This is a genomic window from Akkermansia muciniphila, assembly GCF_030848305.1.
Classification (GTDB): Bacteria; Verrucomicrobiota; Verrucomicrobiia; order Verrucomicrobiales; family Akkermansiaceae; genus Akkermansia; species Akkermansia muciniphila_A.
Map to the genome: position 1 here is coordinate 1,094,474 of NZ_CP114598.1, position 56,779 is coordinate 1,151,252.

The 56,779-nt window shown below is 58.2% G+C and carries 52 protein-coding genes (2 of these 52 cut by a window edge); 30 read left to right on the forward strand and 22 right to left on the reverse strand.

Annotated features, from left to right (window positions below):
• Both O4G22_RS04795 and O4G22_RS04800 read right to left on the reverse strand, forming a co-directional pair.
• On the reverse strand, window positions 1-1,198 hold the 5' portion of the coding sequence (locus tag O4G22_RS04795) for a bifunctional metallophosphatase/5'-nucleotidase (RefSeq protein WP_306702297.1). The gene continues 260 nt to the left of window position 1, outside the view; only the first 1,198 of its 1,458 coding nucleotides appear in the window; it begins with the start codon at window positions 1,196-1,198; its stop codon lies beyond the left edge, outside the window.
• Between the two features lie 24 nt (window positions 1,199-1,222).
• Window positions 1,223-1,744: a septal ring lytic transglycosylase RlpA family protein gene (locus O4G22_RS04800; RefSeq protein WP_306702298.1), complete on the reverse strand. Its 522-nt coding sequence runs from the start codon at window positions 1,742-1,744 to the stop codon at window positions 1,223-1,225.
• Window positions 1,745-1,864: 120 nt separating this feature from the next.
• On the opposite strand from O4G22_RS04800, the gene O4G22_RS04805 reads away from it, so the two are divergent.
• From O4G22_RS04805 to ppk1, 14 genes are all read left to right on the forward strand, one after another.
• Window positions 1,865-2,749: an NAD(+)/NADH kinase gene (locus O4G22_RS04805; protein WP_094137217.1), complete on the forward strand. Its 885-nt coding sequence runs from the start codon at window positions 1,865-1,867 to the stop codon at window positions 2,747-2,749.
• Between the two features lie 224 nt (window positions 2,750-2,973).
• Window positions 2,974-3,201 carry a 50S ribosomal protein L24 gene (gene rplX, locus O4G22_RS04810; RefSeq protein WP_012419972.1) on the forward strand — a complete coding sequence of 76 codons (228 nt, stop codon included), beginning with the start codon at window positions 2,974-2,976 and terminating at the stop codon, window positions 3,199-3,201.
• 66 nt (window positions 3,202-3,267) lie between these two features.
• Window positions 3,268-3,849: a 50S ribosomal protein L5 gene (gene rplE, locus O4G22_RS04815; protein ID WP_012419973.1), complete on the forward strand. Its 582-nt coding sequence runs from the start codon at window positions 3,268-3,270 to the stop codon at window positions 3,847-3,849.
• Window positions 3,850-3,861: 12 nt separating this feature from the next.
• Window positions 3,862-4,263 carry a 30S ribosomal protein S8 gene (rpsH, locus tag O4G22_RS04820; RefSeq protein WP_012419974.1) on the forward strand — a complete coding sequence of 134 codons (402 nt, stop codon included), beginning with the start codon at window positions 3,862-3,864 and terminating at the stop codon, window positions 4,261-4,263.
• Window positions 4,264-4,284: 21 nt separating this feature from the next.
• Window positions 4,285-4,824 carry a 50S ribosomal protein L6 gene (rplF, locus tag O4G22_RS04825; RefSeq protein WP_012419975.1) on the forward strand — a complete coding sequence of 180 codons (540 nt, stop codon included), beginning with the start codon at window positions 4,285-4,287 and terminating at the stop codon, window positions 4,822-4,824.
• A 35-nt stretch (window positions 4,825-4,859) separates the two neighbouring features.
• Window positions 4,860-5,222: a 50S ribosomal protein L18 gene (rplR, locus tag O4G22_RS04830; protein ID WP_046434433.1), complete on the forward strand. Its 363-nt coding sequence runs from the start codon at window positions 4,860-4,862 to the stop codon at window positions 5,220-5,222.
• A gap of 16 nt (window positions 5,223-5,238) precedes the next feature.
• Window positions 5,239-5,901, forward strand: coding sequence for a 30S ribosomal protein S5 (rpsE, locus tag O4G22_RS04835; protein ID WP_031930630.1), 663 nt, complete (start codon window positions 5,239-5,241; stop codon window positions 5,899-5,901).
• A gap of 62 nt (window positions 5,902-5,963) precedes the next feature.
• The gene (gene rplO / locus O4G22_RS04840) at window positions 5,964-6,422 is read left to right on the forward strand and encodes a 50S ribosomal protein L15 (RefSeq protein ID WP_012419978.1); all 459 of its coding nucleotides are present in this window, start codon (window positions 5,964-5,966) and stop codon (window positions 6,420-6,422) included.
• Between the two features lie 140 nt (window positions 6,423-6,562).
• Complete coding sequence (secY, locus tag O4G22_RS04845) at window positions 6,563-8,065, forward strand: preprotein translocase subunit SecY (protein WP_046434435.1); 1,503 nt, start codon at window positions 6,563-6,565, stop codon at window positions 8,063-8,065.
• 34 nt (window positions 8,066-8,099) lie between these two features.
• Window positions 8,100-8,750, forward strand: coding sequence for an adenylate kinase family protein (locus tag O4G22_RS04850; RefSeq protein ID WP_306702299.1), 651 nt, complete (start codon window positions 8,100-8,102; stop codon window positions 8,748-8,750).
• A 13-nt stretch (window positions 8,751-8,763) separates the two neighbouring features.
• Window positions 8,764-9,561, forward strand: a complete 798-nt coding sequence (gene map, locus O4G22_RS04855) for a type I methionyl aminopeptidase (RefSeq protein WP_094137219.1) — start codon at window positions 8,764-8,766, stop codon at window positions 9,559-9,561.
• Between the two features lie 18 nt (window positions 9,562-9,579).
• Window positions 9,580-10,647, forward strand: coding sequence for an acyltransferase family protein (locus O4G22_RS04860; protein WP_306702300.1), 1,068 nt, complete (start codon window positions 9,580-9,582; stop codon window positions 10,645-10,647).
• A 136-nt stretch (window positions 10,648-10,783) separates the two neighbouring features.
• Window positions 10,784-12,346 carry an HD domain-containing protein gene (locus tag O4G22_RS04865; RefSeq protein WP_128154755.1) on the forward strand — a complete coding sequence of 521 codons (1,563 nt, stop codon included), beginning with the start codon at window positions 10,784-10,786 and terminating at the stop codon, window positions 12,344-12,346.
• Between the two features lie 35 nt (window positions 12,347-12,381).
• Complete coding sequence (gene ppk1 / locus O4G22_RS04870; protein ID WP_290489702.1) at window positions 12,382-14,469, forward strand: polyphosphate kinase 1; 2,088 nt, start codon at window positions 12,382-12,384, stop codon at window positions 14,467-14,469.
• 81 nt (window positions 14,470-14,550) lie between these two features.
• Here the strand turns inward: ppk1 and O4G22_RS04875 are convergent, their stop codons facing one another.
• From O4G22_RS04875 to O4G22_RS04905, 7 genes are all read right to left on the reverse strand, one after another.
• Entirely contained in the window at window positions 14,551-15,597 is a 1,047-nt protein-coding gene (locus tag O4G22_RS04875; protein WP_290489703.1) for a glycosyltransferase family 8 protein, read from the reverse strand.
• Window positions 15,598-15,662: 65 nt separating this feature from the next.
• Window positions 15,663-17,012, reverse strand: a complete 1,350-nt coding sequence (locus O4G22_RS04880) for a hypothetical protein (RefSeq protein ID WP_306702301.1) — start codon at window positions 17,010-17,012, stop codon at window positions 15,663-15,665.
• A 14-nt stretch (window positions 17,013-17,026) separates the two neighbouring features.
• Window positions 17,027-18,151: a glycosyltransferase gene (locus O4G22_RS04885; RefSeq protein WP_306702302.1), complete on the reverse strand. Its 1,125-nt coding sequence runs from the start codon at window positions 18,149-18,151 to the stop codon at window positions 17,027-17,029.
• Window positions 18,152-18,175: 24 nt separating this feature from the next.
• On the reverse strand, window positions 18,176-19,072 hold the full coding sequence (locus O4G22_RS04890; protein WP_290489706.1) for an alpha-1,2-fucosyltransferase: 897 nt from the start codon (window positions 19,070-19,072) through the stop codon (window positions 18,176-18,178).
• Window positions 19,073-19,092: 20 nt separating this feature from the next.
• Window positions 19,093-20,148: a glycosyltransferase family 2 protein gene (locus O4G22_RS04895; protein ID WP_306702303.1), complete on the reverse strand. Its 1,056-nt coding sequence runs from the start codon at window positions 20,146-20,148 to the stop codon at window positions 19,093-19,095.
• Window positions 20,145-21,353, reverse strand: coding sequence for a glycosyltransferase (locus O4G22_RS04900; RefSeq protein WP_306702304.1), 1,209 nt, complete (start codon window positions 21,351-21,353; stop codon window positions 20,145-20,147). Before O4G22_RS04900 ends, O4G22_RS04895 begins: the two co-directional genes overlap by 4 nt.
• Window positions 21,277-21,759 (reverse strand): hypothetical protein, encoded by a 483-nt coding sequence (locus O4G22_RS04905; protein WP_306702305.1) that lies wholly within the window; start codon window positions 21,757-21,759, stop codon window positions 21,277-21,279. Before O4G22_RS04905 ends, O4G22_RS04900 begins: the two co-directional genes overlap by 77 nt.
• Here O4G22_RS04905 and O4G22_RS04910 point away from each other — a divergent pair.
• The gene (locus O4G22_RS04910; protein WP_306702306.1) at window positions 21,737-22,813 is read left to right on the forward strand and encodes a glycosyltransferase; all 1,077 of its coding nucleotides are present in this window, start codon (window positions 21,737-21,739) and stop codon (window positions 22,811-22,813) included. The two genes, O4G22_RS04905 and O4G22_RS04910, sit on opposite strands and share 23 nt — an antisense overlap.
• 79 nt (window positions 22,814-22,892) lie before the next feature.
• On the opposite strand, the gene O4G22_RS04915 is transcribed toward O4G22_RS04910, so the two are convergent.
• From O4G22_RS04915 to O4G22_RS04940, 6 genes are all read right to left on the reverse strand, one after another.
• The gene (locus tag O4G22_RS04915) at window positions 22,893-23,456 is read right to left on the reverse strand and encodes a DJ-1 family glyoxalase III (RefSeq protein WP_290489711.1); all 564 of its coding nucleotides are present in this window, start codon (window positions 23,454-23,456) and stop codon (window positions 22,893-22,895) included.
• Between the two features lie 63 nt (window positions 23,457-23,519).
• Window positions 23,520-24,560, reverse strand: a complete 1,041-nt coding sequence (locus O4G22_RS04920) for a biotin/lipoyl-containing protein (protein WP_290489712.1) — start codon at window positions 24,558-24,560, stop codon at window positions 23,520-23,522.
• 84 nt (window positions 24,561-24,644) lie between these two features.
• A complete protein-coding gene (gene nagA, locus O4G22_RS04925) occupies window positions 24,645-25,793 on the reverse strand; it encodes an N-acetylglucosamine-6-phosphate deacetylase (protein ID WP_094137232.1) in 1,149 nt (382 codons plus the stop codon).
• A gap of 86 nt (window positions 25,794-25,879) precedes the next feature.
• On the reverse strand, window positions 25,880-26,473 hold the full coding sequence (locus O4G22_RS04930; protein ID WP_306702307.1) for a peptidylprolyl isomerase: 594 nt from the start codon (window positions 26,471-26,473) through the stop codon (window positions 25,880-25,882).
• Between the two features lie 155 nt (window positions 26,474-26,628).
• Window positions 26,629-27,903, reverse strand: a complete 1,275-nt coding sequence (locus O4G22_RS04935; protein ID WP_306713956.1) for a hypothetical protein — start codon at window positions 27,901-27,903, stop codon at window positions 26,629-26,631.
• Between the two features lie 4 nt (window positions 27,904-27,907).
• A complete protein-coding gene (locus O4G22_RS04940; RefSeq protein WP_306702309.1) occupies window positions 27,908-29,380 on the reverse strand; it encodes a carbon starvation CstA family protein in 1,473 nt (490 codons plus the stop codon).
• Window positions 29,381-29,708: 328 nt separating this feature from the next.
• On the opposite strand from O4G22_RS04940, the gene O4G22_RS04945 reads away from it, so the two are divergent.
• Together O4G22_RS04945 and O4G22_RS04950 are read left to right on the forward strand one after the other, a co-directional pair.
• On the forward strand, window positions 29,709-30,467 hold the full coding sequence (locus tag O4G22_RS04945; protein WP_306702310.1) for a PEP-CTERM sorting domain-containing protein: 759 nt from the start codon (window positions 29,709-29,711) through the stop codon (window positions 30,465-30,467).
• 121 nt (window positions 30,468-30,588) lie between these two features.
• The gene (locus O4G22_RS04950; RefSeq protein WP_306713958.1) at window positions 30,589-31,008 is read left to right on the forward strand and encodes a hypothetical protein; all 420 of its coding nucleotides are present in this window, start codon (window positions 30,589-30,591) and stop codon (window positions 31,006-31,008) included.
• 15 nt (window positions 31,009-31,023) lie between these two features.
• Here the strand turns inward: O4G22_RS04950 and rbfA are convergent, their stop codons facing one another.
• The 3 genes from rbfA to nusA all read right to left on the reverse strand — a co-directional run bounded on the left by rbfA (window position 31,024) and on the right by nusA (window position 34,932).
• On the reverse strand, window positions 31,024-31,401 hold the full coding sequence (gene rbfA, locus O4G22_RS04955; protein ID WP_290489717.1) for a 30S ribosome-binding factor RbfA: 378 nt from the start codon (window positions 31,399-31,401) through the stop codon (window positions 31,024-31,026).
• Between the two features lie 141 nt (window positions 31,402-31,542).
• Window positions 31,543-33,594, reverse strand: a complete 2,052-nt coding sequence (gene infB, locus O4G22_RS04960) for a translation initiation factor IF-2 (RefSeq protein WP_306702312.1) — start codon at window positions 33,592-33,594, stop codon at window positions 31,543-31,545.
• 42 nt (window positions 33,595-33,636) lie between these two features.
• Entirely contained in the window at window positions 33,637-34,932 is a 1,296-nt protein-coding gene (gene nusA, locus O4G22_RS04965) for a transcription termination factor NusA (protein ID WP_022196903.1), read from the reverse strand.
• 254 nt (window positions 34,933-35,186) lie between these two features.
• Between nusA and O4G22_RS04970 the strand changes: the two genes are divergently transcribed.
• Window positions 35,187-35,948, forward strand: coding sequence for an exodeoxyribonuclease III (locus O4G22_RS04970; protein WP_306702313.1), 762 nt, complete (start codon window positions 35,187-35,189; stop codon window positions 35,946-35,948).
• 37 nt (window positions 35,949-35,985) lie between these two features.
• Window positions 35,986-36,606, forward strand: a complete 621-nt coding sequence (locus O4G22_RS04975; protein WP_218823914.1) for a non-canonical purine NTP pyrophosphatase — start codon at window positions 35,986-35,988, stop codon at window positions 36,604-36,606.
• Between the two features lie 31 nt (window positions 36,607-36,637).
• Here O4G22_RS04975 and O4G22_RS04980 read toward each other — a convergent pair whose 3' ends face one another.
• A complete protein-coding gene (locus tag O4G22_RS04980; protein ID WP_306702314.1) occupies window positions 36,638-37,213 on the reverse strand; it encodes a class I SAM-dependent methyltransferase in 576 nt (191 codons plus the stop codon).
• 157 nt (window positions 37,214-37,370) lie between these two features.
• Between O4G22_RS04980 and O4G22_RS04985 the strand changes: the two genes are divergently transcribed.
• From O4G22_RS04985 to O4G22_RS05010, 6 genes are all read left to right on the forward strand, one after another.
• A complete protein-coding gene (locus O4G22_RS04985; protein ID WP_295980547.1) occupies window positions 37,371-38,291 on the forward strand; it encodes a DUF362 domain-containing protein in 921 nt (306 codons plus the stop codon).
• Window positions 38,292-38,368: 77 nt separating this feature from the next.
• Window positions 38,369-40,126: a 4Fe-4S binding protein gene (locus O4G22_RS04990; protein ID WP_306702315.1), complete on the forward strand. Its 1,758-nt coding sequence runs from the start codon at window positions 38,369-38,371 to the stop codon at window positions 40,124-40,126.
• A gap of 286 nt (window positions 40,127-40,412) precedes the next feature.
• On the forward strand, window positions 40,413-42,185 hold the full coding sequence (locus O4G22_RS04995) for an ATP-binding cassette domain-containing protein (RefSeq protein WP_290489723.1): 1,773 nt from the start codon (window positions 40,413-40,415) through the stop codon (window positions 42,183-42,185).
• Between the two features lie 53 nt (window positions 42,186-42,238).
• The gene (locus tag O4G22_RS05000; protein WP_306702316.1) at window positions 42,239-42,670 is read left to right on the forward strand and encodes a hypothetical protein; all 432 of its coding nucleotides are present in this window, start codon (window positions 42,239-42,241) and stop codon (window positions 42,668-42,670) included.
• Between the two features lie 18 nt (window positions 42,671-42,688).
• Complete coding sequence (locus tag O4G22_RS05005) at window positions 42,689-44,575, forward strand: hypothetical protein (RefSeq protein ID WP_306702317.1); 1,887 nt, start codon at window positions 42,689-42,691, stop codon at window positions 44,573-44,575.
• Window positions 44,576-44,663: 88 nt separating this feature from the next.
• Entirely contained in the window at window positions 44,664-45,398 is a 735-nt protein-coding gene (locus O4G22_RS05010) for a L,D-transpeptidase family protein (protein ID WP_297405306.1), read from the forward strand.
• Between the two features lie 207 nt (window positions 45,399-45,605).
• On the opposite strand, the gene O4G22_RS05015 is transcribed toward O4G22_RS05010, so the two are convergent.
• A complete protein-coding gene (locus O4G22_RS05015; RefSeq protein WP_094137245.1) occupies window positions 45,606-46,271 on the reverse strand; it encodes a hypothetical protein in 666 nt (221 codons plus the stop codon).
• A gap of 397 nt (window positions 46,272-46,668) precedes the next feature.
• Between O4G22_RS05015 and O4G22_RS05020 the strand changes: the two genes are divergently transcribed.
• From O4G22_RS05020 to O4G22_RS05030, 3 genes are all read left to right on the forward strand, one after another.
• On the forward strand, window positions 46,669-48,045 hold the full coding sequence (locus O4G22_RS05020) for a sugar transferase (RefSeq protein ID WP_306713959.1): 1,377 nt from the start codon (window positions 46,669-46,671) through the stop codon (window positions 48,043-48,045).
• A 217-nt stretch (window positions 48,046-48,262) separates the two neighbouring features.
• Window positions 48,263-49,441, forward strand: coding sequence for a galactokinase (gene galK, locus O4G22_RS05025; RefSeq protein ID WP_094137248.1), 1,179 nt, complete (start codon window positions 48,263-48,265; stop codon window positions 49,439-49,441).
• Between the two features lie 9 nt (window positions 49,442-49,450).
• Window positions 49,451-51,739 carry a sodium:solute symporter family transporter gene (locus O4G22_RS05030; RefSeq protein WP_306702319.1) on the forward strand — a complete coding sequence of 763 codons (2,289 nt, stop codon included), beginning with the start codon at window positions 49,451-49,453 and terminating at the stop codon, window positions 51,737-51,739.
• A gap of 201 nt (window positions 51,740-51,940) precedes the next feature.
• Here O4G22_RS05030 and O4G22_RS05035 read toward each other — a convergent pair whose 3' ends face one another.
• Window positions 51,941-53,947 (reverse strand): ATP-dependent helicase, encoded by a 2,007-nt coding sequence (locus O4G22_RS05035; RefSeq protein WP_297668083.1) that lies wholly within the window; start codon window positions 53,945-53,947, stop codon window positions 51,941-51,943.
• Window positions 53,948-54,958 carry a methionyl-tRNA formyltransferase gene (gene fmt / locus O4G22_RS05040; protein WP_306702320.1) on the reverse strand — a complete coding sequence of 337 codons (1,011 nt, stop codon included), beginning with the start codon at window positions 54,956-54,958 and terminating at the stop codon, window positions 53,948-53,950.
• A gap of 160 nt (window positions 54,959-55,118) precedes the next feature.
• On the opposite strand from fmt, the gene O4G22_RS05045 reads away from it, so the two are divergent.
• Both O4G22_RS05045 and O4G22_RS05050 read left to right on the forward strand, forming a co-directional pair.
• Window positions 55,119-56,246 carry an MGDG synthase family glycosyltransferase gene (locus O4G22_RS05045; protein WP_094137251.1) on the forward strand — a complete coding sequence of 376 codons (1,128 nt, stop codon included), beginning with the start codon at window positions 55,119-55,121 and terminating at the stop codon, window positions 56,244-56,246.
• A gap of 5 nt (window positions 56,247-56,251) precedes the next feature.
• Window positions 56,252-56,779, forward strand: the 5' portion of a protein-coding gene (locus O4G22_RS05050) for a type III pantothenate kinase (protein WP_094137252.1). Its footprint extends 201 nt past the window's final position; 528 of the gene's 729 nt are visible here — the first part of the coding sequence; its start codon is at window positions 56,252-56,254; its stop codon lies off the right edge, out of view.

The following is a 56,779-nucleotide window of genomic DNA, read 5'->3' on the forward strand; positions in this document are numbered from 1 at the left end:
AAACTTCCAGAATGCCTCCTTCGTCATCGGTCGGAGATATGAATTTGGACAGGATCAGTTGTTCAACGTCCGCCTTGCTCATGGAGCAGGTGACGATCTTTTCCCGGAAGGGTTCCAGTTCGTAAACGTTCCTGATGGTAATGGGTCCCTTGGCAAGATGGTTTTTGGTTCGTACGCCGTTACGGTTATAAATGGCGATGTCCGAACGGGAAGCCTGTTGAATGGCTTTGCAGAAAAGGGTGCCTATGGTAACGTGCGTGATATCTTCTTCGGCGACGCCTACCTGATGGTTGAAAGACGGATTGACGGTAAATTCCCGGACGATTTTCTCTGCTTCCGGATCGTTGGGAATGTCTGCGTCCAAAGAAACGGCCCTGGTTGATTTGGAAAGGACGGAAACGGGTTTTTCTGTGGAGAAGATGATTTCCGTAACTCCTACGTGGCTCAAACTATGTCCTGTGTGGCTGAGCAGCGTGCCTGTTCTGAGATGACCGCTGGGAAGCATGACATGGGTATGGCCTCCGAGAATGACGTCGATATTCGGCGAATATTTCATTATTTTCAGATCCTTACCGTATCCCAGATGGCTGAGGATGACGTTAATGGTGTTGTGGTGAAGCCGGAACCTGTCCGTGATGCCCTTGTAATCTTCTTCATCCGGCAGCGTCCATGAGATGCCGGCCATCTTCCTCACATCCGTGGTTTGAAGGTCCGCCAGACCTATGAACCCTACGGAAACGGACGTGCCTTCAATCGGGATGCTGACATACGGAGAGAAACAGGTTTCCAGAGTAGGGGAAAGATTGGCGTTGGTAATGACAAATTTGGTGGAAGGCATTCCCTCAATATGGTCGCGCAGGGCCTCCTGTCCGTAGTCCAGGTCATGGTTTCCGATGGTCACTACGTCATACCCCAGTTTATTCATCAGGATGGTAAGGGGCTTGCCCCGTTTTTCGCAGTCGTCCACATAGGGATTACCCACGAAATAATCTCCTGAATCCACCAGCAGCACGTGCGGATACTTGGCGCGGTATTGTTTTACCAGCGTGGCCAGTTTTGGGAAATTGTCCAGATTGCCGTGAATATCACTGGTAGAAATGATAATCAGCGTTTTATTGGGATCCGGTTCAAACTCCTGGGCCAGAGAGAACGGGCACAGGCATGCCAGGGCGGCAAGAACAATGCGGGGCGGAATCATGCAGGGGAAGGTAATGAAATGGAATTAACGGGCGAAAACCTCATACGGGCCGTCGCCCACGGAGATGACTTCCAGACGAACCCTGGACACGCCGCGTTTATGCAGGCCGATGCGGCTTGCAGCAGAGGTGGTGAGGTCTATCAGGCGATTGCTGTGAAAGGGCCCGCGGTTGTTGATCCTGACGACGATTGACTTGCCGGTTTCCAGGCAGGTGACTTTTACCTTGCACGGCATGGGCAGGGTTTTATGGGCCGCCGTCATGGAACGCCGGGGATTGATGTACTCTCCGGAAGATGTTTTCAGGCGGCGCGCTTTGCCGCCGTACCAGGAGGCATAGCCGGTTTCATGATATTGCAGGGCATCCGCCACGCTCATGGGAATATATCTTTTTCCCCGCACCTGATAGGGCGCATTTTTAACATGCGCCTCTGCCGCCTGAACGGACGGCTCTGTTTTCTGAGGGCGCTTCTCCATGGTGGAGCAGCCCGGCATCAGAAAAAGCAGCGGAACGAAGAGGAGCCATTTCACGCTTTCTACATTTAACACATATTTATAATCCTGTATAACAAAAAAGGAACAGGAATTGAAATTTAAGGAATAGAATAAGGGCGGAACAATCTTTTCCCGGCCGCGGTTTACCAGTTGAGCGGCCCGGAAAAATGCAGTATGATCTCCCGCATGAATTCTTCCAAGGTAATCGGCCTGGTCGCGCTGGCGGAAAAACCGGGACTGGGGGAAGCGTTGCGCATTATGCGCCGGGAACTTTCCCGCCACGGGCTGGGCTCCTGCGTCATTGAAACGCCGGATGCCCTGGAACGGGCTATCGGGCGGTGCGGCATGCTGGTGACCTTCGGAGGGGACGGCACCATGCTGACCGTCTCTTCCCTGGCGGCCATGCACCGCGTTCCCCTGGCGGGAGTGAACCTGGGTCGGCTGGGATTCATGACCACCTGTTCCGTGCAGGAACTGCCGCTTCTGGCGTATGCTCTTCAGGAAGGTTCCTACCTGACGGATGAACGTTCCATGCTTGAAGTAGTACGGGCAGGGGAAGACGGCGTTGCGGCTCCTCCCCGCAAGCTGGCCTTGAATGAAGTTTCCCTGATCCGCGCCCAGTCCGGCAAGATGGTGGACCTGGATGCGGAGATAGACGGGGAATTGCTGAACCGCTACCATGCGGACGGCGTTCTGGTTTCCACTCCCACCGGCTCCACGGCATACTCCCTTTCCGCCGGGGGGCCTCTGGTCTGGCCCATGTCCCGTGTCGTATGCGTTACCCCCATCTGTCCGCACAGCCTGACCAATCGTTCCGTGGTGCTTCCTGACACCATGACCATACGCCTGCGGCCCCGCGAGCGCCGTGGCCGCTTTGACTCCATGGTCTATTCCCTGGACGGCCGTTCCGCCTATCCCATTGAAGTGGGAGAAAGCCTGGTAATCCGGAAGGCGCCGGAAACGCTTTCCCTGGTTCATCTCCGGAAGCAGAATTTCGGCGCCCTGCTGAGGGCCAAGCTGCGCTGGCAGGGGGCGGAGATTCCTTCCGATGATGAATAGACCGTCGCGGAAGCCCGGCTCCCGGCGGGCTGTTCCCTCCCTGCGGAATTCCCGCATCCGGGAACAGTCCTTCGTTCATCGTTCCGCATTGGCGCAGGGGCGGTAAAACGATTTTTTTTAGGATGCGGGCTTGACGAAAAGGCCTATCCTATCATACTCTTCCTGCCCTGCCACCAAGGGGGTGGCAGATCTTAATCGCATAAACGCGTAAGAAATAGTCATATATGAAGACCCACGTGAAAAAAGGTGATGAAGTGGAAATCATCGCCGGACGTAACCACAAGGGCAAGCGCGGCACCGTTCTCGCCGTGAATGCTTCCAAAGGTACTGTCATCGTAGAAGGCGCCCGCACCCTGAAAAAGGCTGTGCGCCCGACCGAACAGAACCCGGAAGGCGGCATTCAGGAAATCAACGGCCCGATTCACATCTCCAACGTGAAAAAAGTAGGCTAGGCCATCCGGTCTGACCCTGCGCTTAAGCCATATCAATCATTAATAAAGAGCTGACCCGCTAAAACAATGAGTACACCAACACTGCAAACATACTACCGTGAAAAGGTCGTTCCCGGCCTTCAAGCGAAGCATGCATACAAGAACGTGCATCAGATTCCCCGCCTGGAGAAGATTGTTGTCACCTCCTGCATGGGCAAGCACCCGGACCGCAAGCAGGCCGTGGAAGATGCCGTTAATGAAATCGCCAAAATCACCGGACAAAAACCCTCCGTCACCTATGCCCGCAAGAGCGTGGCCAACTTCAAGGTGCGTGAAGGCGAACCTCTGGGAGCCCGCGTAACGCTGCGCGGCGCCCGCATGTGGGAATTCCTGGACCGCTTCATCAATATTACGGCTCCGAACATTCGCGACTTCCGCGGTCTTCCCTACAAGTCCTTTGACGGCAACGGGAACTATGCCGTCGGCATCTCCGACCAGTCCATCTTCCCCGAAATCGAACTTGACCAGATCAAGCGTCAGATCGGCTTCGATATCATTTTCGTGACTTCCGCTCCTACGGACGATGAAGGCCGCGACCTGCTTCGCGCCCTGGGCGTCCCCATGCGCGAACCGAAGAAGGCCGAAGAAACCCAAACCGCCAACGCCTAACTATTTCTTACCATGGCCGTATTAAGTGATCCCATTTCCGACTTCCTCACCCGCCTGAAAAACGCCAGCCTGGCCGGCAACGAGGAATTTACCGCTCCCTGCTCCAACATCAAGGTGGAAATCGCCCGGATTCTGCAGGAAGAAGGCTACATCTGGAACTATGAAGTGACCGGAGAAGGCTCCAAGAAGCAAATCAAGGTGAAGATCAAGTTTACCCCGCAGGGCAAGCCGGTCGTTACCGATGTGAAGCGCAGCTCCAAGCCGGGCCGCCGCCAGTACGTTTCTTCCGAGGACATTCCCCGCGTTCTCAGCGGGCTTGGCATTGCCATCGTCTCCACCTCCCGCGGTGTGATGACCGGTGCGCAGGCGCGCAAGCAGAGCATCGGCGGCGAACTTCTCGCCCTTGTATGGTAACCATTAACATTTCCTAAACATATGTCCCGAGTTGGTAAAAAATCCATCACATTGCCGGACAAGGTAACGGTAAAGGTTAACGGCTCTTCCGTTCAGGTGGAAGGCCCCAAAGGAAAGCTTTCCTGGACGCTTCCGGAAGGCATCACCGCTACCGTTGAAGGCAATCAGCTCTCCGTTGACCGCGCCGGCGAAAGCCGTCAGCTTCGCGCCCTGCACGGTACGAACCGTTCCCTGTTGAACAACATGGTCATCGGCGTGTCCGAAGGCTTCGTCAAGAACCTTGAAATCGTCGGCGTCGGTTTCCGCGCCGCCGTCAAGGGCAACATCCTGGATCTGAACCTGGGCAAATCCCATCCGATCAACCAGGTAATCCCGGAAGGCCTCAAGGTAACCGTGACCGAAAACACGAAAGTGACGGTCGAAGGCATCGACAAGCAGGTCGTGGGCCAGTTTGCCGCTGAAGTCCGTGCGTACTATCCCCCGGAACCCTACAAGGGCAAGGGTGTGCGTTTCGTCGGTGAAGTTATCCGCCGCAAGGAAGGCAAGAGCGTCGGTAAGTAATTCAGGTAATAACTATTACAACATATTTATACACGATGAGTACTATCAATCGCAAAGCCATCCGCGCCAAGGTCCGCCGCCGCATCCGCAGAAAGGTTTCCGGAACGGCTTCCCGTCCCCGCCTGGCTGTCTATTTCTCCAACCGCCACGTCTATGCCCAGATCATCGACGATACGGTGGGCAAGACTATCTGCTCCGCTTCCACGGCCGATGCTTCCATCGCCGATCCTTCCAAACTCGCCAACTGTGCTACCGCTACCAAGGTGGGCAATCTGATCGGCGAACGCGCGAAGGCTGCCAATGTCACTGAAGTCGTTTTCGACCGCGGTGGATTCAAGTTCTGCGGTAAGGTGAAGGCCCTGGCCGATGCCGCCCGCGAAACCGGTTTGAAATTCTAATTGAAAGATTCCCTAAATGAATAACGAAACGGAAAACACTGCTCCTGCTACGGAAGCCGCCGCTCCCGCTCAAGCGCAGCAACCCGCAACGGGCGGCCGCGGACCCCGCGGACCCCGCCGTGACGGCCAGAATGGCCGCGGACCCCGCGGACCCCGTCGTGACGGACGCCGTGGCCCTCAGGCTGAAGCTCCCGTGGAAGAAGGCCCCCAGCTCGCTGAAAAGGTTGTGTTCATCAACCGTTGCGCCAAGGTCGTCAAGGGCGGCCGCCGCTTCTCCTTCTCCGCCCTCGTCGTGAGCGGAGACATGGAAGGCCGCGTAGGCTTCGGCTTCGGCAAGGCCAATGAAGTGGCAGACGCCATCCGCAAGGCTACGGAAGCCGCCAAGCGCCAGCTTCGCCCAGTCTCCATCGCCAACGGCACGATTCCGCATGAAGTCTACTCCGAATTCGGCGGCGGCAAGGTGCTTCTGAAGCCCGCCTCCCCCGGTACCGGCCTGATTGCCGGCAACACCATCCGTGCCGTGCTGGAAGCAGCGGGCGTACGTGACATTGTTGCCAAATCCCTCGGTTCCTCCAACCACGCCAACGTGGTGAAGGCAACCCTGCAGGCTCTCGCTTCCCTGCGCACGAGCGACCAGGTTCTTGCCGACCGCGGCAAGAAGAAGGAAAAGGCCATCTAATCTGATCAGGAGGCGGCAGCCCGGCGCCGCCGCCTCCACGAAATCCAACCATTGTAAATAACATGTTACAGCTTCATACGATTAAGCCCAATCCCGGAGCCAAGCACCGCAAGAAGCGCCTCGGCAACGGGGAAAGCTCCGGTCTCGGCAAGACCTGCGGCAAAGGCAACAAAGGCCAGAAGGCCCGTTCCGGCGGCACGATCCGGCCGGGATTTGAAGGCGGCCAGATGCCCCTTCACCGCCGTCTGCCCAAGAAGGGGTTCAACAATACCCGCTTCCAGGATAAAATCCTCATCGTCAACCTCTCCCAGCTTGAACGCGTGTTTGAAGCCGGCGCTACGGTTGATGAAAACACCCTGCGTGCAGCCAAGCTCGTTCAAGGTCCCTGCGACGCCGTGAAGCTTCTCGGCAACGGCACCCTGACCAAGAACCTGAACGTAGTCGTGGACTTCGTGAGCGCCAGCGCCCGCGAGAAGGTGACCCAGGCCGGTGGCACCGTCACCGTGCTTAGCGAAGCCTAATCACATTTGGCGAACCGGGTCATGCAGCTTGACCCGGTTCGCATCATTGTGTTTACTGTTGCGGTTCCCATGGATGCCCCGGGTGCAAACCGCCGCGACATGCAAGCCAAGCTGCGCGCCAACTTTTATATTACAGGACCATGATATCCGCATTTGCAAACTCCATGAAAGTACCGGAGCTCAGGCGCCGGATTTTGTTCACACTGGCGATGATTGTCGTCGTCCGCCTGGGGGTACAGATTCCCCTGCCGGGCATTGATGTCATGGAGCTGCAGAAAGTGATTGAAGCCTCCACGAACGCCAGCGGCCCCGGAGCGGGTCTGGCTACCGTGCTGACCATTTTCTCCGGCGGCGGCCTCCAGCAGTGCGGCATTTTTGCTCTGGGCATCATGCCCTACATTTCCGCTTCCATTATGACCCAGCTCCTTTCCGCGGTGGTTCCCCAGTGGGCCAAGATGGTGCGGGAAGAAGGCGGCCGTCAGAAAATGACCAAGTGGACGCGCGCCATCGCCATCGTCATTGCCCTTGTGCAGGGCTGGTTCCTGGTCGGCACGCTGGAACATCCGGAACGCCTGCAGGCCGTGGGTCTCAACATTCCTGCGGATTGCCAGCTTGTCATTGACCCCGGCATCCAGTTCGCCCTCATGACGGTGCTCATTATGGTGGCGGGCACCATGTTCCTGATGTGGATAGGCGACCAGATTACGGAACGCGGCGTCGGCAACGGCGTTTCCCTCATCATTTCCGTCAACATTATTCATGCCCTTCCGGGGGCAGTCACCCTGGCCTGGAAAACCCTGGTGTACAAGGACGGCGCGGTTGTTCCCATGGGAGCCATGCTGCTCGTGGCCCTGATTGCCTTCCTGATTGTCGTGGTGGCGCTCGTCGTGACGGTGACGCAGGCCCAGCGGCGCATTCCCGTGCAGTACGCCAAACGGGTCATGGGCAATAAAATGTTCAACGGCGCCACGCAGTACCTGCCTCTCAAGCTTAACTACTCCGGCGTGATGCCCGTCATTTTCGCTACGGCCATCCTTTCCCTTCCGCAGGTCCTCTTCTCCCAGATCGCCCACTACAACACTACGCTGCAGTGGATCGCGACCAAGATGAATGACTGGCTGAATCCCGCTTCTTCCGGCTATTACATTATTTCCGGACTCATGATCTTCTTCTTCTCCTACTTCTGGGTGGCGACCATGTTCCAGCCCTCCCAGATCGCGGAAGACCTGAAGCGCAACGGCGGCTATATTCCCGGCATCCGTCCCGGCCCCCCCACTGCCCTTTTCCTGGACCAGACCATGCAAAGGCTGACCTTTGCCGGTTCCGCATTCCTGACCCTCATTTACTTCCTGCCTTCCCTGCTGAATATCGGGGGCAATATCCCCTACCTGGTCACCCAGTTTTTTGGAGGCACCAGCCTTCTCATTCTGGTGGGCGTACTGCTTGACATGATGCGCCAGGTGGAAACGACTCTTCTTTCCCGCAATTACGACGGCTTCCTGAAGAAAGGCAAGCTCAAGGGCAAATACGGGCACATCCAGGGTACCGGCGCCGCCGCGGGCAGCCGCACCGTTACCGTCATGTGGATTGTGATCGCCCTGCTTGTGCTGGCCGGAGCCATCGCCTACAACGCCATGCAGTAAGCCCTCCCCCCCTTTTTTTACTGAAAGTAAAGATATGAAGGAACTCAAGCATTTCATTCTGGTTGGGGCTCCCGCATCCGGCAAAGGGACCCAGGGCCGGTTTCTGGCTGATACCTTCGGCCTCCATTCCCTGAGCACCGGCTCCCTCTTGCGGAGGGAAGTGGAATCCTGCACGGAACTGGGCCGGAAAGCCTTGAGCTATATGGACAGGGCCATGCTGGTTCCGGACGAGATTGTCAACGACATGGTGCGCGGCTGGCTGTCGGAGATGGATCATGGCGCGTGGCTGCTGGACGGCTATCCCCGCACGGTTGCGCAGGCGGAAGCGCTGGATCATTTTCTGAATCAGCGGGGAACGTCCGTGGACGTGGTCGTCTGGATGGATGTGTCCAGAGAACTCATTGAACAGCGCATCATGCGCCGCCGGGAATGTTCCACATGCGGTTACGTGGTGCAGACTCCGGAAGAGGAATGTTCCAAGTGCGGAGGGAAAATGGTTTCCCGCAAGGATGACAACATGGAAGCTTTCGCCCGCCGCTGGAAAGATTTTGAAGCCATGACGCTGCCCGTAGCCAGGTACTACGAAGCCCGCGGCCTGGTCGTTAAAATGACGGTGTCCGAAGAACGGGAACCTGCCGAGGTTTCCCGGGCTCTGGCCCGCAAGCTGGAAGAGTACCGGCAATAAAAAGAATAATCCCATGGCAGAACGAATCCATATCAAGTCTCCCGGCGAGGTGGCCAAGATGCAGAAGGCCGGGGCTGTAACGGCGGAAATCTTGATGGAGATCGGGGCCGAAGTCCAAGTGGGACGCACCACGCGGGAAATAGATGATATTGCGCGTGAAATCTTTAAAAAGCACAAGGTAGGCAATTCCTTTTACCAATACCGCGGGTTTCCCGGCCAGCTCTGCATTTCCATTAATGAGGAGGTGGTGCACGGCAGCGCTGGTCCCCGCCGCATCCAGAACGGGGACATTGTGAGCCTGGACGTGGGCGCCGTTGTGGACGGCTGGCATGGAGACAACGCCATGACCGTGCCGGTGGGCATGGTGGATCCGGAAAAACTGCGGCTGCTGGCCGTGACGGAGGAATCCCTGTTCCGCGCCATTGAACTGGTAAGGCCGGGCGCCTTGCTGGCGGACGTCTGCGCGGCAGTGGAGGGCTTCGTGCGTCCCCGCGGTTTTACCGTGGTTCGGGATTTTGTGGGGCACGGCATAGGCCGCCACCTGCATGAAGAACCCCAGATTCCCAACTACCGCCCTCATTACAAGCTTCCGCGCCTGAAAAAGGGAATGGCCCTGGCCATTGAGCCGATGGTGAACGCGGGCAGGCCTTCCGTTAAAATTCTGGATGACGGCTGGACGGTCGTCACGGCGGACGGCAAGCCTTCCGCCCACTTTGAGCACACGGTTATCGTAACGGACGGCGCGCCCCTGATTGTGACGGACCGCCCCCGCATCGCGTTGCCGGAGCAGCTCGGCATTGCTCCTTTGTAACTTCAGCACTTCCTGGGAATGACGCCGCCGGAAGCCTCCATTCCCGTGATTCTGGAGAAGACCGCCGCCCGCCGCATGGTGTGGGTGGATGTGGCCCGCGTGGTCGCCTGCATCCTGATTATTGCGAATCACATGGCCTTCTATTCGGTGGAGCTGTACCGGTGGATATGGGCGGAGTTCCTGGCGGCACGCACGCCCTTTTTTCTGCTGGCGGCGGGCTACTTTGTGGGGAGAGGTTCGTTCGGCCCTCTGGATGGAGGAAGCCTTTTCCTCTGGAGGCGGAGCTGGTTTCTTCTTCGTCCGTATCTGGTGTGGGGACTAGTTGCGGCCGTCCTGATCGGCTGGTCTCCCCTGCATGAATATTACGCGTCCTACCGGCCTATGTATGAATGGCTGGAAGGGGGGGAGGGCGCCGGGTTCTGGCCCGCTCTCGTGGCGTTCGGACGCTGCCTGGGCATTGCCGGGCATCCCGTGGACGCGCCTATGTGGTTCCTGCGCGATATTATTATTTATACCGCTGCGGCTCCCCTTCTTTACCGCTTGGGGGACTATCTGCTTTGGGTGGGGATTATCATGCTGTCCCTGAACTATTTTGCGCTGGATCTGGCGGATCATGATTATCCCATCGCCAACAGCCTGGGATTTTTCCTGCTGGGAATGTATGTTTCCCGGTATTCCCTGCCGTTCCTGACGGAGGCCGTGCGCCGGTACGCGGTGCCCTTCCTGGCTGCCACGCTTGCGCTTACCTGGTGGCTGGCAGGCCACCGGGACCAGCACAACTCCATGCTCATCGCCCTGGGCATGCTGGGGCTGATGTCCCTGGCCATTCTGTTCACGGAATGGTTTCCGCGCGCGGCCAGATGGGTGGCGGGGCTGGCTCCGGCGTGTTTTTTCATTTTCGGGACGCATTACATCGTCATCATCCTGCTGCGTGGAAGCGGCTGGATTACATGGAAGGGGGAAGCGTGGGACATGCTCTGGCTCTGTCTGGTCCCGGTCATTTTCGCCGTGCTGGCAGGGCTTTTTTTCTTCATGAAAAGATTTGCCCCGCGGCTGGTTCCCCTGCTGGGGGCCTATGGGAAATAGCCGTCTTGAAGAGAGCCGCGCTTATCTCTTGCCGTCAAAAGGCAAATCCCTTATTCTTTCCTTTGCTGAAAGGGGTGGAAACGGCTTTTTTGTCACGTTGCCGTTCTTGCTCCACGGCCGGGAAACAATACATGGTATGGCAATGATTCAAGGCGAGCTGGTTCAGGATTCGGAATTATCAACTCAGGCGGTGATCTATCTGGGCCCGAGCTCCATGAGCCTGATGGTGGCTGAGGCAGTCCGGGACAGGATTCGCCTGCTGGATTTCCTTCAGCAGCCCGTTCCGATGGCGCGTGACATTTTCCGGTTCCACCGCATTTCCCGGCATACCATGGACCGCTGCGTGCAAATCATCGGCGACTATCTGGAAATTCTCAAGGAATACGGAGCCGGCAGCAAGCTTTCCGTCCGGTTCATGATTTCCAACATCATTTCCGAGGCGGATAATGTGGACGTGTTCGTGAACCGCATGCACGTGGCCCACGGCCTGCGTGGACGCCGCATTGACGACGGCAAGATGACGCGCCTCATTTACGTGAAGGTGCAGGAGGCTCTGGCCCAGTATCCGGGATTCAGCAAGAAAAAGGTGCTTGTGGTCCATACGGGGCCGGGCAATACCCGCGTGCTCCTGTTCCAGAAGGGGCGCATCGTGCGTTATTCCTGCTACAGGCTGGGAACGCATCGTACGGGGGAGGCCGTTGGGGAAATCGAGTACGGAGACGATGTGGCGGAGCTTTCCATTCTGCGGGAGCACATGCGCGGGCAGGTGGACCAGATTTGCCTGGATTACGGGGGCGTGAAGGGCCTGGCGGGCCTGATCGTCATCGGCCAGGAAATGCAGCAGCTTCGGGACCGCCTGGCCCCCACGCCGGAAGGCAAGGTGGCGTGTTCCTCCCTGGCGGCGGAGGCGGAGCGGATGTCCCGCACCACTCTGGAACAGCGCATGAACGTTTACGGGGCGGATTTCGCCGGGGTGGACTCCCTGCTGCCCGCCGTTTTGATGACGGAAATGATTGCCCGCAGCCTGAACCTGAATGACGTCATCATTCCCGCGAGCGGTTATGACGAGGAGTTTTCAAGCAGCCTGATACGCGCGGAACAGCATCCGGGGGACCTGGAGGCGGAGGTCCTCCATTTCGCCGGGATTCTGGCGGACAGGTACAAGGCGGACAAAGGGCACCGCGAGCATGTGGCGCGCCTGTGCATGGAAATGTTTGACCAGCTTCAGGACCTGCACCGCCTTTCCGAGCATGACCGGCTGCTGCTGGAAGTGGCCTCCATCCTGCATGAGGTTGGGTCTTTCATCAACCAGCAGAACCACCAGCTCCATTCCCAGTATATCATTCTCAACAGTGAAATCTTCGGCCTTTCCCGGGATGATGTGGAAACGATCGCCCTGCTGGCCCGCTACCATCGGCATGAGGTTCCCGCCAATTCCGATCCCATGTACGGGGAGCTGGAGCTGAGGGACCGCATGCGCGTAGCCAAAATGGCCGCCATCCTGCGCGTGGCGGACGCCCTGGAACGCGGCCATGCCCAGCGCGTGAACGGCGTCCGGGCGCACATCCGCGGGCGCATGCTGGAGCTGGAGCTTCAGGGCGTGCGAGAAACCGCCGTGGAAGACCTGGCCCTGCGGCTGAAGGGAGACCTGTTTGCGGATATTTTCGGTTATGACGTCGTGCTGGCGCCCCAGCGGTAAGCTGATTTAAAAAACTTCCATTTTCCATTTTTCCCATGTCTGACGAATATATCAACAGAGAACTTTCCTGGCTGGAATTCAACCAGCGTGTGTTGGACCAGGCCGTAAGAACGGATCTTCCCCTCCTGGAACGCCTGAAGTTTCTGGCTATTACCGCCTCCAACCTGGATGAGTTTTTCATGGTGCGCGTGGGCGGCCTTCAGATGCTGCGGCATTCCGGTTCCCGCGTGAAGGACATTTCCGGGCTGACTCCCACCCGCCAGCTGAAAGCCATCCGCTCCCGCGTGGGCCGCATGATTGAGGACCAATACCGCCTGTTCCATGAGGAAATTCTGCCGTGGATGGAAATCAACGGGATTAATCCTCTGGCGGTGGAGGATCTCAGCACTTCCCAGAAACTGACGCTGGAGCAGTATTTCAACAACCAGATATTTCCGCTTCTGACGCCGCTGGACATGGATGCTCCGGAGGCTCCCGCGCTGCCGTCCCTTAAACTGCTGATGGGCGTGGAACTGCGCGACAATGAGACCGGGGAGGTGCGCTCCGCCGTGGTGGCCCTTCCGGACGGCCTGCCGCGGCGCGTTCCCGTCCCTTCCGCGGAGGCGGAACGCTACGTGATGCTGGAGGACCTGGTCCGGGAGTGCATCGGCACCGTTTTTCCCGGTGAAACCGTTCTTTCCGCAGCAGTGTTCCGCGTCACGCGCAATGGGGATATTGCCGTGCAGGAGGAAGACGCCCTGGATTTGGCGGATGAGATGGAGGAAGTGCTCGTAGCCCGGAAATTTTCCGAATGCGTGAGGCTGGAAGTAGAGTCCTCCGCGCCCGCCCCCCTGCATGACAAGATCATGCGGATTGTAGGCGCCGGGAAGGAAGAGACTTATGACCTCAAGGGGCCCCTGATGCTTTCCGACTTCATGGAAATGGCCTTTGCACCCGGCAATGACCAGTTGAAGGTGGAGCAGTGGTCTCCGCAGCCGTCCCCTTCCGTGAATCCGGCCGTCAGCATTTTTGAAAACATTGCCGGCGGGGATATTCTGCTCAACCATCCTTATGAAAGTTTTGAACCCGTCCTGCGCCTGGTGGAGGAGGCCGCGGAAGATCCGGACGTCATCGCCATCAAGCAGGTGCTGTACCGCACCGCCAGGAACTCCCGCATCGTGGCCGCCCTGAAAAAGGCGGCGGAGAGCGGCAAGCAGGTGACGGCGCTGGTGGAGCTGAAAGCCCGTTTTGACGAAGCCCGCAATCTGGAGAAGGCGGAGGAACTTCAGCGTTCCGGCGTGCAGGTTGTTTATGGCGTCAAGGGGTTGAAGACCCATGCCAAGATTTGCCTGGTGGTGCGCCGGGAACAGGGCATGCTGCGGCGTTACTGCCATTTCGGCACGGGGAACTACAATGAGACTACCGCCAAGATTTACACGGATATTTCCTACCTTACCTGCGACGACCAGCTGGGAGCGGACGCCTCCCAGTTCTTCAATTCCGTGACGGGGCGCACCAAGCTCATGCGCTTCCGCAAGCTGTATCCCTCCCCAGTGTTGATGAAGGCGCGCCTTATTGAACTTATTGAAGGGGAGGCGGAACGCGCGCGGCAGGGGGAACCCGCCCGCATCTCCGCCAAGATGAACAGCCTTCAGGACGTGGAAATTATTGACGCCCTGTACAGGGCCGCGGACGCCGGGGTGGACATTGAACTGAACGTGCGCGGCATTTGCTGCCTGAAAACGGGCCCCCGGCCCAACGGCAAGGTAATCCGCGTAGTCAGCATTGTGGACAGGTATCTGGAGCACGCGCGCATTTTCTTCTTCCACCACGGCGGCAACCACCAGCTTTTCATCGCCAGCGCGGACTGGATGACCCGGAATCTGGATAAAAGGGTGGAACTCATGGTGCCCGTCACCAACGGGAAGCTGGCGCGTCGCCTGAAATCCATTCTGGACGCCTGTTTCAGGGACAATGTTCAGGCGTGTAATATTCTGCCGGACGGCACTTCCGAACATGTCGTCCGGAAAAAAGGCCAGAAAGCCTTCCGTTTGCAACAGTACCTGACCAAGGAGGCGCGCCGCCTGGCCAAGGACAAGGAACGGGAACGCCAGCAGATGCTGGAACCGCACACGCCGCATTAAAAGACGCTCGTTACGGGCGTTTGGAGGTTCGCAAGGAACAGTCTCCGGAGTACCCGGTTTTCCGGAGAGTAGGAAAGCTGCTTACGGTTTTCTGCCGTCAAGAATGGACAGCACTTTCTTCAGCCATCTGATCCTGTCCCGGCGTCTCCGGAAAATATGGCCCCGGGAGAAGAACAGTTTCCATTGCTGGCTGCGGATATGGCGCCGGATAAGCGGAGCCAGCCCCCGGGAAATCGCATCCAGTTCTTTCCGGAACGCGGGAAGCTTCTTTGCTTCCTGCCACCAGAAAAAGGCGTACAGGATCCAGTGGAATTGCCCTATGGTTCCGGGGGCGTCAGGAAGCCGCCATGGTTTTTCCGGGCCGACCATATGCAGCAGTTTCCATGCATGCCCGCAGGATATGGACGGAACGTTTTCAAATTCGGTTCCGCGCAGGCGCTGTATTCTTTCTTCATCCCACGTCCAGGACAGGAACTGGAAGTTCCATTCCGGAGGCAGCGGCGTTATGTCTCCATGCAGGGCGATATTCAGGATGTCCTGGTCCGGATAGGGGAAGGGTTCCGGGCGGCTTCGGAGCTGTTGGAGCAGCCGATGTTCCAGGTTGCGGCGGCGCATCTGGTCCAGGTCCAGCACCAGAACGCCGGAATTGCAGTAGGAAAGGGGGGAGGAAAGATAGCCGCCCATATATTCCAGATGAGGGTGCATCGTTCCTTCCTCAATGCTCCAGAGGGCCAGGCCGTCTCCGGCCGCCGCCGCGGGAGCTCCCCGCAAATCGGAAAAATAAAGCTCGGCTACGTCTCCGGCCAGCAGGGTATCCGCGTCCAGATAAACGATCCTGCCGTACTGCGGGAACAAACTGCCGGCCATCAGACGGGCATACGCGAGAGGGGAGTAGCGGTTCTTGTTGCCGTTTTGGAAGAGCTGGCGGAATTGTTCCGGAAGCTGCAGGAAAGAAAGGGAAACCTGCGGAAAGGGGGCGGCGACCCGGTTCAGCTCCTGTATTATTCGCGCGTCCATTCCGTCGTGGACGATGTGAATGTCATAAAAGCGTCCGGAACCGGCGTGAAGGCAAAGGGTGTGAATGGCTACGCTCAGGGGCAGGCCCCAGCCGCCGGTGGCGGAAAACATGACGGGGATGCATGATTGTTCCGGGGGTGCAGGAACGGGAGGGATTGTCATGACGTCAGGGAATTTCATGGTTCGGGGTGGTTTTTGGGGCGTTCCTGTTCCGTTGGCGGTTCCTGCCGGGCGGCGAGAAGGGGCAGGAGCAGTCCGGCTGTTTTTCCGGCCTGGTACGCGCGGTCCGGAGGGGAGAAATGGAAGGGATCTATATATCTCGCCCCCTGCATGAAGTCATGGTGGTCTGAAAGAACCGCGCCGGGCAGGGCAGAGGCCGCTTCACGGACAATGGCATTAAAGGCGGCGAGGGTTTTCTCTTTTTCTTCATTCAGCGTGCCGTCCGGCCCATCCATGATGGACGTGCTGGTCGCCAGGATGAGGAAACGGCAGCGTTTGCTGAGCTGGGAGACGAATGCCATGTAATTTTTGCGGAAGTCGTCCACGGAAATGGCGGAGACTTTATTGGTGACGTGGGAACCGAAGGAAAAGATGATGGCCTCGTACCCGGCGGAGGGAAAATATCCTGCAAGAGCGGGGAGGTAGTCCGGATCACCGGGAATCAGCGTGGAGGAGAACAAATCGATGTCCTCCTGAAGTTCTGAGGAAAGGGGGCGCCACAAATGCCGCATGACGGAACCGCCAATGAGCAGTATGCGCGCCTGCCCTTTTTCCGGATGAATGGCCGTGATCCAGTCGGTTTCCTCACGGTAATGGGTCGGGGCCGCCAATGCCCTCCAGCAGGCAAGCATGCGTTCCTTTTTGCGTTTTCTTCTTTTCTCCAGCAGGCGGTGTATTTTCCCGGAACGCCTTCTCACCCATGTCCGGCCGAAAGGCAGCCGGCGGAGAACCTGTTTTCCCAGATTCCGGTAAGCTTCCGGGAAATCTTCTTCCCCGGAACCGGGCAGGGGGCGGCATTGCAGCATGCCGACGCAAAAATCAATGAATGGAAGGTTCTGCCTGTCTGCCAGCGTGCGAAGAAGAGCGTTCCAGGCTTCAAGAACGCCCGGTTCTTCTGCGTAGGGATGCCGGGCGCTGCCGTAGTCGGAGGGCGGGGATGACAGGAGGATCAGGCGGCGCGTTCGTTTCCGCAGAAAGGCGAAAAGCCTGCAAAGCATATCTTCGGCGCTTTCCATGGGCTCTCCTTCCCGGAGGGGCTTTCCCATGAGCCTGCCGTTGGCGAGGGAAAGGTGCAGGGGCGGCCACATGAAAAGAATAACGCTGTAGCGGGCGCCGGAAAGGCAGTGCTCCATTTCCCGCCACAGGCAGGGATGGTTGAGCGGGAAATTGAAGATGAGCGTGTCGGCGACCAGTCTGGACGATTTCAGATGGACATGGTTTTTTGCCAGGGCGGAATTGCCGATCACCAGCATTCTGTCATTGCCGAGCAGGAGATGGTCGTGTTGCTGATAGGAATAGATGAACACGGCAGAAACAACGGTTACAGGGATGAGCGGGAGTTTCTCTTGGCGGAGTAAAGAGTGCATCCGAGGATTTGGAGGGTGTCTATTCCGTTTTTGGAAAACCTCAGCCGGAACATGTGCCTTCTGGCGGTTTTGAACTTCCAGAAGCATTGAAGGAGGCGCAGGTAAATCCACCGTCCGGCCAGGGCTGCTTCAAGGTAGGTCCGCTGTTCCCTGGGAATCCCGCGAACGTGTTCGGAAGTGATGTCCGCTTCCCGCCAGAGTTCCGCCCAATGCCTGAGCTGCCGGGCCGGCATTTTATTGTCCGGAAAAAGCAGGGGGACGATATAATTCATGTAGGCCGTGCGGTTGCTCTCCAGAACCCCTTCCCGGAGTTTTTCCCTGGTGAGCATCTCGAATACGGCGTAATAACTTGCGGGCCGGGTTTCCGCTTTCCGGTTGCGCGAAGAAACGGATTGGGGGCCGCCCAGCCCGTAGTGATAAAGTTTTTCAGAGGTAAGGGCGATGCGGCGGCAGCGGGCGATGGCCCGGGAAACGTACAGGGTGTCTTCCCCGCTGGTGAAGGAAGATGGCAGGCGAACTTCCAGGGGGGCGGAACAGCCGGGGAGGAGCCGCCTGAACAATTTGCTCCAGACGACGCCGGTGATCCTGTCTTCCAGAAAGAGCCGGAATATTTCTCCTTTCTCCGTAAAGACGCCGTCGCAGGCGGTGTTTTCAACATGAAGGAGTTTTTCCTCAGTAATTCCGCGCGATTCTTCGCTTTCAGCCGGAAGGAAGGGGGAATAGGAACATTGGACCATGTCCGCCCCGGTTTCTTCCGCGAGCCGGTAGAGCCGTTCATACATGTCCGGCTCAACGTAGTCATCCGGATCCGCAAAACCCAGGTAAGGCGCTGCGGCTGCCCTGATTCCCGCGTTGCGGGCTTCTGCCCTGCCTGAATTTTCCTGTGTAATCAGGCGGAAACGGCTGTCTCCGGAAGCATATTTCCGGACGATGTCTCCGGACCCGTCTGTCGAACCGTCGTCCACGCAGATGATTTCCAGGTCGCGGAGGGTTTGTGCCGCCAGGCTGTCCAGACAGCGCGGAAGAAGGGGTCCCATGTTGTAGATGGGGACGATGACGGAAATGAGGGGAGAGGACATGGGCTGCTGCGTAAGGAAACGGGGTTATATCCGGAGCCATGAGCCGGGGATGAGCGCGTCGTCCGTATGGTACCGGTCGTTTTCATTCCTGTTGAACCAGATGCGCGGCGCGATGACGATTTTCTCCGCGTGTTCGTTGAGCCAGGCCGCCCACCAGGAGAACGTGCTGTTGGCGATGATGTGGTGGCGGCAGTTTCGCATCAGCTCCAGATCGAAGTAGCCGGCGCCGCCGTCGTTGATATCCACATGGACATGGGGCAGGGCGGGCCTCAGGTGTTCTCGTGCCCACGCTGTGTCGTCCGAGAAGATGAAATAACGCAGGGATTCCTGCGGAACGCCTGCCGCCCGCAGCCTTCCTTCCATTTCAGCCATGCTCCGGAGATAGTATTCCAGCGGCGGCGGAGAAAGGTAGGGGTTGGAGAGGTAATCCGTTCTCCTGATGTGCAGGGAAATGGAGCAGCAGGAACGGATGTCTTCAAGAATGCGGGCGTTTTCCGGAGTCAGGGGAGTTTTTAGACGGAATTCCCTGCAAAGCTGTTCCCGGCAGTGGAGGAAGTATTGTTCCGTTTGAAAATATCCCTTGAAATAGGTATGGCAGCGGGGTGGGGCCGTGAGGCCGGGATCGAACCCGTGCCGTTTTTCCTCCCGGAAATGAGGATATTTGGGGGCGGAGAACAGGGAACGCAGGCAGGCGGGAATGCGGGACTTGCGGAAAGCCCAGGAGGGAGGGCCCCCTTCAATGGGAAGGGAAATGTGGAAGTGATGGAGTTCGCAGACCCTCTTGTCATCATGTTCATATGATGAGGCTTCCAGCCTTGCTTTTTCCCCTTGCCGGGAGAGCGCGAAGAGAAAGGCGTATTGGAACAGCTGGTTTCCCAGCCCTCCGAAAAGACGCATGACCAATTCTTTTTTCTTTGCCATGTTCAAGCAGGGAAAAGGGGTTAAAACGGAATATTCCCGCGTATGTCCTCCAGTTGTCCGCGTATTTGCCGCAGCCGTACCCGGCCATTCCTTCTCCATGAAGGAACAGGGCAGAAAGGAAGAAGCTTCCAGAGGATTCCGGTGTTCCTGCCGGCCTTCCGGAGCCTTCTTCCGAAGTCTGAAAAGCTGGTGGATTTCAACAACAGGCGGAAAGGAAGATGAAGAGACTCTCTCCGGCACTCGGCGTTCGTGCAATGGGCGTTCAGGAAGTCCCGGATGATGCCGTAAAGCATTTCCTGCTCCCCGGGAGAGAAAGGCATGTCAAGCAGTCTCAGTTCAAATGGTTCATGCTCTACAAAGCGGACAAGATGGCCGGCTTTTCTTGTCCAGAGCCGGCGTTGTTCATAAAACTCTTCAATCAGGGAAAGCCACCGGGGGATCATGTCCAAAATATCGGCGGTTCTTTTTCTTATCTGGTGGTGGTTGCCCTGTTCATGCTGGCGGTAATGGTAAACGGCCTCCGGGCAGAAGGAGATTTTTTCTGCCAGCGCGAGCGCGAAATGCGAGAAGAGGCCGTCTTCACAGGGGTGAATGCCTTCCGGGAATTCCAGATTGTTTTTTAAGGGGAACTCCCGGCGCAGAAATATGCCGCAGGTGGGCAGGGCGGGGATTTTATCCGGCGGAAACCTGTCGCAGAACAGTTTTCCCGCTATGGTCAAATCGCTTGCTCCGCGGTCTGAGGCGTCCAGAAGATGTTTGAGAAAGGCTTCGTCAATAAAATCGTCGCCGTCAACGAAACACAAATAGCGCCCGGAAGCGTGCCGCATGCCCAGATTGCGGGCGGAGGAAACGCCTCCGTTTTCCTGTTCGAAATAACGGATTCTTGAGTCCGCCTCTGAAAAACGCCGGGCGATTTCCCCCGACGAGTCGGAGGAACCGTCGTTAATGATGAGGCATTCCCACTCCGCAAGGGTTTGCCGGCGTATGCTGTTGATGCACTCTTCAAGATATCGTTCCTGGTTGTAAACGGGAACAATGACGGAAACCTGGGGCTGTGGCGGGCAGGATCGGGTCATTGGCGGGACTGTTGAGGTTTGGAGGGGGAGCATGCGGCAAGAGCCCGCTTCAGGTTGGAGCGGGATTCCCTGTCAATATCCCTGCCCAATTGGAGAAGCGCCTGCTGCATTTCCGCGTATTCCTCCTCCGTTTGCCTGATGGCGCGGAGCATGGCGCCGCCAAGCGTTTCTTCCCCGTAAAGAAGTGCGTTCCGGTCATTGAAGCCGTAGAAGGAAGCGAATTTTTCATGGATGACCGGAATCTTCGCGAATCCGTAAATAAGCAGGGCGGAGCCGGTGATGCCGGTGGTAATGTAGCGGTCGTGCGCCGGATTGCCGGGATCAAGGAGAGGCAGGAAATAGTCCGCCCGCTCCATGGCCGCGTACATGGAAGGGAAATCGAGCCTTCCGGCCACATGCAGGAAAGGGCGCAGGTGGCCGGGAATTTCTCCCAGCTCTCCTTCCCCTACGATGATGACGGAAAAGTTCCTGTATCCTTCATTGTAGATGGTTTGCAGCGCCTCAATCAGGAGTTTGTGGTTTTTTCTCTGCGCGGAAAGGGAACCTACGGTGATGAATACGGGTTCACGGTTCCGGGGCGCAGGCGGGATTTTCCCGAAAAAGTGCGGATTAACCATCGTCCCTTTGGGAAAGGAGCCCAGCGTCAGCAGACGTCCCTGCCGTTCAAGTTCTTCTTCCCCGAACCGGGGGATGTCATTTAATTCATGTTCGACGGCCAGAAGATTGGTGAGTCTGTCAAGCCCCGTCATGTGAAGGAAACCTGCCCATCCCGGAATGTCATAAAAGGCGGATGTTGATACCAAAATGGCTTCGTACCGGTTGAGGACGGGAGCTTTGGCCAGGCGCTTCCATGAAGTGCACATGGCTGTGAAGATCTGGATCTCGTTTTCCTTGAAACAGCACAGAGGCGATTGCCCGGCCAGGCTGTGATGCATCAGGACATCAACGCGGTATCCCATGTCAAGCAGATGACGGCAAAAACCGGGGAGGACTTCTCCGTGGCAATAGTTGGGCTCCAGAATAAGGATTGTGCGGCCGGCTACTGCATGCCTGCGCCATGCGCGCATGCTTCGGCGGGCGTTCCGGTCGTAGTCGGACAGGAAATCGCGCAGAAAAGCGCGTCCTTTTTTACGCAGATTCCGAAACGGAATACACATGGTCAGCAATCGGAGCATGACTGTCTGCGTATGTGTAATCGGTTTCATGGTGAAAAATTGCAGAAGATATCATGAATATCGCCTGATACGGATGGTGATTTTTTTCTTTTTGCCGTTCCGGGCAGATTTTTCCCGCCGTAAAAAAGAATACGTTGTGCGACGATGGCTGAATACTTAATAAATTCATACTGAAAAGCAATATCAAAAAAGCTCCTTTGCGCATGATGCCGGAGTATTCCTGACGGTTTGAATTTTCTGCCGTATTGCGGCCGTACTGCCGCCCTCTGTTTCCGTCGTTTCCGGGGAAGACTGCCTTTGCATTTCTTTCCGGAAATAATTTCGCGCCTCCGGTTTCCCGTTTTTCAATAAATGGCGTTGCTGTTTTTTCTTGATGTGAATTTTCAATCCGGATAAAAAAGAATGCTTCCGCCATGAGCGTATCCGTTTCCATCATTGTTCCCTGCTATAATGTTGCCGCCTATCTGGACCAGTGTATGGAAAGCCTGACCGGCCAGAGCATGGAAGATATTGAGATCATTTGCGTCAATGACGGTTCTTCCGACCGTACGGCGGAGATATTGCGCGAATGGAGGAACAGGGACCGCCGCGTCCGGATAATTGACCAGAAAAACAGCGGCGTTTCCGCAGCGAGGAACAGCGGCATGGAAGCGGCCGCGGGGACGTATATCGGCTTTGTGGATCCGGACGACATGGTGGAACGGAATATGTTCCAGCGCCAGTTTACTGCGGCCGCGGAGAAAGATGCGGATGTAGCGGTGTGCGGATACCATGAATTCTGCGACTGCGGGGACATGGATATGCCTGAAAGCGGATGGTCGCCGTCAGCCGGATTTTTCCCGGAGGAAAAAGCGGAACGGTTCCGGCGGGGGACGCCCTGGAGCCGGTGCGCGGGAACGGTGTGGAACAAGTTGATCCGCAGGGAACTGCTGGAAGCAAACGGCTTGCGTTTCGTTCCCGGATTGAGCCAGGGGGAGGATTTGTATTTCTGTTTGATGCTGTTGACTTTTGCTCCGCGGCTTTTGACCATTCCCGACCGGTTGTACCACTATCGGCGGGAACGCCCCGGCTCCTCCTCCTGTGGGCGGGATCCCCTCCTGGGGGATTTCCGCATGGATTTGATGGGCATGGAATCTCTGGCGCGTTTCTGGGGGCGGCGGGGGCTGCTTGATTCACCCGCCGTCTTCGGTCTGGTGGACTGTTGCATGGAATTGATGCGCAGGCATTTCATCGTGAAAGAGGGAGCTTTTTTCAGGGCGTCGCCAGAAGACCGGGAGGTTCTGCTTTCCGGCTGGAAAAAGTGGCTGGAGCTGGTGGGCGCGGAGAATGTCCTTCCCCGTCTGGACCGGTGGGACCGGGCTTTTTGCCGTCTTTTGTTGAATTACCCCTGCCGGAGCAATTTTTTCTCTGTCCTGCATTCCCGCCTGATGTCATCCCGTAAGGGGCGCCGGGGGGCTTACTACGCCCTGAAAAGGCGCCTAATGAAGTGAAAAGGGGAAATTCTTCCTCCTTCCCCTGTTGTTCCGGCGCCGCATGGGGTTGCGAAAAGGCGGAATGCCTGCCGGCATTCTACAGGCCCGTGTAGCACATCTGCTCTTTGAGCTGGGCCACCTGAAGGTCTTCCCCCAGATATTCCCCAATGGAGTAGCCGAAAAGCATGGCGGCGCCGGGGCCGTTGGCGGTGAGCATGTTGCCGTCCAACACCACATTTTCATCCTTCACGATGCGGGCGCCTGCTTCGTTGAGTTCCCGGTAAACGTCCTGGGCCGGGTAGGCCGTGACGTTCCTGTCCCTGACCAGGCCTGCTTTGGCCAGAACGATGGGGGCGGCGCAGATAGCGGCTACCAGCTTGCCCGCTTCATGCATTTTTTTGACCAGATGGATGACTTCCGGCGTGTCCCGGAGTACCCAGGAACCCGCGCCGCCGGGCAGGATCAGGGCGTCCAGCTTGTCAGCATGGAGTTTGTCCAGCATGGTGTCCGTGCTGACGGTTACTTCATGGGTGCTGACCACCTTGTCGGCCTGGACGCCGGCGAGCACTACGTCCATGTTCAGGCGCCGCAGAATGTCCAGCGGAGCCATGAGTTCGATTTCTTCAAATCCGGGGGCGGCAAGTATGGCGACTTTTTTCATGGTTGGTAAGACAGGAGGGGGAAGCGGAACGTTCAAGGAAAAGAGCAGAATATCCCGGTAGCCCTACAGGAGGAGGAGAACCGGGTTTTCCAGGAGGGTTTTGAATTCGGCGGCGATTTTGGAAGCCTTGCATTCCGGCAGAATGTTGGCGTTCACGTACAGGGTGACGGGCAGAATGAGCTTGGACACGGGCCGCCCCGCTTCAATGCCCGTTTTCGGCGTAGTGCCTCCTATGCTGATGATGCTGTGGGGCATTTCCGGAAGCGCGGCGCGCTGGGCTTCCACGTTCACGCCGCTGTCGCAAAGCAGGATATTGGGCGCGACGCTGCCTGCGGGGAGCGGCCCTGCCGCGGGGGCGGCCAGGCGTTCCATGGCGATGTTGTAAATCGTCTTGCCGGAGGCGTTTTCAATGAAGACGTATTTTTCCCCCTTGTCCAGCACCATGAGCAGTTTCGTAACGGCGTCTCCGGCCAGCCATTCCGGCTCGCTGACGCATGCTTTCACCGCAGCGCGCACCACGTAGTCAAAGAGGCTGTAACGGCCGCCGATGAGCTTTTCGCACTGGACGGCGATGGGCGTACTGATGGCGGCCAGGTAAGCCATGTTCGCCTCCAGGGAGTACAGGTAAAAGTTGTCTACGCGCGTGGCGTGGCGCGTGTCCCGGGGCGCCAGCGGGGTCTGCACCCGGCGGGCGGGGCCGTCTGCGGGGCGCAGGGCGGCCCGTACATCCGCAGCCATGATTTTGCCCCGGGGGCCGGTGCCGCGCAGCGTGGCGGGATTCAATCCGGCTTCCGCCGCCAGCCTGGCGGCCAGCGGGCTGCATGTTACGGGCGGGCACGGAGGGCAGCCGCAGGCGGCCGCTCCGAATTCCGACTGAAGCAGCGCAATAGGCGCTCCCACCGCGGCGGAACCTCCTTCCGGCACCAGGATTTCCGCCAGGGTGCCGTCCTCGCAGGCCTGGAGTTCCACATGGGCCTTGTCCGTTTCAATGTCGGCCAGATGGTCGCCGACCTCTACGAAGTCCCCTGTTTTTTTGATCCATCTCAGGACGATGCCTTCGTGCATGGAGTCGGACAGGCGGGGCATTTCAATGGTAGTAGCCATGGAGGTGAATGTTGAAGTATGGTAAAAGGGGGGAAGGCGCGCCGGAAGGGGCGGGACGTCTCCTTCCGGCGCGCGGAAGCGCGGCTACGCGCTGTATTTTTCCACGCCGTCGATGAATACCTTGCAGGTATTGAAGTCATCGTCCAGCAGAACCATGTCCGCCGTGAAGCCGGGGGCGATTTTGCCCAGGCCTTCCAGGCCCAGGGACTGCGCCTGGTTCCAGGAAGTGGCTTTCACCAGGTCGCTGAGGGGTTTCCCGGTCAGGCGGTGCACGTTTTTCAGGCCGTGGGCGTACTTGAGGGTGCTGCCGGCCAGGGCGCCGGATTCCTGCAGGCGGGCCACGCCGTCCTTCACGATGATGGGCAGGCCGCCCAGGTCCCCGGGGCCGTCCGGCATCCAGGAGCAGGCCAGGGAGTCCGTAATCATCAGCATCTGGTCGGAATCCTTGTTCTTGAACACGGTTTTGAGCATGTCCGCGCAGAGGTGGATGGTGTCGCAGATGATTTCAATCTTGATTTCCCTGTCCAGAAGGCCGGAACCCACCAGGCCGATTTCACGGTGGTGCAGGGGAGACATCTGGTTGCAGTAGTGGGTCAGGTGCGCCAGTCCCGCGGACTTGGCCCTGTTGAAGTCCGCATGGGTGGCGGCGCTGTGCCCGGCGGAGCAGCGGATGCCGTTGGCCGTAGCTTTCTCAATGAATTCAATGGCTCCAGGCATTTCCGGCGCCAGGGAGACCAGCAGCACCCTGGCAATGGAGTTCAGGTTGGCCACTTCATCATAGTCCGGCTGGCGGACAAAGGCGGGGTTCTGCGCGCCGCAGCATTTGGGGTTGATGAACGGCCCTTCCAGGTGGACGCCGGGCGTTTTGGCGAATTCCTGGTTCTTCATGTATTCCGCCACGGAGGCGCACACGTCTTCCAGCACCTTGGGAGACAGGGTGAGAGTGGTCGGCAGCCAGGAAGTGACGCCTTCCTTCATTTTGCATTCCGCAATGGTGCGGAGGCTTTCCAGCTTGGCGTCGCAGGTGTCGCAGCCGCCGGCGCCGTGGCTGTGGATGTCAATGAAGCCGGGCAGGAGCATGCGGCCTTCCGCATCCACGACCTTGTCTGCGGCGGGAAGTTCGCTCCCGGCGGGATAGACGGCGGTAATGGTTTTGCCTTCCATTTCCACGGCAGCCCCGGGCATATCAATGCCGGGGGAGATGATGCGTGCGTTTTTAATGAGTGTTTTCATAACAATGAATGGTTGTTGGATGGATGTTGATCGTCGTTTTTCTTCGTTTGGCCGCGTTTTCCCGTCTGGCCTCTGCCGCTTCCCGGTTATCTGGCGGCGTCCAGGGCCTTGTTCCACCGGGCTACGCGGGAGGCTTCCGCTTTCAGCACGGCGGCCGCGGCGTTTTTGTCCAGAATGCGGATGTCCTTGATTTTATCCCCCCGGACGATGGAGTTGACGACGGACTGCCCTTTCAGCACCTTCCCGAAGACCGTGTGGTGGCCATCCAGATGAGGCGTGGCCACATGGGTGATGAAGAATTGGGAACCGTTGGTGCCGGGGCCCGCGTTCGCCATGGAAAGCACGCCGGGGCCGTCATGCCTGAGATCCGGGGAAAATTCGTCTTCAAAACTGTAGCCGGGGCCTCCCATGCCCGTGCCGGTGGGGTCGCCGCCCTGGATCATGAAATCCGGAATCACGCGGTGGAAGGTAATTCCCTTGTAGTAGCCCCTGTTGGCGAGGTTCAGGAAGTTGGCTACGGTGACGGGCGCCTTGGAAGGGTAAAGGGCCAGTTCAATGTCCCCCTTGGTAGTGGAGATGACGACATGGACGTCCTTGAGGCCGGCGGCGGATTCCGCGGAGGCGCTGAAGCACGCCAGGGCGCACAGGGAACACAGCAGAAGGGTGAGATATTTTTTCATGGCTTCTTGTTTCCCCCCTATCTTGCCCGAATAGAAGCAGGGTTGCAAGTAAATCGCGCGCCCTGACGGGAGAATGGCGCTGGACGCGTCAATGAGGGAAGGTTGTTCCCTGAAGAAGAGATTGTTAAGGTGTGCGTCCGGTTGCCGGCCCGGCACTACCTTGAGCCGGAATACGCGCGGGAAAAACGGAAGACCGCCCACGCCATGAAGAGGCTGAGGATTCCCATGACGACGAATTGCCAGGAAGGGGGGATGACCAGCATCATGGCGTATTGGAACCCGACGGCCAGCAAACCGAGCGCGCAGTCCACCAGGTTGCCGGCGGCGATCATGTCCCCGCGCTTGTCATTGTCCGCCCGGTCCTGGAAAAAGGCGTTCAGGGGCACCAGGAACAGGGCCGCGCAGCTCGCCGCCATCAGCACGCCACCCGCCACGGAAACGTTCATTCGGATGCGGCGTCGGCAGATCACGGAAGCGAGGATGCCGCCCAGCACCGTTCCCCCGCTCATCCAGGCCATCAGCACGGCTCCTACGGAGCTGAAGTCGTCCCCGCCGCCGGAGATTTCCTTCGCCATCTGGATAGTCATCAGCATGACCGTGCCGCCGAAGAACCAGAAATAGCCGATGCCCATTTCGCTGACGCGCAGGTTGCGGTTGTTCCACAGCTTGCCCAGCTGGTGGAAGTGCTCGTAAAACAGGGACCAGGAGAAGGGCCGGAAGCCTTCGGGAGCATACCGGGGCAGATAGAAGCTGGAGATGGCCACCGGAACGGCCAGGAGCAGAAACACCAGGCATGGGAAAGAGGCGGCATACCAGCCGTCATTGATACCGGAGGGTTTCAGCCATGCGTCAAACCATGGGAAGAAGCCCTCCCCCAGCCAGCGGTGCCAGATGGTATCCGTGGAAGGCTCCAGCAGGTAGCGGAACCAGATGAAGACGCCAATCTGGCCGATGAGCAGGCTGAGGATGGAAGCCATTTCCACGATGCCGCTGGCGAACCCCATGCGGGAGGTTCCCACGATGTCCTTGACGATTCCTTTCTTGGCCGGGCTGAAGACGGTGGCCTGCACGGCAAAGACGCAGAACCACAGGATGGCCCCGTTCAGGTTGTGGACGCGCAGGCTCCAGTACATGCCCGCCAGAACGCATATCTGGAGCAGGGCCATGGACTGGATGATGCGCGCCTTGCAGAAACGGTCCGAAAGCCAGCCGACGAAGGGGGAGAACAGGATGAAGGGCAGCACGATGATGGCCCCCAGCGGATATTCCAGGTCCCCCTCTGAGCCGTACAGCCAGACGCCCAGGGGAATCAGCAGAAATTGCGCCCCTTTTTCATTGAAGGAGTTCTGCGCCTGAATCAGCACGAGCCGCCAGAAAGCTCCCCATGGAACTTCGCGGGCGTGTCCTGGCGTATGGGCGCTGGAATTCATGAAGTTACAGGCTGGGCTCCTCCGCTTTTTCCAGACCGGAGCCGCGGAACAGGCACAGCACGCCGATGACGGCTGTCAGCAGGGCGCTGGAAACCAGGGAGGCTTCTTCACTGAACCCGCACATTTCCGGGCTGGAGAACAGATATTGGAATACCACTAGGCTCAGGAAGGCGGCGGGAGCCGCCGCCGGCCAGAAGCAGCGGTTTTTGCTGCGCAGGTAAATGGAGACGGCCCAGAGCGTAGCGGAGGCCAGAAGCTGGTTGGCCCAGCCGAAGTACTGCCAGATGATGGCGTAGTCCATGCTGCTGACGGCGATGGCTGCGGCGAAGAGCGGTATGGCGATCATCAGGCGGCGGCTCAGCTGTTCCTGGCTCAGCTTGAAGCAGTCCGCAATCATCAGGCGCGTGACCCGCAGGGCGCCGTCCCCCGTGCTGATGGGGAGGATAACCACGCCGATCATGACCAGGATGGAACCGATGCTTCCCATCCAGGATTCGGAAATCGTCTGGATGGCCAGAGCCGGAGCCTTTCCGTTGGCGGTAGCCGCTCCCAGGGCTTCCGGAGAGCCGTAGAAGGTCAGCGCGGCAGCGGCCCATATGAAGGCGATGATGCCTTCCGTAATCATCGCCCCGCCAAAGACGGGCAGCCCTTCCCGTTCCGTTTTCAGGCACCGCGCCATCAGCGGGGACTGTGTGGCATGGAATCCGCTCACGGCTCCGCAGGCGATGGTGATGAACATCACGGGGAAAAGCGGGAAATCCGTCGGATGGCGGTTATGGAAAAAGTCCGTATCCGGAAGCACTTCCATGCGGGGGAGATGCATCCAGGCCGGCAGGGAATCCGCAAAGGGCATCAGAAGCATCACGCCCAGAATACCCATGACCATGATGATCAGGGCGACGGAAAAAAGAGGATAGACCTTTCCCATAATAGCCTGGATGGGAAGAATGGTCGCCAGAAAATAGTAGCCGAAGATAATCCACACCCATGCCGAAACGTTCCAGCCCGTCATGGGGGACAGGATGGCGGCGGGCCCCACGGCGAAGACGACGCCCACCAGCACGCTGAACACGATGCAGACGGCGCGGCTGATCCACTGGGCCTGCCCGCCCAGGTAGCGCCCCAGGATTTCCGGCAGGTTTTCCCCTTTGTGCCGCAGGGAGATCATGCCGGAAAAGTAGTCGTGCGCCATTCCGCCCAGAATGCAGCCGAAAACGATCCACAGGAGCGCGGCCGGGCCATACAGCACGCCCATGACGGCGCCGAAAATGGGCCCCAGCCCTGCAATGTTCAGCAGCTGGATGAGAAAAACGCGCCAGCGCGGCATGACCACATAATCCACGCCGTCCGTACAGGCCACGGCGGGAGTCTGCCGGGAGGCGTCCGGCCGGAAAATCCTTTCCAGCACCCGTCCGTAAGTGAAATAACCGGCCGCCAGGGCCAATATCCCCAGAATGAAATAGCAGTAACCGTTCATGTTGGAAAAAAACCGGCCGCCTCATGGGCTGCCGTCCGTTCACGGAACTTAACTTTTCTCCCTCCCTCTGGCAAGCCGTTAGTGAAAAAGAGGAAAAGGAGGGGCGGATTCCCAATCCGAAGTCAACACTAAATAATAGAAATGAGATGTTTATGCAGATAAACGAACAGGGCCATCTTGAAATTGCAAGTTTCCCTGTTGGAGATTTTAAACTATCGTAAAATTCATAATTCCAATTTTTTGCGCATGAAAAACAGACCTGGATTTATTTTTCGGATTGGGAATCCGCTAAAAAATTGGCCCCGCTCAACCTTTCCCATTTCCATTTATGAAGAAAACATTGATAATCATTGCATCTCTGGTTCTTGGCGCGGCGGCTTCCCAGGCCGCGGTACTGTGTACCACTACGTTTAACCGGACCGGCACTTCCCTGGATACCGTCACGGTGAGCACGGTTTCCGATGCGGGACTTACCACCTCCACCTCGATTAGTTCCGAGAATTTCAGCAAGAGCACTACGGGCAATGACCTGCTGGCTTCAGGCTCCATTCCCGCCTCCGTATTCTCCCCCAATGCCAATGTGGGTAATAACCAGAATAATACGTGGAGCGTGTCTTTCACGTTTACCAACACCGGTTCCCAGGATATGCTGATTTCTTCCATTGATCTTTCCATGATAGGGTTCACTGGAGCGGGCGACGCGCAGAATGCCGGGGGCGGTGTGGCCAATAACGGTTATGTTGGAGGAGCCGACGGCAATTTGAACAAACCTGTCAATATCACCCTCGGCATGGACGGGCAGGAAAGTCAGACGCTGGCCTATAATGGCGCCACCAGTACAAATACATCCGTGGGATCCTGGGATGGCGTTCGTACGGGAAACTATGAATATAGCGATGTTGTGTTGAAAGCCGGGGAGTCCATGACGTTAACGGTCACGGCTTCCAAAAACGAGGCCTACGGCAGCGGCTGCTTTATTGGGCTTACGGGAATCCAGGTGAATGGGGAAGTGGTTCCGGAACCTGCTGCAGCTTCCCTCAGTCTTCTGGGGCTGGCCGCGTTGATGATGCGCCGCCGCAGAGTTTGAGGTTCCTGCTTCTGATGTATTTGAACAGGCCGCCCGTTTTTTGAAACTGGCGGCTTGTTTGTTTTCAGCCAGTGGGGGTTCTTTGTCCAACTGGAGCGTTGGGGGCGCCGCCGCGGAATCCGTGCCAGGGGCGTCCGCTTCCGCCTACACGCATTGGATGGTGACCAATGGAACGGATTTTGCGGGAAGAGCGGATGTCGGCGGATTGGGCGCGGGGGGACGGTATTTGAAGGGAGCCAGGATTCGCGGCTTAGCAGCCACCGGAAGGCAAGATCCCCTTGTTCATTATAAACACGAACAAGGGTGTATATCTGCGTGTGGAAGAGGGCGGCATTACCGTGGAAACCGCCGGCGGGGGACTGCGGATTTCGGGATCGCCCGGCTGCGCGTAACCGCGGACCAGGTGCGGCATGTGGCTGAAGGGCGCAGCCTGTATGTGGGAAATGACGATGACGCCCGTCCGGGGGATTATATTTCCCTGACTTCGGAAAATGATGTTCCGCGACGCGCGACAGTGACGGGCGGAGGCGCCGTGCGTTAAACAGAAAGAGAAATTTTATTCCCCGTCATTTTCCGAATCGGCAGGGGGCGCTTTGGGCAGGTTTTTGTCAATGTCTTCCAAAAGGTTGACCAGGTCAACGCCGCGCTGGGCGGAGTCGTCCAGACGGAAGGTCAGGCGCGGCGTATTGCGCAGCACCACGCGCCTGGCCACGGCGGACTGGATAAGCCCATGCCGGGAGTTCAGTTTTTCCAGCACCTGGGCGGGAGCCATTTTCCCTACGACGCCCACCCATACTTTCCCCTCTTTCAGATCGTCCGTCACTTCCACTTCAATCACGGTGACAATTGTGCCGGGAAATTCAAAATCCCGCTGAATGGTGGTGCCTATTTCCCGGCGCAGGAGTTCGTTTACCTTGTCAGTGCGTCTGCTCATATGAAGAGATAGAGTGATAAATGGGCCGATTGGTTCAATCGGTGAAGAAAGAATGGAGGAAAAGACAGGGACGGAGGTTTCCCGGCCGCCCGGAGGAGCGTACAGGAGGCTCCGTCCCTGTTGGTTGATTCTCGTTGAGGGTTACAGCGTTTGCTGGATTTTTTCCAGCGTGTAGCATTCGATGATGTCGCCCGTCTCGTATTCGTTGAAGTCTCCGAGGCGGATGCCGCATTCCAGGCCCGCCTTGACTTCTTCCACTTCATCCTGGAAGCGGCGGAGGGTGGACATTTTGCCGTCAAAGACAGGCGTCTTGTCGCGGATGACGCGCGCCTCGCAGCTGCGGAGGATTTTGCCGTCCTCCACCATGCAGCCCGCCGCGCGGCCTTTGTTGAGTTTGAAGACCTGGAGCACTTTGGCGTGGCCGATGATGGTTTCGCGCGTTTCCGGTTCCAGCAGGCCCAGCATGGCATCCCTCACCTGGTCGATGAGTTCGTAAACGATGGAATACAGTTTTACCTGCACGCCTTCCCGCTTGAGCAGTTTGACGGCGTTGGCTTCCACTTTGACGTTGAAGCCCAGGATGACGGCATCCGAGGAGGAGGCCAGCAGAACGTCCGATTCCGAAATGGGGCCGGCGGAGGCGTTCAGGAAGACGCATTCCACTTTGTCCGACTGGATGTCCAGAACAGCCTTCTTGATGGCTTCCACGGAACCCTGCACATCCCCCTTCAGGAGTATTTTGAGCTGGGCTTTCTGGGTGCCGTCCCCCATCATGGCGAGCAGTTCTTCCATGCGTGCCTTGCGGGGCTGGGCCAGGCGCTGCTTGCGCAGTTCCTCCTGGCGTTCTTCCCCAAGCTTTTTGGCGGCGCGTTCGTTTTCCATTTCCACCAGTTCGTCCCCCACGTTCGGGGTTTCAGAGAAGCCGGTAATTTCCACGGGCATGCCGGGGCCTACCTTTTTGACGCGTTCGCCGTGGTCGTTGACCAGGGCGCGCACCTTGCCGGCGTAAGGGCCGCAGATGAAGGGCATCCCGACGCGGATGGTGCCGCTTTCCACAATGGCCGTGGCGGAGCTGCCCGTGCCGGGTTCCACGCGGGCTTCAATAATGGAGGCGCGGCAGTTGGCCTTGGGGTTGGCCTGGAGTTCCAGCACTTCCGACTGGAGGACGAGAAGGCCGAGAAGGTCGTCAATGCCGGCCCCGGTCAGGGCGGAGACTTCCACGCATTCCACATCGCCTCCGAAGTCCGTGGGAACTAGCCCTTCTTCCATCAGGCCGCTCTTGGTCTTGACAGGGTCTGCGGCCGGAAGGTCGCACTTGTTGATGGCCACGATGATGGTTTTGCCGGCCGCTTTGGAGTGGGCAATGGCTTCCCGCGTCTGGGGCATGATGCCGTCATTGGCGGCCACTACCAGCACCACGATGTCCGTGACGTCCGCCCCGCGGGCGCGCATTTCCGTGAAGATGGCGTGGCCCGGCGTATCCAGGAAGGTGAGCGTGCTGCCGTTGTAGTCAACCGTATAGGCGCCGATGTGCTGGGTGATGCCCCCAGCTTCCCCCTTGGCCACGCGCGTTTTGCGGATGTAGTCCAGCAGGGATGTTTTGCCGTGGTCCACATGGCCCATGACGGTGATGATGGGGGTGCGCGTGATGAGGGTGGCTTTGGGTTCTTCCACCACCGGCACGGGTTCCGGTTCCTTGACGGGTTCCTGCTGGGCTTTCACGCCGCCGCCTTTTTCCCGTTTTTCACGGGCGAATGTGTAGCCGTGGATGTCGCAGATGGTGCTGACGGCGTCCGCATCCAACGGCGTATTCGGGTTGGCGAAGATGCCCATGCCCATCAGATCCTTGATGATTTGGAAGGGCTTGGCTTTCAGCATGCCCGCCAGCTCGGAAACGGAGACGGGCGGTTTGAGGTTGATGATTTTATCGTCCGCGGAGGTTTCTTCCTGGGGTGCGGGCGCGGCGGGTTCTGCGGCGGCCGGGGCAGCGACGGGCGCCGGAACGGCGTCAGCGGCGCGCGCCGCCTTTTTCTTGGTGCCGGAAAGCAAGTCGAGAGCTTCTTTCTTGACTGGAGCAGGGCGGGAGGGCGCCGGTGCGGGGGCCGGCTGGGGTGCGCGTTTCTTTTTGGAAGATCCGCCGATCAGATCCAATACTTCCTTTTTGGGTTCGTTCTCTTCTTGTTTATTAGGCATCTTGATTTAAGGTTGTTAGATGTTGAGCGCCGCGCCCAACGGTTATTGAGAGATGAGGTCCCGGGCCTTGGCCAGGATTTGGGCGGCTTCCTCTGCGGGAATGCCCATGCTTTCCGCGATGTCGGAAGCTTCAAATCCGGTGAGGGCTACCAGGTCCGTTCCGCCCATGGTCACCAGGCCCATGGCGGTTTCTTCCGGGATTTCCAATTGTTCGCTGAGGGTTTTGGCCGCAGCCTGGCATTGGCGCATGACTTCCTCGGCCGCGGCCTGGCTCTGGCGTTTTTCCGCTTCCTGGACGTCAAAGACGCGCACCTGGACATCCCAGCCCATCAGGCGGGAGGTGAGGCGGGCATTCTGTCCCCTGCGGCCGATGGCCTTGGAGAGGTCCTTGTCGTCCTGGACGATAACGAAGATTTTTCTGGCTTCCTCGTCCACGGTGATTTCCCGCGGTTCCACGGGGCTGAGAGCTTCCCGGACGAAGGCGACGGGGTCTTCCGTCCATTCCAGGATGTCCACTTTTTCATTGTTGAGCTCCCGGACGATGTTTTTGACGCGGGCGCCGCGCATGCCTACGCATGCCCCTACCGGATCTACTTTGTCGTCATGGCTGATGACGGCCACTTTGGTGCGGTAGCCGGCTTCGCGGGCGATGCCGTGGATTTCCACGGTCTGGTCGCCTATTTCCACCACTTCCGATTCAAAGAGGCGGCGCACCAGGTTCGGATGGCTGCGGGAAAGGATGACTTCCGGGCCGCGCGCTTCCGTGCGCACTTCCACCACGTAGAAGCGCATGCGGTCGCCGACGCTGTAGTCTTCGTTCGGCACGCGTTCGCGGGAGGTCATGACGCCTTCGAATTTGCCGAGGTCCACAAAAATATCCCCCTTTTCAAAACGGCGGATGGTGCCCGTTACCAGATCTCCGGCGCGGTCCTTGAATTCGTCGTAGAGCATTTCCTTTTCCGCGTCCAGCAGTTTCTGGAGCATGGTCTGGCGGGCGGTCTGCACCGCGATGCGGCCGAAGCCCTTGGGCGTGATGTTGGTGGGAAGCAGGTCGTGCAGAACGGCGTTCTTGTCCAGCTTGACGGCCAGGGAGAGGGGGATCTGGTTGAATTTGTCGGAGTATTCTTCATCCGGCACCACTTCCAGGTCCGCAAAAATGCGCACCTTGCCTTTGTCCACGTTGATTTCGGCCCTCAGGTAGTTGATGCTGCCGGAGCCGGGAACCATCTTGCGGTAGGCGGAGAGAAAGGCGGACTCCAGAGCGAGGAGAATTTTTTCACGGGAGAGCCCTTTTTCCCTCTCGTAGTAGTCAATCAAAGCTTTAATATCGTTTGTCATGAGTGTGGAGGAGTGTGATGGATAGACAAAAAAGAGCGGGTCGACAGACCCACTCTCGAGTGTCTCTCGGGGTGTTTGCCTATCTAAGTAAGCACGAGGGGGCGGTTCTGGCAAGAAAAAACGCTTGTTCTATGCGGCATGCAAAAGACTGGGGATGATTCCGAAAGAAGAATTTTCCGGAGCCCTCCGGAAGGGGGCGGGACAACGGTGTTTGAGGGCTTGACGGACCCGTCAAAAACGGGAAGTATGCGCGCATGAAACTCGTCTCATGGAACGTGAACGGATTGCGGGCGATTCTGGGCAAGGGGATGGCGGCCGCCGTGGATGCCCTGGAGCCGGACGTCCTTTGCCTTCAGGAGATCAAGGCGCGTCCGGAACAGGTGAAAGACCTGTGGATTTCCTCCTGGCCGCACCAGCTCTGGAATCCGGCGGAGAAGGCCGGTTATTCCGGCGTGCTGATCCTCAGCCGGGTGCAGCCTCTTTCCACGTCCGTCGGAATCGGCTGGCCGGAGCATGACCGGGAAGGGCGCGTCTGCACGATGGAATTTGAGCGGTTTTACCTGGTCAACTGCTATACCCCCAATTCACAGAATGAACTGGCGCGTCTTCCGTACCGGGAGCAGTGGGACGCCGCATTCCGCGGGTACGTGGCGGGACTGGCGGAAATCAAGCCGGTCGTTTTCTGCGGGGATTTGAACGTGGCTCATGAAGAGATTGACATCGCGCGTCCCAAAGAGAACCGTTTTTCTGCCGGATTCAGCGACCAGGAGCGCGCCGGGTTTACGCGGCTGCTTGAGGCCGGATTTACGGATACGTTCCGCGCCCAGCATCCGGAGGAGCCGGGCTGGTACAGCTGGTGGTCCTACCGCGCGGGCGCCCGCGCCCGGAACATCGGATGGCGCATTGACTATTTCTGCGTTTCCAATCCGCTGGCTTCCAGAGTGAAGGAAACCGCCATTCATCCGGATGTGACGGGGTCCGACCATTGCCCCGTCAGCCTGGAGATTGACTGCTGAGCGCGGCCTTTTATGCGAGTTTAACTGTAAGAGATTGATGATTATGGAACAGGAATTGCCGCTGCTGGTGGTTGCCACGCGCAACGCCCACAAGACCGGGGAAATCCGCGCCATGCTGGCCGGGAAATGGGAAGTGAAGGATCTTTCCGACTATCCCCAGGCTCCGCCCGTGGATGAAACGGGAGTCACGTTTACGGAGAACGCCACGCTCAAGGCGCTTTCCGCTTCCAGATGCATCCCCGGCGTCCTGCTGGCGGATGATTCCGGGCTGGAGGTGGATGTGCTGGACGGGCGCCCCGGAGTCTGGTCCTCCTCCTTCGGCGGGGAAGAAGGGAACCATGCGAGGAATAACCTCCGCATGATGGAGGAATTGCGGCGCGCCGGAGTGAAACCGGGGGACAGGCCTTCCGCACGGTTCCGCTGCGTCATGGTGCTTGCCGGGAATGGCCGCGTGTTGGCGGAGTTTTCCGGTTCCGTGGAAGGCTACATGTTGACGGAACCCGCCGGGGAAGGAGGGTTCGGCTACGATCCGCTGTTTGTCCCGGAAGGGCATGACCGGAGTTTCGCCCAGCTTCCCATGGAAGTGAAGAATTCCATGTCGCACCGCGCCCGCGCCCTGGCGCAGGTGGTGGCGTGGATGAAGGAACGCCGGGACTGAGGGGTTCTCCGGGCGTCCGGCGGCGGGGAGGTCAGTCCAGCCTGAACGCGCATATCTGGAAGGGAGCCGGTGTTCCGGTATTCAGAAGCTGGTATTTGCCGGCGCGCCAGGAATGATGGGGCAGGCGGGACAGGAAGACTTCCACGGCTTCCGCTTCTTCCTTTCCGCCTTCGTGGCCGGGGTAGCACATGACGCTGAGAAGCCCGTTCGGAGCAATGAGGGCGGCAGCCTGTTCCAGCGCCGCCAGGGTGGATTCCGTCCTGGTAACCGTTTTTTTGTCCCCGCCCGGCAGATAGCCCAGGTTGAAGACGACGGCTTTCACGGGGCCGCCGACCAGTTCCGCCAGGCGGTCATGGCTGGCAAGATGGAGCCGGACGGCAGGGGTGAGCAGTCCTTCCTTCTCCAGGCGTTCCCTGGTGGCGCAGATGGCTTCTTTCTGCACGTCGAAGGCGTGCACCTGGCCGGAAGGGCCAGCCAGCCGGGCCAGGAAAACCGTATCATGCCCGTTGCCCGCCGTGGCGTCCACGACTGCGTCCCCGGGGAAGACGACGCGGCTGATCCAGTCATGAGCGCAGGTCATGGGGCGGCTGAGCAGGGAACATTTCATGACCGGGTTGTACAGAAGCTCTGCCTGTATGACAATTCGTTTATGAAATTCCGGTGCGGGAAGAATGACAGGTTGTTTTTTGGCAGGGCATGTGTTAGGAAGAGGCTCAAAATCCTCCGCGTGTCCCTGCATGCGGGGATAAACCAAAGACGTTGCCATGAAGATGACTGACAGACGCACTTTTTTGAAGAGGACTGCCGCCGCAGGGGCGCTGGCGGCCATATCGGACATGGATTCCCTGTTTGCCCAGGAGGCCGGAGCTCCGGCGGCTTCCGGCATTCCGGATCTGGTGGCCGTCCGCAACGGCACCCGTGCGGAGATGGTCAGGAAGGCCGTGGAGACGCTGGGCGGCATGCAGGCCTTCGTCAAGCCGGGCCAGACCGTCGTAATCAAGCCGAACATCGGCTGGAACAAGGCTCCGGAATTCGGCTCCAACACTCATCCTGAAACCGTCGCCACGCTGGTGGAGCTGTGCAGGCAGGCCGGAGCGAAGGAAGTAAGGGTGTTTGACCACTGCTGCCACAATGGCGCCTATGAGGGCAGCGGCGTGAAAGAGGCCGTAGAGAAGGCCGGCGGCGTAATGGTGGACGGCGGCAATGAGAGCCAGTACGTGCAGACGGAAAACCCGAAAGCCAGAAAATTTACCTCCGCCAAGGTGCATAAGGCCGTGCTGGAGGCGGATGTTTACATCACCTGCCCGCCCCTCAAGCACCACAGCGGTTCCGAAATGACCGCCTGCATGAAGAATGTAATGGGCACCGTCTGGGACCGCGGGGCCATGCATAAGAACGACCTGCACCAGTGCATCGCTGACGCCGTGTATTTCCGCAAGCCGGACCTGTGCGTGCTGGACGCTTACATGCCCATGGTGCGCAACGGCCCCGTGGGGAAGGATACGAATGACCTGGTGGAGCGCAAAACCCTTTTAGCCTCCCGCGATATTGTGGCCATTGACGCTGCGGGCGCCGCCCTGCTGAACAAGGCCGGAAAGATTCGCCATGTGCAGCTTGGTGAGGAAATGGGGCTGGGCACCGCCGACCTTTCCAGGCTTCATATCCGCCGTATCAGCATGGCCTGACGCGGCGGCTCCCTCTTCCCTCTGCGGATGACGCGGCGGGAGAGCAACTTTCCGCTTCCGGCGGGTTTATGATTCATATGTCAGTCATCAAAGCCTTTTTCGTCAGTCCTCTGAAGTGGCTCCGCGTGACGGTGGCCGTCATTTTCTTCATCGGGATTGCATACGCTTTCCTGCACCATATTCCCGCATGGAACGTGCCGAACATGACGGGAGGCGGAGAGGGGATGGAAGATTCCTTTTCCCTGGCGCAGTGGCAATTGGTGCCGTCCGTGCTGGGAACCCTGAACGGGGCGGCTGTTTCCGCCGTGATTCTGGGGGCGTTGCTGCTGCTTACGCTGCTGTTCGGCCGCGTATACTGTTCCTTCGTTTGCCCGCTGGGGATTCTCCAGGATATTGTTTTCAGAGTCCGCCGCTGGCTGGCGCCGAAGCGTTTCCTGAAATTCTCCCGGCCTGTGCCGTGGGTGCGGTATGGGGTGCTGGCATTGCTGGCCGCCTGCTGCGTGACGGGGTTGGCCGGGCTGTCTCTGAATTGGCTGGACCCTTACAGCATTTTCGGGCGCATCATGTATGTGCTGGCATGGCCGGTTGCCATTTGGAGCAATAACCTGCTGGCGGCGGACAGTTCTTCTGCGGATCTGGTTCAAATGGATTATTTCCCCGTGGCTTTTCCGGTTCTGCTGGCTTCCGCCGGCATGCTCGGCCTGGTGGCCGTCATGAGCGCCTGGAAGGGGCGCCTGTATTGCAATACGGTATGCCCCGTCGGCACGCTGCTTGGCCTGCTTTCCCGCATTTCCCTTTTCCGGCTGGGTTTTGATCCCGCCACCTGCAAAAAATGCGGTAAATGCGTCAAATCCTGCAAGGCGCAATGCCTGAACCTGAAGGAATACAAGATAGACTCCTCACGTTGCGTGGCGTGCTACGATTGCGTGCGCTCCTGCAGTGAGGGAGGAATACGCTACCGCTGGTTTACCAGGGTCCGCCAACAGATTCCGGCCCAAAAAAAGAAGGTTCCCCCGGCTTCCGCTCCCTCTTCTTCCGCCGCGGTTCCCTCCATTGCCGGGAGCTCCCGCCGCCAGTTCCTGGAGGCTACTGCGGCCGGGCTGGCTGCGGCCGCCCTTTCCGGATGCCGGGGAGAGGCCGCCCGGAAGCTGGACCCTACCCAGTGCGTTCTTCCTCCCGGAGCCGGTTCCCTGGAACGTTTTCTGGATATCTGCACCGGCTGCCAGATGTGCGTTGCCAACTGCCCCACCCATGTGCTTCAACCTTCATACCTGCAGCTTGGCCTGAAGGGATTCATGAAACCCCGGATGGATTTTGCCACCAAATATTGCCTTTATGATTGCCACCGCTGTGCGGAAGTCTGCCCCACGGGGGCCATACGCAGGATGCCTGTTACCGCGGAAAGGGATACTGAGGGAATAACAAAAGATACTACGCGCATTGCCATGGCCCGGTTTTACGTCTGCCGCTGCCTGGTTGCCCGGGAGGACATGGATTGCGGAGCCTGTACGGAGCATTGCCCTACCAAGGCGCTTTACACGGTGCCCTATATCGGGCGTGACGGCCAGGAGCACCGCCTGCCCAGGCTGGATCCTTCCCTGTGCATCGGCTGCGGCGCGTGCGAACACGCCTGTCCCGTCACTACGGAACGGCCAGAGGAACGCGAATGTCGGAACTCCTGCAATCTGTGCGAGGAAAAATGCGAGTTCGGAAGACAACGGGAAATGCCGCCCCGGGCGCTGGTTGTCCGTGCCGTAAACCCCCAGCAGAAAGCTGTTAAAAAGTTTGAGGAAAAAGCTGTGGATCCGGTGGGAGATGCGGATTTCCCGTTTTGAAAACGGCTGGCGGTGTGGAAGATGATGAAATAAACGCTTCCGGAGGCTTCAACTCTTTCTTCCGGGAGGGCTGTGTCTGTCCATCCGGTTTTTCGGGGGAATTCCATGCAGCCCTGTTTGCGGCATGGATACGGTTGCGGGGAGCGTCGAAATGAGCGGGGGGGCAGGAGGAACCTGCCCTCGGAAACGTTCCCGGAGAATATGTTCTCCGGTTACGGCGGGATAGAGTGCAAATGCCCGATTTTCCTTGATGATGCGGAAGTTGATACGTTAAAGTAAAAGAACCATGTTGCAGGCGGACGGCATTACGTATGAGATAGAAACACCGGATGGTCCTTTGAAATTATTGGACAATGTCAGTTTTCATGTTCCCCGCGGACATTTTATGGCAGTCGTTGGTCCTTCCGGCTGCGGAAAGACCACCTTATTGAAGGCGATTGCGGGCATGATTGCGGAAACGGACGGCCGTTTTTTCTGGAATGGCCATGATTTGGCTGAAGAGGACTTTGAACCTTCGGAAATCGGGTTTGTTCCCCAGTTCAGCATTGCTTATGACCAGCTGAGCGTGGATGAGAATGTGGAGAGCGCCGCCAGGCTCCGCTGCCGCTTCAATTCCGTGGACGATTTGGACGACAGCATTGACAATGCCCTGGAGGTAACGGGAATGGAGGGGATTATGGACCGGGACGTGAAGATTCTTTCCGGCGGCCAGAAGAGGCGTCTGGCGCTGGCTATGGAGCTGGTCTCCAATCCCCGGTTGCTGATTTGCGATGAAGTGACGTCCGGACTGGATCCCAGGTCGGAACACGATATTGTGAACCTTCTGCATGAAATCTCCCGCTCGGAAGGCCGCATCGTCATTTCCGTCACGCACAGCCTTTCCCATCTGGACAGGTATGATTCCATTCTGGTCATGCACCAGGGCTGCGTGGCTTACCACGGTTCTCCGAAAACCATGCTGCATTACTTCGGCGTTTCGTCGCTGGAAGAGATTTATCCGAAGCTTCAGGATCGTGAAGGCCCTTCCTGGTGCCGGTCCTGGAGCAAGTACCGGGATTCCTATTATTCCCGTCTGGAACAGGAAAGGGAAAAGAAAATTCTTTCCGGAGATTTGCCGGATCCGGATGCCGTCCGCCTTGCGGAGGCGGAGAAGGAGGAAGCCTCTGGAGAATCCGGAACGGAAAGGGAAAAGGCCGTGGAGGAAAATATTCCGGAAGTTCCCGGATTCTTCACCCAGTTCTTCTGCCTGCTGGGGCGGCGCTGGCGCATCTTTTTCCGGGACCGTTCCCAGTTGGTCCTTCAATTGGTCATGGTGCTGCTGTTTCCCGTGCTGGTAGCCATGTTCACGGACAAGGGCTCCGGGCAAATCGTAGGGCTTTCCGCTACGCAGGATGTCCAGACTGTCCAGAAGGATATGGAAGCCCAGCAGCTGAACATGAAGACGGGATCCGCCGTCTCCGGCATCATCATGTTTGAGGTGATTCTGCTGGGGCTGATGGGATCCAACAATGCCGCCCGCGAGGTAGCCGGCGAACGCGCCGTCATGGAAAAGGAGAAGTATGCGGGCATGAGGCCTTCCGCCTACCTGGCGAGCAAGCTGTCCTATCTGAGCGTTCTGGTGCTGGTGCAATCCGTATGGATGTTTGCCTTTGTGGATTTTTTCTGGGATCGCGGCGGCGGCTTGACGCACCTGCTGTTCCTGATTTTGGCGGATGCCGCCATGACCTTTGTATGCCTGGGCATTTCCGCGCTGGCCCGGAGTGCGGACCAGGCTTCCTTGCTGAGTATTTATCTGGTGGGGTTCCAGCTTCCCCTCTCCGGAGCGGTGCTGGCGCTTCCGGAACAGGTGGAGAACCTCATACGGCCCTTCATTTCCGCATACTGGGCGTGGTCCGGCAGCATCTCCGCCCTGAAGGACGACGTATATTACGCCGTCAAGAATGTGCTGGATACGAACCTGACACCCTCCCTGGTCTGTTACATTGTTCTGGGGGTGCATGTTGCGTGCGGCATTGCGGCCGCCTACGCGGGAATCCGCCGTTCGCGCTGGGAGCTTTAATTTAATGCGTGCACTTGCGGGAAGTCCGTTATATACTTTTCCCATCAAAAGTTATGGCGAGACGGCGTGCAGCAAAAAAGAAGAATTCCTCATCATCCGCGCTGGTTTTGACGGTCGTGGCGGTGGGTTTTGTGCTGGCCGTTATTGTGGCAGTGGTTATGTTCCGTGCCGGGGAGAAGCCTCAGGCCGGGTCGGATATACCTCTGGACATTCTGGCGGCGAACGCCTCCCAGCTTTCCAAGAACAATTACGCGCTGGACGGAACGGTGATTGACCGTTTCCCGCGCGGCAATTCCGAGCTTATTTCCTTCTTGTACAAAGACGCCTCCGGGCGTGAGTGCATCATTCCCGTCTGTGTCTCCGATGAGGCCAGAAACGGACTGAACATCAACCGGGACCAGCAATACAGGATAGAGTTCCGGGTGGAAGACATCAATCCGAAGGTGCGCGGCGTGTGCGTAGCTACATCCATTCAGTCTAAATAAACAACCTCTCCGCGTCCCATGAAATGCTGTTTTTTGATGACCCTGGCCTGCGCGGTTCCCGCGCTGGGGCAGATGATGTACAATCCTCCTACAGCCGGCGGCGCGCCTGCCGCGTCCCCTTCCACCCCTCCCGCCGTTCAGCCGAATGCCTACCAGCCTTCCAGGCAGGGGGATGCCAAGTCCCTGTACGGCAATGAGCTGCCTTTTCTGAATCCTCAGGACGGCACGGTGACCATCAACGGAACGACGTTGAACATGGGCAGTTTCCGGGAGATTGAAGCGCGTTTTAACAAGTACCTGAGCCAGCCGGAAGAGAGCACGGAGGATGCGAAGGAATATCAGAAAATCTTTGAAAAGCTTCATGAGACGCTCTCCATGCGCAAGGAAAAACTGGCGGCGGATAATGTGGTGCGGCAGGTAGTGGATCTGTTGACCGCCGCTTCCAGCAATCCGCTGGACGGAGGCGTTTCCGACGCTCTCTGCCAGGCCATTTACACCGCGTGGCAGGCCAGGAGCAATGGGAAAAACAAGGGGAAGATGCTTGAGGCGGTGGAGAGGGAAATCCGCAGCAACGCCCAGAAGATGAGCCTGATGGAAAGCGGCGTGACGGCGATTTCTGGTGCGCCCTCCGGCCAGAAGGGCGGGAAAAAGGGGACTCCCTCCAATCATCCGGCGAAAAATAATCCCCGTTACAAATACCTGGAAAAGCGTGTGGTGGAGATGGAAGCCCGCAAGCTGAAGCTGGAGAGTGAACAGGTGCTGACGGTGACGGAAGCGAAGGTTGTTTTCCAGTCTACGCTGGTTCAATTGTTTGCCCAGCGGCGTTTTGACCATGTTTCCATAGGCTGCGGCGTTTACAGCCGCCTGTTCAATGACGGGGATACCAAGCTGCGGCTGGATAAAAATTCCGATGCCTCCAAAATGTTCAGCGGCACGCTGGGCGCTCCGCCCACCGTCGCTATTCTGGACAATCTTTCCCGGGAGCTGGCCCGTGACTCCGACCGGCACATGAAGGCCGTGAACAATCTGGTGGATTCCCGTCATTATGTGGATGCGCTGGAACGGCTGAACGAAGCCCTCCTGATCGGGGAATTCATGCCTGCCGTAAATACGTTTCCGTATGAGAAGAAGCAAAAGCTGTATGCCTTCAAGCGGGACGTGGAAAAGTTGTTCGAGCTGATGAACGGCAAAGATTATGAAGAGGCCCTTTCCCTGGTGGAGGCTCTTAAGAAGACTTCCAGGGATTTCAGCACGGGCCGTGCGGAATCCGCAATCAGCGCCGCCGTATTTGCCAGTGACGCCTATATTTCCCAGGGTCAGGAAGCCCTGGCCAGGGGTGACCGCGCCAAACTGGAGGAATGCCTGAAAAGCGCCATTGAAATCTGGCCGAAAAACCCCCGCCTTCTTCCGCTGCGGAACGCCATGATGGCCGCGGGTCAGCAATCCCATGCGCTGGAGGATTTCAAGCGTTTCCACAAGAATAAGAATTATCGCCGCATTTTTGACAACCAGCATGAATTTGCCGTTCTGGTGAAGGATGATCCGGAGCTCCAGAGGCAGTTTGTGGAAGATTTGGGCAAAATGGCCGTTATTGAGCGTGCCTTGGGCGCGGCGCGTCAGCGTGAAGCCATGCAGGACGTATACGGCGCCTGGGAGGAGCTTCAGCAGCTGCGTTCCAAAGACCAGGAGCTGTTCATCAATGACCAGGAGCTGAACGCCAGGTATCTGGACCTGACGACAAAGGCAAGCACGCTGGTGAATTTGCTGAATGATGCGGAAAAATGCAGGAATGAGGGAGAAGTGGGGTCCGCCCTGGGCAAGTACATGGAAGCTAAAAGGCTGTATCTGTATTCCCGGTTTGCCAAGGAGGGAATTGAGTCCCTGCTTGATGAAATTTTCCGTTGAACTGGACGGATAAATTCCGCCGCATGGCGTGTCTGCGGAGACGGAGTAATTGCTTTTCTTCCGGAACGGCGCCGTTATGCTACGGCTCATGAAGGCAGTATACCTGTGTTTGTGCATGCTGGCGGCGTTCTGTTTTCCGGCTGCGGCTCTTCCGGCGGATTGCAGCCAGGTGATTGTAGGTTCCGCGGACGGGTGGAATAGTTCCCATGTGCAGTTGAGCCTTTTGGAGAAAGGGCCGCGCGGCTGGGTGATGGTGAAGGGTCCGTTTCCGGCGCGTCTGGGAAAATCCGGGCTGGTCTGGGGCAGGGGCGTCAGCCTCCCTCCCGCCGGAGGGCCGGTGAAGAAGGAGGGGGACTTGCGTTCTCCCGCGGGCATTTTTGAACTGGGAGGCGTGTATGGAACCGTCCCCGCGCCGCAGAAAAAGCGTTCCATGCCGTACCGCCGCATTACGCCGCGGGACATGTGGGTGGATGATCCTGCCTCTCCCCTGTACAACCAGCACTTTGTGCTGAAGCATGATCCCGTGACGCCGTGGGAGTTCAAGCAGCAGATGAAGCTGAATGATTACGCCCACAGTCTGAAACTGTTTATCCGGCATAATGCCGCAGACGGACGGCGGAAACCCGTGCCGGGTGCGGGTTCCTCCATTTTTTTCCATATCTGGCGCCGGGACGGAGGCGCCCCTACAGCCGGGTGCACCGCGATGAGCGAGGAAAATTTGAGGGCCATGATTGCATGGCTGGATCCTTCCAGGCATCCCCTTTACATTCTGCTCCCCGCCAGGGAATATTTGCGTCTGCGCGGAGCCTGGGGACTGCCGTGACGTTTTCAGATAACCCTTCTGCCTGTTTCCTCTCCGCCCCGGAGCGGGAAGAGGCAGAGGATTGGCTTAAACCATCGGATGGCGGGGCCGGCGGGATGGCATTGGACCCCGTGCCGGCTGCACGTCCGCTGCTGCCTGGAGTTCCCTTTCCCGTAAACGCAGGAAGCCGGCCTTTGAAGAAAGGCCGGCTTCCGCATGGTAAAAAGGTTATTGTTCCTGGGACTGGGGAGCGGGAGCTTCCGGCTGGAGCAGGGGAGTGGAGGTTTCCTTTACTTCCGCCATGGAAGCCTGTTCTTCCCTGGGCGCGCGGTCTTCGCGGGGCTGCCGGGGTTGTTCCTGGCGTTCATTGGCGCCGCTGACCAGCAGATTGCGGCCCATGAAAGGCTGGTTGTGGAGGATGTCCACGGAACGGATGGCGTCTTCCATCTTCTTCATTTCCACAAAAGCATACCCCTTGGACTTGTGGGTGCGGGGGTTGTAAATGATTTCCACGGAATTGACTTCCCCGATGCCCTTGAACACGTCCTCCAGGTCGCTTTCCGTAGCTTCATAGGAAAGATTGCCCACATAAAGTCGGCGGTTGGAGACGGGCTGCTTGGGGGCGGAAGCGCGGTCCTGCCTGTTGCGGGCTACGCGGGTGTTGGTTTTAGCGGCGGCTTTATCCCTGGCTGCATGCTTGTTGTTCTTGGACGGACGGATGCCGAAGAGGCCCAGAAAACGCTGCCACAAGGAGAGTTTGGCGGGCGCTTCTTTTCTATACTTGGGACGGTAACCGCTGGAGTCGCGGCGGTCATTGCCATAGGAGCGTCCGCCCTTGTTGTAGCGGCGGCGAGCCCCCTGGCCCTGTCTTCCCTGTGTGTTGTGTTGTGACATACTTATATTCTAAGTTGGTGATTATGTTGGTGTCATGCCGGATTTATCGCTGTATGCAGTAAATTCCATCCGGAGGATCGCCGGGACGTTCCGCTGCCATGAGAAAAGCCGGGAGTAAGGGGTCCCATGCCCCGATCAACGGTCCATGCAGGTCTGATAGGGGGGCGATCAGGCTAGGCGCGTGGCCAGTCCGGTCGATTGACGCATATACCAATGCACAGGGAGCCGGATTCTTGCAAGCCGGTATCTCGTCATTCTGGGTTTTCCGGCATCCGGAGGAGAGAAGACCAGACGAACGGCACGCTGCCGTGCCGGACAAGGCCCAGAGTGAGCTGACAATTTGACAAAAAGACGATGACGGAGTATTTAAGTGCCAACTAATCTACATATTCTCTCGATGTTGATTCAAAACGCAGACCGTACTACCTACGGGATTAATAAGATTGTTGTTTCCGTTCTCGCATTCGTCGTTTTCTTCGTTGTCGGATTTGTGTCCTGGCAGTGGGATGGGGTGGCTCCGGAACCGTGGCGTCTGCGGACTCTGGTGCTGGCGCCTCTGACGATGTCTCTGTTGCTGTATATATGTTGTGACCAGTTCGGCGTTTACTTCCGCTGCATGACGCTCAGGGAAAGCATCCGGCGGTTTGTGGTGGCATATGTCTGTTTTGTGGTGTTGAGCGTGATGATATGGAAGTTCTTTGTTCCCTTCTCCGCAGACGTTGGTGTTCAGTTTCTGGCGTATTTGCTTACTTTTCTGGGTTCCCTCTGGCTGCGTGTCAGCCGGTTCCGGGCGGAAAAAAAGCTGGTGGAAGAGGCCCCTACGCTGGTGGTGGGAACTCCGGACCATGTGAAAGAATTCCGCAGGATGCTGGAGAGAAATCATGTGGACTTCAGGAAGGAGCTGCTGGTCATGGCTCCTGAAGAGGTTGACAGTGCGGTAGTCAGGAATTTGCTGATTAAAGACTGCGTCAGCAAAGTGGTGTTTCTGCCGGAGGAAGTGGACTCTTCCGTGGCGCGGTGTCTGGTGGAGCTGTGCGGCAAGATGGGAGTCGATTTTTACGCAAGCATGGTGGTAAGCATGCCCGCTGTGCACAAAACCTATTTCGGCGTGATCGGAGGAACAAGAATGCTGGTGTACAAATCAACTCCCATCCCCTATCCCACTTCCTGGCAGCTGAAGAAAATACTGGACTGGGCGGGAGCGCTTGCGCTTCTGGTGGGAACGTCTCCCTTGTGGGTGCTGGCTGCTGTGGGCATCAAGCTGTCGGATCGCGGCCCTGTCTTTTACCGCCAGAAACGTTCCGGGCTGTATGGCCGCGAGTTTGGCATGTGGAAGTTCCGTACCATGCACCGGGACGCGGATAAAAGGCTGGATGAAGTGAAAGCCAAGTACGGCAATGACATGGACGGCCCCATTTTTAAGCTGGAGCATGACCCGCGCATTTTCTCCTTCGGGCGCTTTCTGCGCAAGTTCAGCATCGACGAGCTTCCCCAGCTCATTAATGTGCTGAAGGGGGAAATGAGCCTGGTTGGCCCGCGGCCGCTGCCCGTTTATGAAACGGAAGCTTTTACCAGCGACGCCCACCGCCGCAGGTTGAGCGTGCTGCCCGGCGTGACGGGGTACTGGCAGATTGCCGGAAGAAGCAATATCCGGGAATTTGAAAAGCTGGTGGAGCTGGATATGAAGTATATTGACAACTGGTCTCTGTGGCTGGATATCAAGCTGCTTTTGAAAACCGTTCCGGCGGTGCTTTTCGCCCGTGGGGCAAAGTAGCTTCCGGGGCGTCCTGAACTGCAAGGCCGGCGGTCTTTTTCCGGGGATTCGGAATCTGGCCGGGGCCCTATGACGGGCGGAGCAAGCCTGTTTTTAAGAATACGGCAGTCAGACGGGAACGGAATTTGGCGTATTTGTTGAAAGATGAAGAAAATTGTTGCCGGACAGAGACTTTAACCTTGAGGTGCGGAAAGGGATAAGGCAGAATCAATTTACTATGGATTTAGTTCAGCGAGAAATCTCTAAAGAAACGGTGACTCCGTATTTCATCGAGTATTTCGGTCAGGCGCCTACTCATGTGGCAGCGGCACCGGGACGTGTGAACCTTATCGGTGAGCACACGGATTATAATAACGGTTTTGTGATGCCTATGGCGCTTGATAACCATTGTGTTGTGGCTGTGGCTCCCTCCCCCGTGGGCAAACACCGCTTTTGCGGTTCCCTGGGCGACCAGATCCATGAAATTGCGGTGGAAGACGCCTTGATTCCCGGCGAACCGTTCTGGTCCAATTATGTCCGCGGCGTTCTGGCCAATCTGCACAGACGCGGCATAGAAATCGGGCCTGTGGATATGCTGATTGACAGCAATGTTCCCCGCGGCGGCGGCCTTTCTTCCAGCGCCGCTCTTGAAGTCGCCGTCTGTACGGCGCTCGCCGCTTTTGCCGGCGTTGCCATAGATCCCAAGGAAGTAGCCCTGATCGGGCAGGCCGTGGAACATGAATTCGTGAACGTTCCCTGCGGCATCATGGACCAGTTTATTTCCGCCAACGGCAAGAAGGGCATGGCTCTCAAACTGGATTGCGCCTCTCTGGAATATGAGCTGGTCCCGATGAATAATGATTCCGTTTCCGTACTGGTGCTGGACAGCGCTGTGAAGCATTCCCTGGCGGACGGAGCTTATGGACAGCGCCGCAAGCAGTGTGAGGAAGCTTCCTCCATCATGGGAGTGCCCTCCCTGCGGGAAGCTACGCTGGAGCTGCTGGAATCCTTCAGGGAACAGCTTGGAGACGTGCGCTACCGCCGCGCCCGCCATGTCATTGGGGAAAATGCGCGCGTGAACGCTTTTGCGAACGCCCTTGCCCGCGGGGATTGGGATGAGGCTGGTGTCGCCATGCGCGGCAGCCATGCTTCCCTGCGTGACGACTATGAGGTTTCCTGTGCCGAGGTGGACACCCTTGTTTCCCTCTGTGACCGTATTCCCTCCGCATCTTCCATTTACGGCGCGCGCATGACGGGCGGCGGCTTTGGCGGATGCATTGTGGCCCTGGTGAAGACGGAGGACGTGGAAAAGGTGGCCCAGGAGCTTCTGGACGGCTACTGCCAGGAAACGGGTATTGAAACCACGTACCTCGTGACCCGTGCCGGAGAAGGCGCCCGTGTTCTGTACCAAGCTTAATCCATACTGATGATGAAGACACTAGCAACCATATTCGGGGCGCTCGCCCTGATGACGTGGGGCGCAGCCGCCCAGGAGGGTTCCGTACCTGAAACGGCAGCTGATGCGCAGCCCGCCCTGGCCGCTCCGGCCGTGACTCCCGCCGTAGAGGCCCAGCCGGCAGCGGAAATTCAGCCGGCGGCTCCCGCCGCGGATGCCGTTCCGGCCGTTTCCGCGGAACCTAAGACGGCTCCTCTTTCCATGGTGGAAGTCATTCTCTTCTGCGTAGTCGTGGTAGGCGTAATCGCCCTGGGCATCTGGAAGAGCCGTGACCCTGAGGAAACGGAAGAGGAAAAGAAGACCAAAGGTGCTTCGGATTATTTCCTGGCCGGCCGCGGTCTGACCTGGTGGCTGGTGGGTTTCTCCCTGATTGCTGCCAACATTTCCACGGAACAATTTGTGGGGATGTCCGGCAAATCCGCCAACTGGGTGGGCATGGCCATTGCCGGATATGAATGGCTGGCCGCTATCACGCTGGTGGTTGTAGCCTTCTGTTTCCTTCCCAAGTTGCTGAAAGGCGGTGTATATACGATTCCCGAATTCCTGGAATACCGGTATAACACGCTGGCTCGCTCCCTGATGGCCATTGCCACGCTGCTGATTCTGGTAGGCGTGCCGACTGCGGGCGTGATTTATGCCGGCGCCAAGGTGATCTCCGTGTTCTTCACGGGATATTCTGCCATGGGCATCGACTTCGGCAACATTACCGTCGGCTGCGTCATCATTGCTTTCTGCGCCACGGTATACGTATTCGTGGGCGGGTTGAAAGCCTGCGCCTGGACGGACCTGTTCTGGGGCGCCGCTCTGATTGTGGGCGGCGGCGTGGTGGCCTATTTTGCCTTGACGGAGCTCAGCGGCGCAGACCCGAACCATTTGATTCAATCCGCCGCCGCCAATTCCGGCGCGACGGTCGCCTCCCTGGGGAATCCTTCGGACAGCCTCTGGCATGGGGTGACGCGCTTTTTTGAACTGAACTCCGGTGACGCGGCCAGCGGCGTAAATACCGTGGGCGGAAAGCTGCACATGATCCGCCCTGCGGATGATGCGGAAATCCCGTGGACGGCTCTTTGCCTGGGCCTGTGGATCCCCAACTTCTTCTACTGGGGCCTCAACCAGTACATCATGCAGCGTACGCTGGCTTCCAAATCCCTGGCGGAAGGCCAGATGGGCATTGTGTTCGCCGCGTTCCTCAAGCTCCTCATCCCATTTGTGGTGGTGGTCCCCGGCATTCTGGCCTACAACCTGTACCGCAATGACCTGAAGGAACAGGCGGAAGTGAAATACGCGGCGGAAATCCGTAAGACGGAAGATCCCGCAGCCGTCAAGGGCCGCCCCGTCATCTACAAGCTTACGGACAGCTTCCTGGTGGAAAACGTGGAGGCAGGCTGTGCCCATGCCATTCATAACGCGGAAGTAATGAAGGTGGAAGAAGACGTTATGGCCAATTTGAAACAGGCCTGCGCCGATTTGAAGGCGGATGCCGCCAACGACCAGACCACGCTGGCGGAACGCGCCCCGTTCGTGGAAAAAATCGCTTCCCTTAACAACAAAATCATCAAGCCGGCCGTGGACAACTCAGATAACTACTATCTGACGGATACGCTGGTAGGCTTTGATTACGACTCCGCTTTCGGCACGCTGATCAGAAAACTGCTTCCCGGCACAGGCTGGACATGGTTTGTGCTTGCAGCCCTTTTTGGCGCGGTGGTGTCTTCCCTGGCGTCCATGCTGAATTCCGCATCCACCATCTTTACGATGGACATCTACAACAAGCTGCGCAGAAACGCGGGGCCCACGGAGCTGGTTACCGTCGGCAAGATAGGGTTGCTGGTGTGCGCCGTGATCGCCCTGACCATTGCTCCGTTCCTGGACAGTCCGGCCTTTGGCGGCATTTTCAACTTCATTCAGGAATTCCAGGGCTTCCTGAGTCCGGGCGCCCTGTGCGTGTTCCTCTTCGGCTTCTTTGTGCCCAAGTGCCCGCGCATCTTCGGCTGGCTGGGCATCGTCATTAATGCCCTCCTGTACGGAATCCTGAAAGTGTGGCAGCCGGAAATGGCCTTCCTGAACCGCATGGCCGTGTGTTTCATCACGGTAGTGCTCATCGGCTTCATCTTCACGGCGGTGAACGCCGCCCGCGGCGGGCAGTCCATCGTGCTGCCCGACAGAGGCGTGGTGGCCCTTCAGTCCTCTTCACGGGCCAAGATCTTCGGATGGTTCGTGGTTGCCGCGACGGTCGCCCTGTACATCATCTTCTGGTAATTTCAGGGAAGGCCTTCCGGTCTGTATTTTCAATCCTCCCGGTTCATGCCGGGAGGATTTTTCATGTCCGGGAAAGACCCCTGACAAACTGCCTGGACGGTCTTATTATGAAAACCTGGCCTGTGAACCCGGCAGACTGGCGTTTCCGGGCGGCAACGGCGGCCATCATTGAAAAGAGGCCGGTAAGACGCCAGGCCGCTTTTATTCCTCTTCCAGAAGCATGCTGCGCAGGGAGTCAAAGAAGTTCCCGGATTCCTCTTCCGTCGCTTCTGCGTTCATGAGGTCCTCCCATTGGGAATATTCCATAAGGTGGGGGGGGATTTCACTGAGGAAGGAGGAACGCTGGCAAGGCATGCGGTCTCCGTAGCGCAGGCGCGTGGCGCAATAGGTCAGCATGAGTTTTTCCTGCGCGCGCGTGATGCCTACGTAAAGCAGGCGGCGTTCTTCGTCGCAATTGCCGTCTTCCAGGGAACGCTTGTGGGGGAGAATGCCTTCCTCCAGCCCCACGAGGTACACTGCCGGGAATTCCAGTCCCTTGGCGGCGTGCATGGTAATCAGGCACACGCCGGGCTTGTTCTCCACGTCGTCATCATTATCCTCCTTGTCCAGGGTGACCTGGGCCAGGTAGTCCCGGAGGGTTTTCCCGGGTTGCCAGAAGTTGCGGAGGGAGGCTTTCACGTCCCCGATGGACACCAGCCGTTTCTGGATTTCAGCTTCCGTCTTGCACAGGCGCGTGACGTATTCACTGAACCCGGTTTCCTCAATAAGCTGCTCCAGGATGTCTCCGAAGTCGGTTTCCCTGTCCTGGAAAAGGTCAATGTATTTTGCAATCAGCTCATTGAACGCCTGTACGCTGTTGCGTGCGCGGGTGGAAAGGGCCGCCAGGAATTCTTCGTCCTGGAGGGCGGCCCAGACGCTGTTGCCGTGCTCCCGGCTCCAGTCGATGGCCAGATGGCTGGTCAGCTCGCTGATGCCGCGCGGCGGCGTGTTGAGGATGCGCAGCAGATATTCGTCAGCCTGCGGGTTTTCGATAGTCGCCAGATAGGAAATGAGGTCCTTTACCTCCTTGCGGTCGAAAAAACTCTGCGCGCCCACCATGCGGTAGGGAATTTTGTGTTCCCGGAGCGTTTGTTCAATAACGCGGCTCTGGGTATTGGCCCGGAACAGAATGGCGAAGTCCTCCCAGGGGCGGCCTTCCTGCCTGCGGACGTTTTCAATGTCCGTGATGATGAATTCAGCCTCTTCCGCGTCTCCGGGCATGGAAATCAGCCGGACGGCTTCTCCACCGCCTTTGTGGGCACGCAGCGTCTTGTCCCTCCGGCCTAGGTTATGGCGGATCAGGGCATTGGCCGTGTCCAGAATGGGGGCGGTGCAGCGGTAATTTTCCTCCAGCTTGATGACGGAGGGATTTGGAAAAAAGCGTTCGAATTCCAGGATATTGCTGATCTGGGCTCCGCGCCAGCCATAGATGGACTGGTCGTCGTCACCCACTACGCAGACATTGTGTTCCGGGCCCACCAGATGGCCCAGCAGACTCATTTGGAGACTGTTGGTATCCTGGAATTCGTCCACGGTGATATAGCGGAAGCGCTGTTGCCACGCCTCCCTGACGTCCCGGTGTTCCTTCAGCAATTTGTCCGCCAGAATCAGCAGGTCGTCAAAGTCCACGGAATTCTGCGCCTGAAGCTCCCGCTGGTAGGAGGCTGCGATGTTGGCCGTCAGGTTGTCTTCAATGGAGTCAAGGCCCAGGCCGCTGTTTTTCATCCGGCTCATGGAGGAAAGCACGTCCTTGGGCGTGATTTTTTCCGTAATGCCGCCGTGGCGCACAATCAGTCGCCGAATCAGGCCGCTTTGCTCGGAACCGCTGTAAATGGTGAAATTGGTCTTGTACCCCAGGCGCCCTATGTCCTCTCTCAGGATGCGCACGCAGAGGGAATGGAAGGTGCTCACCATTATTTGGCGCGCCGCTTTGCGTTCCACCATCTGGCCTACGCGTTCCCGCATTTCCAGGGCAGCCTTGTTTGTGAACGTCACGGCCAGGATGCTTTTGGGGCTGATGCCCCGGTCCACCATATGGGCGATGCGGCAGGTGACGGTGCGCGTCTTGCCTGTTCCGGCCCCGGCCAGGATCAGCACGGGCCCCTGCAGGGTCTGCACGGCCTTCTTCTGGGCCGCGTTCAGGCTCTCCATGGAAAAGGATTTGGCCATTTATACGTCAAAATGGATATCTTTCAAATTCGGGTGGCCGGCAATGAGCTGGGAGATATTCATGCGCGTGCTGCCTTCAAGCTGGACGTCTGTCACCAGCAATCCTCCGCTTCCGCAGGCGATCAGAAGCCCCTGCTCCCCGGCGGAGAGTACCTGGCCCGGTTTCCCTTTCGCTTCCGGGAGGATGGAGAAGCCGGGAAAGATTTTCATGTTGCGGATGCGTTTTTTGCGGTTCCAATAATTGGTGAAGGTGCCGGGCCACGGGTCATATGCCCGGATCATGCGGCCGATTTCTTCTGCGGGGCGGGTCCAGTCGATTTTTCCGTCCGCCCGCAGGAGTTTAGGAGCGTATGTAGCCAGGATTTCCTGCTGGCGGATGCGCGTGGCCGTCCCTTTTTCAATGGAATGGATGACGGGCAGCAGCACATCCGGCGTCATCCTGGCCAGCTTGTCATGCAGCGTGCCTCCGGTTTCCGTGCCTTCCAGGGGAGTGCTGATCTGGGCGATAATGTCCCCGGCGTCCAGCTTCCTGACAATGTGCATGATGGTGATGCCCGTTTCTGCATCTCCGGACTTGATGGCGGACTGGATGCAGGCCGCTCCGCGGTGGCGCGGCAGGAGGGAGGCATGGGCGTTGATGCAGCCCATGGGCGCCATATCAATCACTTCCTGGCTCAGAATTTGCCCGTATGCCATGACCACGATCAGATCCGGATTCAACCTCCTGAGGTTGCTCAGCGCATCCGGACTGCGCAGGGAATGTGGCTGGAGCACGGGAATGCCCGCTTCCCTGGCAATATTTTTGATGGCCGGGGCTGTAAGCACCTGGTGTCTGCCGACGGGACGGTCGGGCTGCGTGACCAGGCCTGCCAGATCCGAGTGACGAATCAGGCTGCGGAAGGCGGGAATGGCAATGTCGCCTGTGCCCATAAAGACGATGCGCATGGCCGAAAGCTTGCCCTGACGGCCTGCGCAGGTCAATGTTAAATCCGATTTTGAGAAGGGAATCATAGGGAGGAAAGGCCGTTTTTTGCCGTTACTTTCCGCCCGGGAGAGTTGCTGCGGGAAATGTTTGTTCCGGACGCTTCCTGCCCTGGGGCGCTTCCCCTCATGTCCGCCTGCCTGCAAGAAGTTCTTTCCAGTGGAGCGGAATATTGGTATATCCCGTTCTATGCAGAAAGGACGGTTGCCGCGCATTCTGATTGTGACCGCAGGATACGGGGAAGGGCACAATTCCGCAGCCAGGGGCGTGCGGGATGCTCTCGCGGGGCGCGCGGAAGTCCGCGTTACGGACCTGTGCGCGGAGGCGATGCCCCGGATGTTCCGCCTGACGCGTGCCGCCTATCTGTGGACGATTTCCTGCATGCCCCGCCTCTGGAAACTGATGTATGAGGTGAGCGATAAACGCAATATGGCGGAAAAGCCCATCAGGGGAATCGCCCCCGTGGAGCGCCTGCTGGAACGTCTTCTGCGGGAATGGAAGCCGGATGCCGTGGTCTGCACCTATATGGTATATCCCTACATGCTGGATTCCCTGGCGTCCCGCACGGGCAGGGCGGTTCCTTACCTGACCGTCGTGACGGATTCCTTCGTCATCAATAAATTATGGCTATGTTCCGAGTCCCCGCTCTGGGCCGTGACGGATCCCTGGACAAGGGCCATCATGGAGGAAAAGGGGCTGCCGCAGGACAGGCTGCGCGTTACGGGATTTCCCGTCAATCCCGTTCTGGGGGCGTTGGCGAAGGAGCATCCTCTTTCCTGGAAGGAAGGGGAGCCGTTCCGGGTGCTTTACTTCGCCCAGCGTTCCGCACGGCATGCGCGGGCGGAACTGGAGGGTATGCTGGATGCGAATCCCGCCCTGCATGTGACCTGTATTCTGGGGCGCCGGTTCCGGCGTATTTATCCCCGTATCCGGGATTTGCGCGCCAGATACGGACGCAGGCTGACGGTGCGCGGCTGGACGCGCCGCGTGCCTTCCTATCTTGCCGCCAGCCATGTAGTGGTCGGGAAAGCGGGAGGGGCTACCGTGCACGAAGTGCTTGCGGCCGCACGGCCCATGCTGGTGAACTTTCTTCTTCCGGGCCAGGAGGAGGGCAATACCCGTCTCCTGGAAAAACTGGGCGGCGGCGGCCATGTGCCGGACGTCCGCGCCCTGGCGTCCGCTCTTCAGGAAATGATGGCGGACGGCGGAGCTCAGTGGCGGCGCATGTATGAAAACCTGCTGCGGGCGGGGATGACCGGAGGAAGCGCCGGAATAGCGGATTTGGCCTTGAAACTGGTGGAGGAACATACTAACTGATTCCCGTGACCTATCTTCTGATTGACAATTCCAACACGCGCACCAAGTTCGTGCTCTCTTCGCCGGAAGCCCTGTTGCCGGAGCGGTATATGATTCCCACCCGGGAGGTGAGCGGGGAGCGGCTGGACGAGGTGCTGGCCGGCGTCCGTTATGATGCCGCCGTGGTGTGTTCCGTCGTGCCGCGCGTAGCGGAAGAGCTGAAAAACTGGATTGTCAAACCTTGCCATTTCCTTTCCTGCGATTCCCGGCTGGGCGTGGGTATCGACTATCCCCATCCGCGCCAGATAGGGGCCGACAGGCTGGCGAACGCCGTAGGCGCCGCGGCTTATTACGGGTATCCGTGCGTGGTGGTGGATTTCGGCACCGCCGTGACTTTTGACGTGATCGGGCCCCAATGCACCTACATGGGCGGCGTTATTGCGCCGGGGCTTGCCAGCATGGGGGATTATCTGGAGCGCAATACGGCGCTTCTTCCCGCCATTGACCCCCAGGAGCCGTCCCGCGTCATTGGGACCAGCACAGTAGAGGCCATG

Bases quoted from the DNA above. Each gene is read 5' to 3' on its own strand.
- nagA (WP_094137232.1), bottom strand. From the start codon at position 25,793: ATGAAAACACTCATTAAAAACGCACGCATCATCTCCCCCGGCATTGAT.
- rplX (WP_012419972.1), top strand. From the start codon at position 2,974: ATGAAGACCCACGTGAAAAAAGGTGATGAAGTGGAAATCATCGCCGGA.
- O4G22_RS05005 (WP_306702317.1), top strand. From the start codon at position 42,689: ATGAAATGCTGTTTTTTGATGACCCTGGCCTGCGCGGTTCCCGCGCTG.
- O4G22_RS04905 (WP_306702305.1), bottom strand. From the start codon at position 21,759: ATGATGGAAACGGATACGCTCATGGCGGAAGCATTCTTTTTTATCCGG.
- rplE (WP_012419973.1), top strand. From the start codon at position 3,268: ATGAGTACACCAACACTGCAAACATACTACCGTGAAAAGGTCGTTCCC.
- rpsE (WP_031930630.1), top strand. From the start codon at position 5,239: ATGAATAACGAAACGGAAAACACTGCTCCTGCTACGGAAGCCGCCGCT.
- O4G22_RS04945 (WP_306702310.1), top strand. From the start codon at position 29,709: ATGAAGAAAACATTGATAATCATTGCATCTCTGGTTCTTGGCGCGGCG.
- O4G22_RS04995 (WP_290489723.1), top strand. From the start codon at position 40,413: ATGTTGCAGGCGGACGGCATTACGTATGAGATAGAAACACCGGATGGT.
- rbfA (WP_290489717.1), bottom strand. From the start codon at position 31,401: ATGAGCAGACGCACTGACAAGGTAAACGAACTCCTGCGCCGGGAAATA.
- O4G22_RS05000 (WP_306702316.1), top strand. From the start codon at position 42,239: ATGGCGAGACGGCGTGCAGCAAAAAAGAAGAATTCCTCATCATCCGCG.
- O4G22_RS05020 (WP_306713959.1), top strand. From the start codon at position 46,669: ATGTTGATTCAAAACGCAGACCGTACTACCTACGGGATTAATAAGATT.
- O4G22_RS05035 (WP_297668083.1), bottom strand. From the start codon at position 53,947: ATGGCCAAATCCTTTTCCATGGAGAGCCTGAACGCGGCCCAGAAGAAG.
- O4G22_RS04850 (WP_306702299.1), top strand. From the start codon at position 8,100: ATGAAGGAACTCAAGCATTTCATTCTGGTTGGGGCTCCCGCATCCGGC.
- rpsH (WP_012419974.1), top strand. From the start codon at position 3,862: ATGGCCGTATTAAGTGATCCCATTTCCGACTTCCTCACCCGCCTGAAA.
- O4G22_RS04865 (WP_128154755.1), top strand. From the start codon at position 10,784: ATGGCAATGATTCAAGGCGAGCTGGTTCAGGATTCGGAATTATCAACT.
- O4G22_RS04975 (WP_218823914.1), top strand. From the start codon at position 35,986: ATGATTATGGAACAGGAATTGCCGCTGCTGGTGGTTGCCACGCGCAAC.
- ppk1 (WP_290489702.1), top strand. From the start codon at position 12,382: ATGTCTGACGAATATATCAACAGAGAACTTTCCTGGCTGGAATTCAAC.
- O4G22_RS04915 (WP_290489711.1), bottom strand. From the start codon at position 23,456: ATGAAAAAAGTCGCCATACTTGCCGCCCCCGGATTTGAAGAAATCGAA.
- O4G22_RS04930 (WP_306702307.1), bottom strand. From the start codon at position 26,473: ATGAAAAAATATCTCACCCTTCTGCTGTGTTCCCTGTGCGCCCTGGCG.
- O4G22_RS04970 (WP_306702313.1), top strand. From the start codon at position 35,187: ATGAAACTCGTCTCATGGAACGTGAACGGATTGCGGGCGATTCTGGGC.
- rplF (WP_012419975.1), top strand. From the start codon at position 4,285: ATGTCCCGAGTTGGTAAAAAATCCATCACATTGCCGGACAAGGTAACG.
- O4G22_RS04900 (WP_306702304.1), bottom strand. From the start codon at position 21,353: ATGAAACCGATTACACATACGCAGACAGTCATGCTCCGATTGCTGACC.
- O4G22_RS05015 (WP_094137245.1), bottom strand. From the start codon at position 46,271: ATGTCACAACACAACACACAGGGAAGACAGGGCCAGGGGGCTCGCCGC.
- O4G22_RS04890 (WP_290489706.1), bottom strand. From the start codon at position 19,072: ATGGCAAAGAAAAAAGAATTGGTCATGCGTCTTTTCGGAGGGCTGGGA.
- rplO (WP_012419978.1), top strand. From the start codon at position 5,964: ATGTTACAGCTTCATACGATTAAGCCCAATCCCGGAGCCAAGCACCGC.
- O4G22_RS04885 (WP_306702302.1), bottom strand. From the start codon at position 18,151: ATGTCCTCTCCCCTCATTTCCGTCATCGTCCCCATCTACAACATGGGA.
- O4G22_RS04860 (WP_306702300.1), top strand. From the start codon at position 9,580: ATGACGCCGCCGGAAGCCTCCATTCCCGTGATTCTGGAGAAGACCGCC.
- galK (WP_094137248.1), top strand. From the start codon at position 48,263: ATGGATTTAGTTCAGCGAGAAATCTCTAAAGAAACGGTGACTCCGTAT.
- O4G22_RS04895 (WP_306702303.1), bottom strand. From the start codon at position 20,148: ATGACCCGATCCTGCCCGCCACAGCCCCAGGTTTCCGTCATTGTTCCC.
- O4G22_RS04985 (WP_295980547.1), top strand. From the start codon at position 37,371: ATGAAGATGACTGACAGACGCACTTTTTTGAAGAGGACTGCCGCCGCA.
- O4G22_RS04920 (WP_290489712.1), bottom strand. From the start codon at position 24,560: ATGGCTACTACCATTGAAATGCCCCGCCTGTCCGACTCCATGCACGAA.
- O4G22_RS04910 (WP_306702306.1), top strand. From the start codon at position 21,737: ATGAGCGTATCCGTTTCCATCATTGTTCCCTGCTATAATGTTGCCGCC.
- O4G22_RS04940 (WP_306702309.1), bottom strand. From the start codon at position 29,380: ATGAACGGTTACTGCTATTTCATTCTGGGGATATTGGCCCTGGCGGCC.
- secY (WP_046434435.1), top strand. From the start codon at position 6,563: ATGATATCCGCATTTGCAAACTCCATGAAAGTACCGGAGCTCAGGCGC.
- O4G22_RS05010 (WP_297405306.1), top strand. From the start codon at position 44,664: ATGAAGGCAGTATACCTGTGTTTGTGCATGCTGGCGGCGTTCTGTTTT.
- O4G22_RS04990 (WP_306702315.1), top strand. From the start codon at position 38,369: ATGTCAGTCATCAAAGCCTTTTTCGTCAGTCCTCTGAAGTGGCTCCGC.
- O4G22_RS04805 (WP_094137217.1), top strand. From the start codon at position 1,865: ATGATCTCCCGCATGAATTCTTCCAAGGTAATCGGCCTGGTCGCGCTG.
- rplR (WP_046434433.1), top strand. From the start codon at position 4,860: ATGAGTACTATCAATCGCAAAGCCATCCGCGCCAAGGTCCGCCGCCGC.
- O4G22_RS04980 (WP_306702314.1), bottom strand. From the start codon at position 37,213: ATGAAATGTTCCCTGCTCAGCCGCCCCATGACCTGCGCTCATGACTGG.
- infB (WP_306702312.1), bottom strand. From the start codon at position 33,594: ATGCCTAATAAACAAGAAGAGAACGAACCCAAAAAGGAAGTATTGGAT.
- O4G22_RS04875 (WP_290489703.1), bottom strand. From the start codon at position 15,597: ATGTTTTCCGCCACCGGCGGCTGGGGCCTGCCCCTGAGCGTAGCCATT.
- nusA (WP_022196903.1), bottom strand. From the start codon at position 34,932: ATGACAAACGATATTAAAGCTTTGATTGACTACTACGAGAGGGAAAAA.
- O4G22_RS05045 (WP_094137251.1), top strand. From the start codon at position 55,119: ATGCAGAAAGGACGGTTGCCGCGCATTCTGATTGTGACCGCAGGATAC.
- O4G22_RS05030 (WP_306702319.1), top strand. From the start codon at position 49,451: ATGATGAAGACACTAGCAACCATATTCGGGGCGCTCGCCCTGATGACG.
- fmt (WP_306702320.1), bottom strand. From the start codon at position 54,958: ATGATTCCCTTCTCAAAATCGGATTTAACATTGACCTGCGCAGGCCGT.
- map (WP_094137219.1), top strand. From the start codon at position 8,764: ATGGCAGAACGAATCCATATCAAGTCTCCCGGCGAGGTGGCCAAGATG.
- O4G22_RS04935 (WP_306713956.1), bottom strand. From the start codon at position 27,903: ATGAATTCCAGCGCCCATACGCCAGGACACGCCCGCGAAGTTCCATGG.